Source organism: Gordonia sp. C13 (assembly GCF_023218005.1).
Lineage (GTDB): Bacteria > Actinomycetota > Actinomycetes > Mycobacteriales > Mycobacteriaceae > Gordonia > Gordonia namibiensis.
In genome coordinates this window covers 57,672-110,032 of record NZ_JALPSY010000016.1, presented here as the reverse complement: position 1 = coordinate 110,032, position 52,361 = coordinate 57,672, and the positions used below count along the sequence as shown (strand labels likewise).

At 68.7% G+C, this 52,361-nt stretch carries 27 protein-coding genes (1 of these 27 only partly in view); 7 read left to right on the top strand and 20 right to left on the bottom strand.

Annotated elements, in window-relative coordinates; genetic code table 11:
• Positions 1-211: 211 nt before the first annotated feature.
• From tyrS to pheS, 13 genes are all read right to left on the bottom strand, one after another.
• Positions 212-1,543, bottom strand: coding sequence for a tyrosine--tRNA ligase (gene tyrS / locus M1L58_RS14110; RefSeq protein ID WP_248659360.1), 1,332 nt, complete (start codon positions 1,541-1,543; stop codon positions 212-214).
• 75 nt (positions 1,544-1,618) lie between these two features.
• Positions 1,619-1,834 carry a Trm112 family protein gene (locus M1L58_RS14105; RefSeq protein ID WP_005200196.1) on the bottom strand — a complete coding sequence of 72 codons (216 nt, stop codon included), beginning with the start codon at positions 1,832-1,834 and terminating at the stop codon, positions 1,619-1,621.
• A 5-nt stretch (positions 1,835-1,839) separates the two neighbouring features.
• Positions 1,840-4,836 carry an AMP-binding protein gene (locus M1L58_RS14100; RefSeq protein WP_248659359.1) on the bottom strand — a complete coding sequence of 999 codons (2,997 nt, stop codon included), beginning with the start codon at positions 4,834-4,836 and terminating at the stop codon, positions 1,840-1,842.
• 85 nt (positions 4,837-4,921) lie between these two features.
• Positions 4,922-6,373 (bottom strand): argininosuccinate lyase, encoded by a 1,452-nt coding sequence (argH, locus tag M1L58_RS14095; protein ID WP_248659358.1) that lies wholly within the window; start codon positions 6,371-6,373, stop codon positions 4,922-4,924.
• Positions 6,370-7,569, bottom strand: a complete 1,200-nt coding sequence (locus M1L58_RS14090) for an argininosuccinate synthase (protein WP_006868229.1) — start codon at positions 7,567-7,569, stop codon at positions 6,370-6,372. Before M1L58_RS14090 ends, argH begins: the two co-directional genes overlap by 4 nt.
• 159 nt (positions 7,570-7,728) lie before the next feature.
• Positions 7,729-8,235 (bottom strand): arginine repressor, encoded by a 507-nt coding sequence (locus M1L58_RS14085; RefSeq protein ID WP_006868228.1) that lies wholly within the window; start codon positions 8,233-8,235, stop codon positions 7,729-7,731.
• A 27-nt stretch (positions 8,236-8,262) separates the two neighbouring features.
• Positions 8,263-9,186, bottom strand: a complete 924-nt coding sequence (argF, locus tag M1L58_RS14080) for an ornithine carbamoyltransferase (RefSeq protein WP_154884142.1) — start codon at positions 9,184-9,186, stop codon at positions 8,263-8,265.
• Positions 9,183-10,430, bottom strand: a complete 1,248-nt coding sequence (locus tag M1L58_RS14075; protein WP_248659357.1) for an acetylornithine transaminase — start codon at positions 10,428-10,430, stop codon at positions 9,183-9,185. Before M1L58_RS14075 ends, argF begins: the two co-directional genes overlap by 4 nt.
• Entirely contained in the window at positions 10,427-11,353 is a 927-nt protein-coding gene (gene argB / locus M1L58_RS14070) for an acetylglutamate kinase (protein ID WP_248659356.1), read from the bottom strand. Before argB ends, M1L58_RS14075 begins: the two co-directional genes overlap by 4 nt.
• On the bottom strand, positions 11,350-12,624 hold the full coding sequence (gene argJ / locus M1L58_RS14065) for a bifunctional glutamate N-acetyltransferase/amino-acid acetyltransferase ArgJ (protein ID WP_248659355.1): 1,275 nt from the start codon (positions 12,622-12,624) through the stop codon (positions 11,350-11,352). The genes argB and argJ overlap by 4 nt, the downstream gene beginning before the upstream one ends.
• Positions 12,621-13,679, bottom strand: coding sequence for an N-acetyl-gamma-glutamyl-phosphate reductase (gene argC, locus M1L58_RS14060; protein WP_248659354.1), 1,059 nt, complete (start codon positions 13,677-13,679; stop codon positions 12,621-12,623). The genes argJ and argC overlap by 4 nt, the downstream gene beginning before the upstream one ends.
• Positions 13,680-13,746: 67 nt before the next feature.
• Complete coding sequence (gene pheT / locus M1L58_RS14055) at positions 13,747-16,218, bottom strand: phenylalanine--tRNA ligase subunit beta (protein ID WP_248659353.1); 2,472 nt, start codon at positions 16,216-16,218, stop codon at positions 13,747-13,749.
• A gap of 56 nt (positions 16,219-16,274) precedes the next feature.
• Positions 16,275-17,327 (bottom strand): phenylalanine--tRNA ligase subunit alpha, encoded by a 1,053-nt coding sequence (gene pheS, locus M1L58_RS14050; RefSeq protein WP_248659352.1) that lies wholly within the window; start codon positions 17,325-17,327, stop codon positions 16,275-16,277.
• A gap of 581 nt (positions 17,328-17,908) precedes the next feature.
• Here pheS and M1L58_RS14045 point away from each other — a divergent pair.
• Positions 17,909-18,874 carry a hypothetical protein gene (locus M1L58_RS14045; RefSeq protein ID WP_248659351.1) on the top strand — a complete coding sequence of 322 codons (966 nt, stop codon included), beginning with the start codon at positions 17,909-17,911 and terminating at the stop codon, positions 18,872-18,874.
• Positions 18,875-19,022: 148 nt separating this feature from the next.
• On the opposite strand, the gene M1L58_RS14040 is transcribed toward M1L58_RS14045, so the two are convergent.
• The 5 genes from M1L58_RS14040 to infC form a co-directional block, all read right to left on the bottom strand.
• Positions 19,023-21,491: a Tex family protein gene (locus M1L58_RS14040; RefSeq protein WP_248659361.1), complete on the bottom strand. Its 2,469-nt coding sequence runs from the start codon at positions 21,489-21,491 to the stop codon at positions 19,023-19,025.
• 46 nt (positions 21,492-21,537) lie between these two features.
• Positions 21,538-22,347: a TrmH family RNA methyltransferase gene (locus tag M1L58_RS14035; protein WP_248659350.1), complete on the bottom strand. Its 810-nt coding sequence runs from the start codon at positions 22,345-22,347 to the stop codon at positions 21,538-21,540.
• Between the two features lie 47 nt (positions 22,348-22,394).
• Positions 22,395-22,775: a 50S ribosomal protein L20 gene (gene rplT / locus M1L58_RS14030; RefSeq protein WP_248659349.1), complete on the bottom strand. Its 381-nt coding sequence runs from the start codon at positions 22,773-22,775 to the stop codon at positions 22,395-22,397.
• Positions 22,776-22,818: 43 nt separating this feature from the next.
• Entirely contained in the window at positions 22,819-23,013 is a 195-nt protein-coding gene (gene rpmI, locus M1L58_RS14025; RefSeq protein ID WP_005200211.1) for a 50S ribosomal protein L35, read from the bottom strand.
• Positions 23,014-23,133: 120 nt separating this feature from the next.
• Positions 23,134-23,736, bottom strand: a complete 603-nt coding sequence (gene infC, locus M1L58_RS14020; RefSeq protein WP_081712428.1) for a translation initiation factor IF-3 — start codon at positions 23,734-23,736, stop codon at positions 23,134-23,136.
• Between the two features lie 315 nt (positions 23,737-24,051).
• Here infC and M1L58_RS14015 point away from each other — a divergent pair, with 315 nt between their 5' ends.
• Together M1L58_RS14015 and M1L58_RS14010 are read left to right on the top strand one after the other, a co-directional pair.
• Complete coding sequence (locus M1L58_RS14015) at positions 24,052-24,477, top strand: DUF1844 domain-containing protein (RefSeq protein WP_006868217.1); 426 nt, start codon at positions 24,052-24,054, stop codon at positions 24,475-24,477.
• A 123-nt stretch (positions 24,478-24,600) separates the two neighbouring features.
• The gene (locus tag M1L58_RS14010) at positions 24,601-24,903 is read left to right on the top strand and encodes a PspA domain-containing protein (RefSeq protein ID WP_154884151.1); all 303 of its coding nucleotides are present in this window, start codon (positions 24,601-24,603) and stop codon (positions 24,901-24,903) included.
• Positions 24,904-24,993: 90 nt separating this feature from the next.
• Here the strand turns inward: M1L58_RS14010 and uvrA are convergent, their stop codons facing one another.
• Positions 24,994-27,876, bottom strand: a complete 2,883-nt coding sequence (uvrA, locus tag M1L58_RS14005; protein WP_248659348.1) for an excinuclease ABC subunit UvrA — start codon at positions 27,874-27,876, stop codon at positions 24,994-24,996.
• 265 nt (positions 27,877-28,141) lie between these two features.
• Between uvrA and M1L58_RS14000 the strand changes: the two genes are divergently transcribed.
• From M1L58_RS14000 to M1L58_RS13985, 4 genes are all read left to right on the top strand, one after another.
• The gene (locus tag M1L58_RS14000) at positions 28,142-28,822 is read left to right on the top strand and encodes an MBL fold metallo-hydrolase (RefSeq protein WP_006360763.1); all 681 of its coding nucleotides are present in this window, start codon (positions 28,142-28,144) and stop codon (positions 28,820-28,822) included.
• A 284-nt stretch (positions 28,823-29,106) separates the two neighbouring features.
• Positions 29,107-30,225: a DoxX family protein gene (locus M1L58_RS13995; RefSeq protein WP_248659347.1), complete on the top strand. Its 1,119-nt coding sequence runs from the start codon at positions 29,107-29,109 to the stop codon at positions 30,223-30,225.
• 91 nt (positions 30,226-30,316) lie between these two features.
• Positions 30,317-30,976 carry a hypothetical protein gene (locus tag M1L58_RS13990; protein ID WP_248659346.1) on the top strand — a complete coding sequence of 220 codons (660 nt, stop codon included), beginning with the start codon at positions 30,317-30,319 and terminating at the stop codon, positions 30,974-30,976.
• Entirely contained in the window at positions 30,973-33,348 is a 2,376-nt protein-coding gene (locus M1L58_RS13985) for a HelD family protein (RefSeq protein WP_248659345.1), read from the top strand. Before M1L58_RS13990 ends, M1L58_RS13985 begins: the two co-directional genes overlap by 4 nt.
• Here M1L58_RS13985 and M1L58_RS13980 read toward each other — a convergent pair.
• Positions 33,320-52,361 carry the 3' portion of a non-ribosomal peptide synthase/polyketide synthase gene (locus M1L58_RS13980; protein WP_248659344.1) on the bottom strand. The gene runs 6,962 nt beyond the window's last position, so the window shows 19,042 of its 26,004 coding nt (coding positions 6,963-26,004); its start codon lies beyond the right edge, outside the window — the gene reads right to left on this strand; it ends in the stop codon at positions 33,320-33,322. The genes M1L58_RS13985 and M1L58_RS13980 overlap by 29 nt on opposite strands.

Below are 52,361 nucleotides of genomic sequence, written 5' to 3'. Positions count from 1 at the left end.
GGACGTCCTCGTGTTGAGTCCGGCTCCGATGAGCTCTCCCAGAGCGCAAGTATTACTTGCGATCTTGTTCTTGGGAGTGGCCCCGCACAGGCGGCCCGAGCGACTGGCTCGGGCACTTTTGCTTCCCCGGTGCTTGCGGCTCCGGGGGAGTTGCTCTCTGCGGTGCGTCGATTAAGTTACACAGCCGCGAACAACGCGTCAAATCCCCTGGTCAGAGGGCTAGCTTCGCGCCGGCAAAACTCTTCTTGCCTCGCCGCACGACCAACCACCGGCCATGGAGGAGGTCGGAGTCCGCCGGCTGCCACTCCGGATCGGTGATCTTCGTGTTGTTCACGTAGGCGCCGCCTTCGGACACCGCGCGGCGCGCGGCCTTGTTGCTCTCGGACAGCTTGGTGTCGACGAGGAGCTGAATGATGGTGGGCCGCTCCGCGGAGTACTCGGCGATGACGGTCTCGCCCACCGCTGCTGCCAGCGTGGCTTCGTCGAGTTCGTCGAGCTCGGCCCGTCCGAACAGTGCCTGGCTGGCGAGCTCGACGGCGCGCGTGTTCTCTTCACCATGGATCAGGGTGGTCATCTCGGCGGCGAGTTTCTTCTGCGCGAGACGCAGGTGCGGCTTCTCCTCCGTCGCCTGCTCGAGCTCGGCGATCTCCTCACGTCCGAGGAAGGTGAACCACCGCAGGTAACGGATGACGTCGGCGTCGGCGGTGTTCACGAAGTACTGGTACCAGGCGTACGGGCTGGTGAGCTCGGGGTCGAGCCAGAGGCTGCCGCCACCGGTGGACTTGCCGAACTTCTTTCCGTCCGACGAGGTCACGAGCGGCACGGTCAGCGCATGCAGCGACAATCCGTCGAGTCGGCGTCCGAGGTCGACACCGCCGATGATGTTCCCCCACTGATCCGAGCCACCGATCTGCAGCACGCAGCCGTACCGGCGGTTGAGCTCGACGAAGTCGTTGGACTGCAGTAGCAGGTAGCTGAACTCGGCGTAGCTGATGCCGTCACCCTCGAGACGCCGCTTCACCGTGTCCCGGGCGAGCATGACGTTCACCGAGAAGTGCTTGCCGAGGTCGCGGAGGAATTCGATGGCGGAGAGCTGTCCGGTCCAGTCGAGATTGTTGACGACGAGTGCGCCGGTCTCCGATTCGTCGATGTCGACGAAGCGGCGCAGCTGCGCGTCGATCCGACCGGCCCATTCGGCGACCGTGTCGGGAGCGTTCATGGTGCGCTCCCCCACCTCTCGGGGATCACCGATGAGCCCGGTGGCGCCACCTGCGAGAACGATCGGCCGATGACCGGCGAGCTGGAAACGCTTCAGGGTCAGCAGCGGCACGAGATGGCCGGCGTGAAGGCTGGCCGCCGTCGGGTCGAAACCCGCGTACAAGGTGATGGGCCCGTCCGCCAGCGCCTCTCGCAGTGAATCGAGGTCGGTGGACTGCGCGATCAGACCTCGCCAGCCGAGTTCGTCCAGGATGTCGACGGGAGCGTCCCCGGTCCGGACGGATCCCTCGGTCGTGTTGGCGGTTCCCTCAGTCTCAGCACTCACCCCTCGATCTTGTCATCCATCGAGATCGGGGCTCGGACGAGGTGACACCTGCAGGCGTCGGGCCGATGCGTGGAGTTACTGGCCGGAGATCAGACGCTCGTGCTCGGCGTCGTCGACCTTGCGTGCCTCGTCGATGAGCATGACGGGGATTCCGTCGGCATCGATCCGGTAGGCGACGTGCAGCCGCGGGTTGTAGAGCTCGTCGCCGGCGTCGATCAGCGGGCCGTGGTCCTGCGGGCAGGCCAGCCGCTCGCGCACGATCGGGTCGATGGCCTCAGCGCGTGTCGTCACGCCGCTCAGCCTAGGGCATCGCCGACCGACGACCCGCTCCAGTCCAGCTTCTCGGCGATCGTCTTGGTGTACCGCCGGTAGCGCCCCTCCTCGTCGCGGTACCAGATCCGCGGTCCGGGCTTGGGCAGCCCTTCGGCCGCGAACACGGTGCTCAACGGGCGGTACGACGCGGAGTGCGGGATCTCGTCGACGACGCGGATGAGGTGCGGCCGGATCTCGGCGGGGAACTCCCCGAGTGCGATACGCAGCTGGGTGACGGTGAGCGACTCGGGCTTGGTATCCGGGCACAGGGTCAGTGCCGCAACCAGCACCTGGTGTCCCGGCTCCCCCACGCCGTAGACAACGACCCGGTCGACACCCTGTATCCGCGAGAGCGCGTGGGTGATCGGCGGGATGAACGCGGGTCCGTCCTCGGTTCGGACCACCCGGTCGGTGGCACCGAGGAAGTACAGGTCACCGTCGGCGTCGCGGACGAACAGATGCCCCGAGACCTCCCACCGGTCACGGCTGGTGAAGACATCCCGCAGCACCGTGCCGTTGGTGTCGAACTTGTGGCGGGCCTTGGCCAGCAACAACCCGGGCTCGCCGACCTCGGCACGCCGGACGAAACCGGAATCGTCGATCAGCAGCCGATCGTTCACGATGTCGTAGGCCGCGACCTCGACCGGGTTGGTCTCCGGTAGCGGCCGCCCGACGGAGGACAGTTTGTCGCCGGAGACGTTGGCCAGGATCGCGGAACCGTCGGCGGTCGCGAAGAACTCGAGGATCCGGGCCCGGGGGAAGCTGCTGCACACGTCTTCCCACAGGCCCGCCGACATCCCGGAACCCATGAACAGCCGGATCGGGTTGTGCTGGTTGATCCGGAAGCGCGGATCACGGACGACGTCGCCCAGCATCGACCAGGTGTAGGACACCACGGTCACGCCGTAACGCTGCACCTCGGTCGCGAAGGTCTCCGGGTCGATGCCATTGGACAGGGCGATCCGGGACCGGCCGACCACCGTCGCTCCGAGGGTCGTCAGCAGACCGGACGCGTGATGGAGGGGCGGCAGGCAGTACACGGTGTCGCGGTCGGAGAGTGCTGCTGCCGAGGCCGCACCGAACGCCGACATCGCGAACCGGTGGTTGGTCACCGGCCACGGAACGAGCTTCCCCCGTGCACGACTGAAGAGGATGAATGCGAGGTCTCCCGCGAGGCCGGGATCGGGCCGGTACCAGGTGGGCAGGTCGACTTCGTCGGGGTCGATCTGCTCCATGTCGATGACCGTCCTGCCGTCGGCACCGTCGATGGCACGGGAATCGCCGCCGCCACCGCCGAGCACGAGCACCCGGTCCGACGCCGCGGCGGCGAGGTCCAGGTTGGTCGGGTCGGTCACGATGACCGAGCTGTCCGCCAGGCGCATCATCTCCCGCACGTCGGCGTCTGCGGCCAGCAGCACCGAGACGGCGCCGAGCCGCGCCAGTGCCGCGACCACGACCAGGGCGCTCGGACGGGTGTCCATCAGGACGCCGATGTGCTGCCCCGGCCGCACGCCGCAGTAGATGAGGCCGGCGACGACGTTGTTGATGCGCGCGTCGACCTGCGCGTGGGTGAGCACGCGGTTCTCGAAGAGGAAGAGTTCGTTCTCGCCGTGCTTCTTGGTGTTCTCGGCCATCAGCTTCGACAGCGAGATCCGGGTTCCGCTCTGGATCTGGCCCAGGCGCAGGAGTCGTGGCACCGTGCGCACCGACTCCGACGCGACGGCTCGCGACGTCCGCTGCACCGAGTTCACCAGCGTGAGCAGTTCCCGCGAGGCCGCGGTGCCGGCATCGGCGACCGACCCCACGCCGTGGGTGATGCGCGAGGACAGGCTGACACCGCTGCCGTGCCCCGGCTCGACCAGCGACATCTCGTTGATGAGCTCCGGACGGGTCCCGTTGTCCGACAACCAGTTCACCCAGTCGGCCGTGGTGGGCCAGGTGTGCTGACCCGCCGTGGAACCGACCACCAGACCGAAGTGTCCGACCGGCAGGGTGGATTCGTAGACCTCGGCATCGGGTGCGGCGCGCACGATCCCGCGCACCGCGGCGGGCTGACCGATGTCGTCGGCCTCACCGACGAACGCCAGTACCGGGCAGGTGATCTCGGTGAGCGACACGAGGTCGCCGTTGATGACGAAGCCACCGGAGACCATGCGGTTGTGGGCGACGAACTGGCGCAGCAGTTCGGCGATCGCCGGGCCGGACCAGGCGACCCAGCCATCGGCCTCGAGGAACCGCCGCTGATCCTCACGCGGGAGTAGCGCCTCGCGGTCGTGGAGACGGCGGAGGAAGTCGATCCGGCTGCGCACGGTCTTGACCGGGTCGAGTAGCTGGAAGCCGGTGCGCGCCATCCAGTCCCGGATCCAGAGGTTCCGCACGAAGGACCGCTCGGCGAGGAACTCGGCGGCCGGCGCCACCAGACCAGCGGGTAATCCGAGGGGCAGCGCCGCCAGGACGTCCACCGGGCTGCCGAAGGTGATGACGCTCGCGATTCCCTTCGACCGCCGGTAGGCCGCGGTCTGGTAGGCGAACATGCCGCCTTGGGAGTACCCGGCGAGGTGGATGTCGCGGCCGGTCGCCTCGACGATCAGGTCGATCGCGTGGCTGATGGCCACCACGTGGTCGGCGAGGTTGCGCTCCATCCCGCCCTCTTCGGTGTCCGGGGACCCGAAGTCGATCACCCAGGGGGTGATGCCGTTGCGATGGAGGATGGACACCGCACCGTTGTGCTCGGTCACGTCATAGACGTTGGCGGACACCATCATCGGCGGCACGAGCACGATGTTCGGGCCGGTGGACGGCTCGTTCGGGAAGTACCGGCGCAGCCGGAACATCTTGTGTGTCTCGACGATCGCGAAAGGAGCAGGTTCGGTCCCGGTCTCGAGACCGCCGAAGCGGAGCACCTCGAGTCCGTTCTGAGCGGTCGCCACCACCCGGCTGACCACGCCGCCCAGATCCGGGAGCCCGTCCAAACCCACCATCGCGTCGATTCCTCCCCGTTGTCAGCGAGACGTCCACCACCGACACGTCGGTGGTGGACGTCACTCTACCCACTGAGCAGTGTTTCTACTCTCGTCCTCCGGGACCGGCGTCCCATCGTGTGCGCAGGTCGGCCGACCGGGCCGACACCACGTCTATCTGCCGTCGTACCTGATCGGGCGCGGTACCGCCATGCGCGTTGCGCGACTCGACCGAACCGCGCACCGTCAGCACCTCGCGTACCGCGGGGGTGAGCGAGGGATTGATGCCGGTCAGCGTCTTGTCGTCGAGCTCGTCGAGGCCGATGCCCCGCGACTCGGCCTCGCGGACACAGGCTCCGGCGACCTCGTGGGCGACGCGGAAGGGCACACCCTGCCGGACCATCCACTCGGCGATGTCGGTGGCGAGGGTGAAGCCGGCCGGGGCCAGCGCCTCCATCCGGTCGGTGTGGAACTCGAGCGTCGCGACCAGACCGGTGACGGCCGGCAGCAGCATCTCGAGCTGTGCCACCGCGTCGAAGACCGGTTCCTTGTCCTCCTGGAGGTCCCGGTTGTACGCCAGCGGCTGCGCCTTGAGCGTCGCGAGGAGACCGGTCAGGTCGCCGATCAGGCGCCCGGCCTTGCCGCGCATCAGCTCCGCGACGTCCGGGTTCTTCTTCTGCGGCATGATCGAGCTGCCCGTCGACCAGGCGTCGGCCAGTGTCACGTAACCGAATTCCGGTGTGCTCCAGATGATCACTTCTTCGGACAACCGGGAGAGGTCGACTGCGATCATCGCGAATACGAACGCCGCTTCCGCCGCGAAGTCGCGGGAGGAGGTGGCGTCGATGGAGTTCTCGGCCGGGGCGTCGAACCCGAGGTCGGCGGCGATGGCGGCCGGATCTAGTCCCAGCGACGAACCGGCGAGGGCACCGGAGCCGTACGGCGAGACCGCGGTCCGGCGGTCGGCGTCGGCGAGGCGATCGATGTCGCGGAGCAACGGCTGGGCATGCGCGAGCAGGTGGTGGCCGAGCAACACCGGCTGGGCCGCCTGCAGGTGCGTCTTGCCGGGCATGATTGCGTCGGGATGCGCGGCCGCCTGAGCGGTCAGCGCGTCGACGACGTCGAGCACTCCGAGGGCGACGCGTCGCATGGCGGCGCGCAGCCACATCCGGAACAGCGTGGCGACCTGGTCGTTGCGCGACCGGCCCGCACGCAACCGCCCACCGAGCTCGGGGCCGACTCGCTCGATGAGTCCGCGCTCGAGCGCACCGTGGACGTCCTCGTCGGACTCCGCGGGACCGAACGTCCCGTCGGCGACGTCGGCAGCCAGACGGTCGAGGCCGTCCAGCATGCCCGTCAGGTCGTCATCGGTGAGCAGCCCCGCCTTGTTGAGCACTCGGGCATGGGCTTTCGAGGCCTGGATGTCGAACGGCGCCAGGGCCCAGTCGAAGTGGGTCGACTTGCTCAGGGCGGCCATCGCCGCGGCCGGACCACCGGCGAAACGGCCGCCCCAGAGCGAGCCCTCGTTGGTCGTCCCGCCGGTCTGCTCGCCACTCACAGATTCAGGTCCCGCTTGGCCGAGATCTTGGAGGACAGTCCGTGCAGCTCGACGAAGCCGCGGGCCGCCGACTGGTCGAAGCTGTCGCCCTCGTCGTAGGTGGCGAGGTTGAAGTCGTACAGCGACTCCGAGCTCCGACGTCCGGTGGCGGCGATGTTGCCGCCGTGCAGGACCAGACGGATCTCGCCGGAGACGTGCTCCTGCGTCGAGTCCACGAACGCGTCCAGCGAACGCTTCAGCGGCGAGAACCAGAGACCGTCGTAGACCAGCTCGGCCCACTTGCGGTCGGTGCCGCGCTTGTAGCGGCCGAGTTCGCGCTCGATGGTGACGTGCTCGAGTTCCTCGTGCGCACGGATCAGCACCATGGCGCCCGGGGCCTCGTAGACCTCGCGGCTCTTGATGCCGACGAGACGGTCCTCGACGACGTCGAGACGGCCGACACCCTGCGCACCGGCGCGACGGTTCAGCTCCTCGATGGCCTGCAGCACGGAGACCGGCCGGCCGTCGATGCTGACGGGACGACCCTTGTCGAAGCCGATGATGACCTCGTCGGGGCTGTTCCAGTTGACGGTCGGGTCCTCGGTGTAGCTGTAGACGTCCTTGGTCGGCGCGTTCCACAGATCCTCGAGGAAGCCGGTCTCGACGGCGCGGCCCCACACGTTCTGGTCGATGGAGAACGGCGACTTCTTGGTCACGTTGATGGGGATGTCGTTCTCTTCGGCGAAGGCGATGGCCTTCTCACGGGTCCACGCGTAGTCGCGGACCGGGGCGAGAACCTCGAGATCGGGTGCGAGGGTGGCGAAGCCTACCTCGAAGCGGACCTGATCGTTGCCCTTGCCGGTGCAGCCGTGGGCGACGACGGTGCCGCCGTGATCGCGGGCGGCGGTCACGAGGTGCTTGGCGATCAGCGGACGCGACAGCGCGGAGACCAGCGGGTAGCGGTCCATGTAGAGGGCGTTCGAGGTGATCGCCGGGAGGCAGTACTCGTCGGCGAATTCGTCACGGGCGTCGACGACGACAGCTTCGACCGCGCCGCAGTCGAGGGCGCGCTGGCGGATGACGTCCATGTCCTCGCCGCCCTGCCCGAGGTCGAGAGCCACGGCGACGACCTCCTTGCCGGTCTCCTTCTGGATCCAGCTGATCGCGACCGAGGTGTCCAGGCCGCCCGAGTATGCGAGTACGACACGTTCTGCCATGAGGTGAAGCTCCTGTTCTAAGCGATGACCCGAGTCCATCATCGGCCCCGGGGTTCCGACCACACCGTCCGGGTCTCGGTTGGCGGTGTGTTCGGTTGCGGTTCTCGTTCTGTCCGGCCGTCGGCGGGCGCGGCCGGTGGTTCTGCAGCGGGACGGGGGCTACACGAGGCCCTCGATCCGTCGGGCGAGTTCGGCGCCGTCGAGCGGCTCGCGGGCGACGACGACGATCGTGTCGTCACCGGCGATCGTGCCCACCACATCGGGCAGTCGAGCACGGTCGAGGGCGGCCGCCAGGTAGTGCGCGGCGCCGGGCGGCGTACGCAGTACGGCGAGGTTGCCGCTGCTGTCGGTGGAGACCAGCAGCTCCGACACGAGGCGCGAGAGGCGATCGGTACCGCCAGACACCCCGCGCACCGGCGATCCGTCCTCCGGCACCACGTAGACCCCCGCACCGCCGTCGGCGGCCCGCAGCTTCACGGCCCCGAGCTCGTCGAGGTCGCGCGACAACGTGGCCTGCGTGGCATCGATCCCCTGCTGGGCCAGCAACCGCTGCAGCTCCGACTGGCTGCGCACCTGGTGGGTCGACAGGATGTCGATGATCCGCGCATGCCGCCCCGCGCGGGTCGCGGCGAGGCGGTTCTCCGTGGGTTCGGCTCCGGCGGTCACAACTGGTCCTTGCTCTCTGGTGTCATCTCACTGGTGCTCCAGCAGCCAGATGAGCAGGGCCTTCTGCGCGTGGAGACGGTTCTCGGCCTCGTCGAAGACGACGCTGCGCGGACCGTCGATGACCGAGGCGGTGATCTCGTCGCCACGGTGCGCCGGCAGACAGTGCAGCACGATCGCATCGTCGGCGGCGTGGGCGAGCAACTCGTCGTTGATCTGATACGGCCGGAAAGGTGCCGTGCGGTCCCTGCCGTCCTCCTCCTGGCCCATCGACACCCAGGTGTCGGTGACCAGGACGTCGGCACCGGAGACCGCCTCGACGGGGTCGGTCACGAGCTGCACCGATCCCCCGGTCTCGGCGGCACGGCGCTCGGTGTCGGCGATGATCGCCGGATCGGGCTGGAAACCCTCGGGAGCGCTGATCGTGACGTGCATCCCGGCGGTGACGCCGCCGAGTCCGAGCGAGTGAGCCATGTTGTTGGCGCCGTCGCCCAGGTAGGTCATCTTCAGACCCGTGGGCGACCCCTTCTGCTCGATGATCGTCTGCAGGTCGGCGAGTACCTGGCACGGGTGGAACTCGTCGGACAGAGCGTTGACGACCGGCACGGTCGCGCTCGACGCGAGCGCCTCGAGACGGTCCTGACCGAAGGTGCGCCACACGACGGCGTCGACGAAGCGCGACAACACCTGTCCGGTGTCCTCGAGGGTCTCCTCGCGGCCGAGCTGGGTGGTGCGGCCGTCCACCACCACCGCGTGACCGCCGAGTTGGGCGATGCCCACCTCGAACGAGAAGCGCGTGCGGGTCGAGTTCTTGTCGAAGATCACCCCGACCCCGCGGGGGCCCTCGAGCGGGCGGAAGGCGAACGGCTGCGCCTTCACCAGGGCGGCGAGGGCCAGCACCTCGGCCTGCTCGGCGGGGGTGAGGTCGTCGTCGCGTAGAAAATGACGCGTCATGCCTTGTCTCCCTTGTCGTTCTGGGCAGCTGTGTCGTTCGAGGCCGCTGCCGCGGCGGTGTCCTTCGAGGCCGCTGCCGCGGCGGTGTCGAGGATTGCCGGCAGGGCCTCGACGAAGGTCTGTGCCTGTTCCTCGGTGATGATCAGGGGCGGTGCGAGCCGCAGCACGTCGGGTGCCGGCGCGTTGATGAGGAACCCGGCGTCGCGGGCCGCGGCCTCGACGCGCCCGGACAGCGCCTCGGTCAGTTCGACGCCGAGCAACAGACCGGCTCCTCGCACACCGCCGATCAGCGGGTGGTGAAGGTCCTCGATGCCGGTGGCGATCGTCTTGCCCACGGCGGCAACGTGATCGGTGAGGCCTTCGGACTCGATGACCCCGAGCACGGCGAGCGCGGCGCCCGCGGCAACGGGATTGCCACCGAAGGTGGTGCCGTGCTGGCCGGGTTCGAACAGCTCGGCGGCCGGGCCGGTGGCGATGCACGCACCGATCGGCAGTCCGCCGCCGAGTCCCTTGGCGAGCGTCATCACGTCGGGCACCACACCCACCTGCTGGTGCGCGAAGAAGGTACCGGTCCGCGCGACGCCGGTCTGCACCTCGTCGAGGATCAGCAGTGCACCGCGCTCGCTGGTGATGCGGCGGGCGGCGGCGAGATAGTCGGCGGGCGGGACGATCACGCCGGCCTCACCGAGGATCGGTTCGAGGATGACCGCGGCGGTCTGATCGGTGACAGCGGCGTCGAGCGCCTCGGTGTCGCCGTACGGCACGAACCGGACTCCCGGCGGCATCGGTTCGAACGGTGCACGCTTCGACGGCTGTCCGGTCATGGCGAGCGCACCCATGGTGCGGCCGTGGAAAGCCTTCTCGGCGGCCACGATCTCCGGCCGGCCGGTCCGGCGCGCGAGCTTGAAGGCGGCCTCGTTGGCCTCGGTCCCGGAGTTGCAGAAGAACGCGCGGCCCGGGTGGCCGAAGCGGTCGAGCAGCTTCTCCGCCAGTTCGACGACGGGAGGCGAGATGTAGAGGTTCGACACGTGTCCGAGCGTCTGCAGCTGGGTGGTGACGGCCTCGACGATCGCGGGATGCGCATGACCGAGGGAGTTCACCGCGATGCCACCGAGCAGGTCGAGGTATCGCTTGCCGTCGGCGTCGGTGACGTACGGCCCCGAACCGCCGACCAGAGCGATCGGCGGGGTGCCGTAGTTCTTCATCAGGGACTGGCCCCAACGCTGTTGCAGCGGTGCGGTCACTGGTCCTCCTCACGCGGGTCGACGACGGTGGTGCCGGTGGAGCTCTCGGTCAGTAATTGGGCGAGCACGGAATGGGCGACGCGGCCGTCGATGACGTGGGCGCGTTCAACTCCCCCGGTCACCGCACGCAGGCAGGCCTCCATCTTGGGGACCATGCCGGAGTCCAGCGACGGCAGCAGCTCGGCCAGGGCGTCGGTGTCGATCTGGGACACCAGCGACCCACGGTCGGGCCAATCCGTGTACAGCCCTTCGACATCGGTCAGCATGACCAGCCGCGACGCACCGAGCGCCTCGGCGAGCGCTCCGGCCGCGGTGTCGGCGTTGATGTTGTGCACGACGCCGTCGCGATCCGGCGCGATGGTCGACACCACCGGGATGCGTCCCGCCGCAACGAGATCGAGCACCGCAGAGGTGTTCACCGAGGAGATGTCGCCGACGAGTCCGATGTCGGTGGCGACGCCGTCGACGAGCACCGTCCGCCGGGTGGCAGTGAACAGGTGGGCGTCCTCGCCGGTGATGCCGACGGCATAGGGGCCGTGCGCGTTGATGAGACCGACGAGTTCACGACCGACCTGTCCGAAGAGGACCATCCGGGCGACGTCCATCACCTCGGGGGTGGTGACCCGGAAACCGCCCTTGAATTCTCCTTGCAGGCCCAACTTCTTCAGCATCGCCGAGATCTGCGGTCCGCCGCCGTGCACGACGACCGGGTGCATGCCGCAGGCGCGGAGGAACACCATGTCCGCGGCGAAGGCCTTCTTCAGTTCGTCGTCGACCATGGCGTTGCCGCCGTACTTGACGACGATCGTGGCGCCGGCGAGTTCCTGCAACGCGGGAAGCGCTTCGGCGAGGACCTTCGCCTTCGCGAGGCCTGCGGCCGGGTCGATCTGGGGTACACCGGATTCCGGTGTGGTGTCGCTCATGACGAGTACGCCGAGTTCTCTTCGACGTACGCGTGCGAGAGGTCCGTGGTCCGGACGGATGCCGAGGCGTCGCCGAGCTTCAGGTCGACGAGCACGTCGATGTCGGCACCGGAGAGGTCGACGTCGCGCGCCCCGTCGACGCCACAACCGTTCTCACACACGGGGGATCCGTTGAACGACACGGCGATCACGTCCGGGTCGATCCGGACCGGGGACGCGCCGACCGTGGCCAGCACCCGACCCCAGTTGGGATCGGAACCGAACAGTGCGGTCTTGACCAGTGAGTCGCGGGCCACGAACCGGGCGACGACCAGGGCATCGTCCTCGGTCCGTGCGCCGGTGACGGTGATGGTGACCCGCTTGGTGACACCCTCGGCATCGGCCTGCATCTGGGCGGCAAGGTCGTCGCAGACCGCGAAGACGGCCTCGTCGAGATCGGCCTGGTCGACCGGGATCTGGCTGGCACCCGAGCTCAGCAGCAGGACGGTGTCGTTGGTGGACATGGAGCCGTCGATGTCGAGCCGGTCGAACGTCCGCGCGGTCGCGCGACGCAGTGCGGTGTCGAGCTGTTCGGTGGTGGCCGCGGCGTCGGTGGTGAGCACCACGAGCATCGTCGCGAGCGAGGGCGCCATCATCCCCGCGCCCTTGCCCATGCCGCCGACGTTCCACCCCTGGGGATGGTGCAGCGCAGCCTGTTTCGGCACGGTGTCGGTGGTCATGATGGCGTATGCTGCGTCTGTGCCGCCGGTGAGTCCGCCGCCCATCTCCTGGACGATCTCGGTGACGCCGGCGAGGATCTTGTCCATCGGGAGGCGATCGCCGATGAGCCCGGTCGAGCAGACCGCCACCTCGACGGCGCCGGTGCTGGTCCCCCAGTTGCTCAACGCCTCCGCGACGGCCTCGGCCGTCTTGTGGGTGTCCTGGAATCCGCCGGGCCCGGTGCACGCGTTGGCGCCGCCCGAGTTGAGGATCACCGCGCGCAGCTTGCCGGTGGTGAGAACCTGCTGGGACCACAGGACGGGTGCGGCCTTGACCTGGTTGCTGGTGAAGACGCCGGCGGCCGAGTAATCCGGGCCCTCGTTGAACACGAGGGCGAGGTCGGGGTTGCCGGACACCTTGATACCGGCCGCGATCCCCGCAGCACGGAAGCCCAGCGGCGCGGTGACGCCCTGTTCGCGGACGAGCCGCGGGGTGTCGCCGGGGGCGCCGCCCTCGATGCGGTCCGGATCCGGTTGTGGGGCCTGGATTCCGGTTCCCTCGACGCCTGTCATGGTGCAACTCCCACGGTGCTCAGTCCCTCGTTCTCTGTCCAGCCCAGCGCCAGGTTCATCGACTGGACCGCGGCGCCGCCGGTCCCCTTGGTCAGGTTGTCCACGGCGCCGACGACCACGAGGGTCTGGGCGCGCTCGTCGACGGTCACCCCGAGCTGGACGGCGTTGGAACCGATGACCGAACCGGTGGCCGGCAGGCGGCCGTCCGGCAGGACATGGATGAATTCCTCATCGGCGTAGGCCTTTTCGTAGACCGCGCGGACCTCGTCGCCGGTCGCGGTGGTCCGTGCGGTGCACGTCGCGAGGATGCCCCGGGCCATCGGCGCGAGGATCGGGGTGAACGAGACGGTGACGGGCTGCTGCGCCGCCTCCGACAGTGCCTGCGAGATCTCCGGGGTGTGCCGGTGGACGCCGCCGACACCGTAGGCCCGGGCGGACCCGATGACCTCGGAGGCGAGCAGATCGACCTTCGGCGAACGCCCGGCACCCGACGCGCCGCTGACCGCGACCACGGTCACGTGCGGCTCGGCAAGGCCGGCCGCGATCGCCGGGAGCAGCGAAAGGATCGACACCGTCGGGTAGCAGCCCGGGACGGCGATCCGGCTGGCGTCCTTGAGGACCTCACGATTGCCGGGGAGCTCGGGCAGGCCGTACGGCCAGGTACCTGCATGATCCCCGCCGTAGTAGGAGGTCCAGTCGCCGGCGTCGCGCAGCCGAAAGTCGGCGCCGCAGTCGATGATCAGCGTGGTCGGCGGCAGGGCGTCGGCGATGACCGCCGATGCACCGTGCGGAAGACCCAGGAAGACCACGTCGTGCCCGCTCAGGATCTCCGGGGTGGTCTCCTCGAGAACCCGCTCTGCCAGCGGCAACAGGTGCGGATGATGGGATCCGAGCGTGGTGCCGGCGTTGCCGCCGGCGGTCAGCGCACCGATCTCGAGCTCGCCGGACCGCAGGCGGGGATGTCCACACAGGAGTCGGAGGATCTCACCGCCCGCGTAGCCGCTCGCGCCGGCCACTGCCACTTTCACCTTGCTGGTTGAGCTTGTCGAAGCCATGCAATCATTATGCACCGGCGTGCAAATCAATACATAAACGGGGTGGTGGCGATGGCGCCCCCGCGGGTCAGCGGAGGCGGGCGCCGACCTGTTCGGCGGCGGCGTCGACCGCGGCCATCTTCGCGGCGTTGGCCTCGTCCTCGGTCAGCGTACGGTCGCTTGCCCGGAAACGCAGCGAGAACGTCAGCGACTTGTTGCCCTCACCGACCTGCTCACCGGTGAAGACGTCGAAAAGTGCGATGTCCTCGAGCAGCTCACCCGCGCCGTCGCGCAGCGCCGACCGAACCTCGGCGGCCGGCACATCGGCCGCGACCACCACGTTGACGTCCTGCAGGACGGCCGGGAACACCGACACCGCCGGAGCGGGCAGCACCTCGCGGAGCGGCAAGGCATCGATGTCGATCTCGACCGCGCACGCACGCTTGGGGAGGTGGGCGCGTTCGAGGACCGCCGGATGGAGCTCGCCGGCGTAGCCGACCGTGCGTCCGTCGACGGTCAGGCGGGCACAGCGGCCCGGATGCCACGGCCGGTGATCGGCGGCGGAGAGTTCAAGCTCCACCCCCGCAGCACGCGCGATCGTGCGAGCCGCCTCGAAGGCGTCGAGGTAGTCGGCGGCGCGTCCCGGACCCCACGGCCCCGCAGGGTCGCGCAAACCGGTCAGAACGACACCGACGTGCAGCGGCTGATGCGGCAACGAGGCGTCGAGCGCCGCGATCTCCTCATCGGTGGGACGCTGCGTCACGTCGAGCGCGGGGACGGGTGCGACGTGGTCCCCGGCGATGACGATCTGGCCGATGGTGAACAACGACAGGTCCCGCTGGCCACGAGCGATGTTGCGCGCCGCCATCTCGAGCAGACCCGGCAGCAGCGTCGTGTTGAGTTCGGGCCGATCCGACTCGAGCGGGTTGAGCACCTTGACGGTCCGGCGGCGCTCGTCGTCGGCGGGCAGATCCCAGAGGTCGAAGACCCCGGCCGGCATGAACGGGTACGGGAGGACCTCGACATACCCGTCGAGGGCGAGGGTGCGTCCGACGCTGCGCCGACGACGCTGCTCCGGCGTCAGGCCGGTGCCGCCGGGTGCGCGCGGCACGACGGCGGGGATGTCCTCGAGACCTTCGAGACGCAGGACCTCTTCAACGAGGTCGGCGCGCTGCTTGAGGTCGGGACGCCACGACGGCGGGACGACGTCGAGGGGGTCGGTGCCGGTGACCACGCAGCCGACCTCGGTGAGACGTGCGGCGGTGGTGCCGGCCGGATAGCCGATGCCGGCGACGCGGTCGGGCTCGTCGGCGGCGATGGTGATCGCCGACGGGAGCGGGGTCGCGACACGCGCCTCGGACAGCGGCGAGGAGATGGTCCCGCCGGCGATCTCGACGATGAGCTGGGCGGCCCGATCGGAGGCGACCGCGGTGATCTCCGGGTCGACGATGCGCTCGAAGCGCTTGCTGGCCTCGGAGGTCAACTTGTGGCGTTTGCCGGTGCGGAACACACGGACGGGGTCGAAGGTCGCCGACTCGAGCAGCACGGTGGTCGTCGAGTCACCCACCTCGGTGGCGCCGCCGCCCATGACGCCGGCGAGGGCGATGGGACCGGTCTCGTCGGCGATGACGACGTCCTCGGCGTCGAGCACGCGGTCTACCTCGTCGAGGGTGCGCAGCTTCTCTCCCGGCTTCGCCGAGCGGACGGTGACTGTGCCGGTGATGCGGTCTGCGTCGAACGCGTGCAGCGGCTGACCGAGTTCGATCATCACGTAGTTGGTGACGTCGACGATCGCCGAGATCGGCCGGATACCCGCGACCAGAAGGCGCTTCTGCATCCACCACGGCGAGATCGCCTTCGGGTCGACGCCGGTGATCACGCGCGCGGTGTAGCGGGTGGCGCCGGAACCGTCCTCGATGGCGACGGGCCACGGCGTTCCCTCGGCGATCACATCGGCTTCAACGACACCCGGGTCGACGAAGGGCACCTCGAAGCTGCTTGCCAGCTCGCGGCCGAGACCGCGGATCGAGAAGGCGTAACCGCGGTCCGGGGTGACGTTGACGTCGATCGCGGCGTCGTCGAGTCCGAGGACCTCACGGGCGTCGGCGCCGGGCTCGGCGGTGCCGGGGGCCAGCACCAGGATGCCGCTGTGGTCGTTGCCGATGCCTAGCTCGGAGACCGAGCAGATCATGCCGTCCGAGATGCGGCCGTAGGTCTTGCGCGAGGCGATCTCGAACGGGCCGGGCAGCACCACGCCGGGCAGTGCGGCGACGATCAGGTCACCCTCGGCGAAGTTCCGGGCGCCGCAGACGATCCCGCGCGGCTCCGCCTCGCCCACCTCGACGGTGCAGAAGCGGATCGGCTTCTTGAACTCGGTGAGCTCCTCGATCGTCTCCACGCGACCGATCACCAGCGGACCGGTGATCTCCGGGAACTTCTCGATGTCCTCGATCTCGAAACCGACGCGGACGAACCCCGCGTCGATCTCCTCGGTGGTCGCCGACCACTTCGGATCGCCCGAGCGCAGGACCTCGGTGTACCAGGACTGTGGTGCACGCACTGTGTATCAACTACTTTCGTTGCGTCGTGGAAGTCGAAGGATGCTCGCCGGGCCGGTCAGGCGGCCGGACCGAATGGGAGGGTGAACCGGATGTCGCCCTCGACCATGTCGCGCATGTCGGAGATGTCGTTGCGGAACTGCAGGGTGCGTTCCAGGCCCATGCCGAAGGCGAAACCGGAGTAGACATCCGGGTCGATTCCGCTCGCGCGCAGCACGTTCGGGTTGACCATGCCGCAGCCGCCCCACTCGACCCAGCCGGGTCCGCCCTTCTTGGCCGGGAACCAGACGTCGACCTCGGCCGACGGTTCGGTGAACGGGAAGTACGACGCGCGCATCCGGGTGGTGGTCTCCGGCCCGAACAGCGCGCGGGCGAAGGTCTCGAGGGTGCCGCGCAGGTTCGCCAGGGTCAGACCCTTGTCGACGGCGAGTCCCTCGATCTGGTGGAAGACCGGCGTGTGGGTGGCGTCGAGCTCATCGGTGCGGAAGGTACGACCCGGGCAGGCCACGTAGATCGGCAGGTCGCGGCTGAGCATCGAGCGCACCTGGACCGGCGACGTGTGCGTGCGCAGCACCTGGCGCGAACCCTCGGGCGCGATGTAGAAGGTGTCCTGCATCGACCGCGCCGGGTGATCCGGCAGGAAGTTGAGGGCGTCGAAGTTGTGGTGCTCGGTCTCGACCTCGGGTCCCTCGGCGATCTCCCAACCCATGGCGACGAAGACGTCGGCGACCTGCTCGGCGATGACAGTGATGGGATGGCGGGCGCCGACGGGGCGACGACCGCTGGGCAGCGTCACGTCGACCGACTCGGCGACGAGGACCGCCGCGTCACGTTCGGCCTCGAGGGTCGCGGTCCGCAGTTCCAGCGCCGCGGTCACCCGACCCCGAACCTGGTTCACGAGCTTGCCGGCCTCCGAACGCTGCTCCTTCGGCAGGCTGCCGAGGGCGCGACGGGCCAGTGCGATCGGCGATCGGTCGCCGAGGTGCGCGGACTTCGCCGCGGACAGCTGCTCGAGATCGGCCGCCGCCTCGAAGGCCTCGACGGCCGACGTCGTCGCCGCCTCGAGGTCGTCGGGTCCGGGGAATACCGTTTCGTCGGCGGAAGTGGCCACGGTCGGCGAGCTCCTCATGCGTGGGTCGATGGGTGGACGGCGTCGTCGTCACGCGGAGGGCGGGTCGGGCGCGGAGAACCGGCTCGAGGCGACCGTCAACGGCGGCGATGACTCCCATCGAGGGTAGTCGACCGCGGCGAGGCGCTGACCTGCAGGGAGGCGTCGTCGCCTGCGAGCGGGTCAACAACGGTGTCCCGCCGGCGCTCACCCGACTCGGACTGCTCCGGAATGTCGGCCCTCGCCGGGAGAGTGCGCCGCTCGAAACCCGTCGCGGCCACTGGTCGCTCCGGTAGCTTCGCCGTGTGGACGGCACCGATCCAACCGCACGAGTGGAGCCACCGACTGTCCGCGCTCCGAGACGATCGTCGACGAACTGGTCGCTGTTGATAGCTGCCGCAGCCGCGATCGCATTCGTAGGCCGAGGAACAGCACGCTTGCGTGACGCGTCCCTGTTCGCCGAGGACGGTCGGATCTTCTTGGCCGAGGCCCACAATTCGGGCCCTGCCGCACTTGCCGATCCGTACGCGGGATATCTCCACGTGGTCCCTCGTGCGATCGCAGCGATACTCGAACCCGCTGCGGTGACCAGTGCACCGGCCTTGTACGCGTCAGCAGCCCTGCTCGTGCACCTGTTGATGCTGACCCCGGCTTTGTCGAGACGGCTGGACTGGCTCGTGCCGGGAAAAGTTCTCCGCTCGGTCCTGTTCGCTTTGTTGTGCTTGATGCCGCCGATGTGGGAAGTGCTTGCGAACATCGCCAACCTGATCTTCGTCGGTGGCATTTGCCTGCTACTCCTGGTCGTCTCCGACGACCCGAGGACTCGCATCGCACGTGCCGCAGAGCTCCTCGCGGTAGGACTCCTGGGGTTGAGTGGACCCCTCATCGTCATATTCCTGCCGTGGTTCGTCTGGCGCTGGTGGCGAGTCGGCCGCACTCCGCACTCGACGCTAACGGCCGCCGTGGCCGCCACTGCCGCGGCCGTGCAACTGGTGACCTTCGTGCAATCCCACCGCGAAACGCGCGGCGGGGGCACTCCGTTCTTGTTGCTGAAGGCGATATACGAACGGGTGGGCGGAAGTTGGCTGTTCGGCGATGCTGACGTGTTCGGTCGTAACGCGTCTGTCTGGTTTGTCGGCGCCGCGATCCTGTGGTGTGCCGGAGTGTTGGCGTTGAGTGTGGTGGTTCTGCGCGGGGTGGCGCTGGCCCTGTGGGCGTTGGCAATTGCAGTGCTCGGCAGCGCGACGTTTGCATACGGGACCTGGATGACCGCGTCCTCGTTGGGACTCCAGCGCCATATCGTCGTCCCGGTGGCGACCTTGGTCGTTCTGATGGTCGCAGTGCTCGGTCGAGCATCAAGACGATGGCAGGCGTATGCGGCCTCCGTTCTGCTTGTGCTCGGAGGTGGAGCGATATGGCACGACTTCATGCCGGAGCCGTATGCGTACCGGCCCGATCTCGGCGTCCTGCAGGACTGTCTCGACAGCAGCGCGGCGATCTGCCGTCAACCGATCTTCAACGGCAGATGGGTGATGGTGCTGCGGAACTAGATCATTGATCGCCGAGGCCATCGGCATTGTCTCGAGATGGGCAGGTGCTCGCTCAACGCGATGGCGACGGATGCCCGAGCAGCGCTCTCGGACACGCTGAGACAAACGGTCCCGGCACCACCCCGTGCCGGGACCTTTGTCGAAAGAGCTACTTGCCGAAGCCGGCGCGCTTGAGGGCGTCGGCCATCGCACCGCTCGGTGCGGGCCTGCGATCGTTGCGGTTGTTGCCGCCCCCGCGGTTGCCCTGGTTGCCGCGACCGCCCTGACCGCGCTGTTCGTTGCGGCGCTGACCGCCACCGCGATTGGCGCCGTTGTCGCTGCGGGGCGCACGGGCGCCGCCCTTGCCACCGGTGTTGCCGGCTCCCGGCTCGTCGTCGAGGCGCAGGGACAGGCCGATCCGCTTGCGTTCGACGTCGACGTCCATGACCTTCACCTTGACGATGTCGCCGGACTTCACGACCTCGTGCGGATCGGAGACGAAGCGGTGGGCCATGGCCGAGACGTGGACCAGGCCGTCCTGGTGGACGCCCACGTCGACGAAGGCACCGAAGGCCGCCACGTTGGTGACCTGACCTTCCAGCACCATGCCGGGCGTGAGGTCGGAGACCTTCTCGATGCCGGCGGCGAAGGTTGCGGTCTTGAACTCCGGGCGCGGGTCGCGGCCCGGCTTGTCGAGCTCGGCGATGATGTCGATGACGGTCGGACGACCGAAGGTCTCGTCGACGAAGTCGTCGGGACGCAGCTTGGTGAGGGTCGCGGTGTCGCCGATCAGCGAGCGGACGTCGGTGCCGACCTTGTCGAGAATCCGGGTGACGACCGGGTAGGCCTCCGGGTGCACGCTGGACGCGTCGAGCGGGTTGTCGCCGTCGGTGATCCGGAGGAAGCCGGCACACTGCTCGAACGCCTTGGGTCCGAGGCGCGGGACATCGGTGATCTGCTTGCGGCTGCGGAAGGCGCCGTTCGAGTCACGATGGGCGACAATCGATTCCGCGAGACCGGCGGTGATACCGGAGACGCGGGACAGCAGCGGCACCGACGCGGTGTTCACGTCCACGCCCACCGCGTTCACCGCATCCTCGACCACGGCACCCAGCGAGCGGGCGAGCAGGGTCTCGGAGACGTCGTGCTGGTATTGGCCGACGCCGATCGACTTGGGATCGATCTTGACCAGTTCGGCGAGCGGGTCCTGCAGGCGGCGGGCGATCGAGACCGCACCGCGGATCGAGACGTCGAGGTCGGGCAGTTCCTTCGACGCGTATGCCGACGCCGAGTACACCGAGGCGCCCGCCTCGGACACGACGACGCTGGTCGGCGGCTTCTTGCCGGAGTCCTTGATGGCCGCGATCAGCTCGCCGGCGAGCGCATCGGTCTCGCGGGATGCGGTGCCGTTGCCGATCGCGATGAGGTCGACGCCGTGCTTCTGGACGAGCGCTCCCAGCACCGCGAGCGCGCCGGCCTTGTCGCGGCGTGGCTCGTGCGGGTAGATGGTGGCGGTGTCGACGACCTTGCCGGTCTCGTTGACCACGGCGACCTTCACACCGGTCCGCAGGCCGGGGTCGAGTCCCATCGTGGTGCGGGCACCGGCGGGTGCGGCCAGGAGGAGGTCCTTGAGGTTGGTCGCGAAGACCGCCACCGCGTCGGCCTCGGCGGCCTGACGCAACCGCATCCGGACGTCGAGGGAGAGTCCGACGAACAGCTTGGTGCGCCACGCCCAACGCACGGTGTCGGCGAGCCAGCGGTCGGCGGGACGACCCTGATCGGAGATCCCGAACCGGGCGGCGATGCGCTGCTCGTAGGGGCCGGGTCCGGCCGGGCGGTCGGCCGCCTCCGGATCGGCGTCGAGGGTCACCGTCAGGATCTCCTCGCGTTCGCCGCGCAGCACGGCGAGCACCCGGTGCGACGGGATCGAGGTGAAGGGCTCGGAGAAGTCGAAGTAGTCGGCGAACTTGGCGCCGGCCGACTCCTTGCCCTCACGGACGGCGGTCCGCAGGACGCCGGTCTGCCACATCAGTTCACGCAGTTCACCGACGAGGTCGGCGTCCTCGGCGAACCGTTCGACGGCAATCGCGCGGGCACCGTCGAGCTGTTCGGCGGTGAAGGTCGACGGGTCGGTGGTCGGGTCCGACAGCAGCGCGTCTGCTACCGGCTCGTGTCCGGCCTCGCGGGCGATCTGGGCCTTCGTGCGGCGCTTCGGCTTGTAGGGCAGGTAGATGTCCTCGAGGCGGGCTTTGGTGTCGGCCGCGAGGATTCGAGCGTCGAGTTCGGCGTCGAGCTTGCCCTGTGCGGCGATCGACTCGCGGACCGCCTGACGCCGGGCCTCGAGGTCGCGCAGGTAGCCGAGTCGTTCGTCGAGGGTGCGCAGCTGGGTGTCGTCGAGACCGCCGGTGACCTCCTTGCGGTACCGGGCGACGAACGGGACCGTCGACCCGCCGTCGAGCAGTTCGATCGCGGCCCGGACCTGACCGACGCCGACGCCGAGTTCGGTGGCGATCGCCGACGCGATGCGGGCGTTCACGACTGCGGGGTCGGGAGCGGGCACCGTCTGCGGGGTCGCGGCCTCCGATGGGGCGGGACTTGCGGGAGCGGACTCGGGCTGGGGCGCGGAGGCGGGTGACACGGTTTCTGACACGATCGCCGACCCTACCGGCCGCCTCGGACAGCTGTCAGCCGCGACCCACCGCATTGTGGACGCGCGCACTCTCGTACAGACAGATCGCTGCCGCGGCGGCGACGTTGAGGCTCTCCGCGCGTCCGCGGATGGGGATGGAGACGCGGTGGTCGGCGGCCGTCTGGACGTCGGCGGACAGGCCGTGGGCCTCGTTACCGAAGAGCCAGCCGACCCGACCGGACAGCACCTCGGCGGCGTCGTCGAGGTTCACCTCACCGTCGGCGGCGGTCGCGAGCAGCGAGATGCCGGCGTCCGAGATGGCGTCGAGCCCCTCGGTCAGGGCGCGCTGCCGTACCACCGGCACGGTGAAGACACTCCCGGCGCTCGCGCGGACGCATTTCCCGTTGTGGGGATCGACGGCGTCACCGAGCAGCACGACGGCGTCGGCGCCCATCGCGTCGGCGCATCGGATGAGGGTGCCGGCGTTCCCGGGTTCCCGCGGTTCGACGGCGATCGCGAGCAACCGCGGCTCGTCGGCGAGGATGGTCTCGAGCGGCACGTCGAGCAGCGGGCAGACCGCGAAGATCCCGGGCGGGGTCGAGGTCTCGGCGAGCTTCGACGCCGCTCGGGCGGAGATCACGAGAACCGGGACACCCGCCGACTCGGCGGTGTCGGTGAGCTTCCGGTGCCGCAACTGGTCCTCATCGGCGACCAGCACCACCTCGGCGCGGTCGACCGCGAGAGCCGAGGACACCGAGTTGGCCCCCTCGGCGAGGAAACGCCCCTGCTCGCGCCGCTCGGCAGCGCGATGGAGCTTTGCATACGACACGACCCGCGAGGATCGCTCGGACAGGATCTCCGTCATCGGATCATCCCTCGGGCGACTCGCGGGTCGTGTGTGGTGTGGCGCAATCAGGCAGCCGGGGCGTTGACGTCGGCCGGCAGGGCCTTGCGGGCGACCTCGACCAGGCCGGTGAAGGCCTCGGGATCGGTCACCGCGATGTCGGCGAGCACCTTGCGGTCAACCTCGACACCAGCGGCCTTGAGGCCCTGGATGAAGCGGTTGTAGGTGATTTCGTTGGCGCGGGCCGCAGCGTTGATACGCGCGATCCACAGCTTCCGGAACTCACCCTTGCGGGCGCGACGGTCCCGGTAGGCGTAGGTCATCGAGTGGAGCTGCTGCTCCTTGGCCTTGCGGTAGAGGCGCGACCGCTGTCCGCGGTAGCCCTTCGAGGCCTCGAGGGTGGACCGACGCTTCTTCTGGGCGTTCACTGCCCTTTTCACGCGTGCCATGTGTTAAATCCTTTTGCTTGTCAGAGGTCTGGGTTCGCGCGCGTCAGATGTTCAGCAGGCGCTTGATGCGAGGGGTGTCGTTCTCGCTGACGACGGTGGTGCCGTCGAGACGACGGGTGCGCTTGGAGGGCTTGTGCTCCAGCAGGTGGCGGCGGTTGGCCTTCTGACGGACGATCTTGCCGCTGCCGGTCACCTTGAATCGCTTCGCGGTGCCCTTGTGGGTCTTGCTCTTAGGCATGTCTTTCCTTCTGTCGGGCGAACTCGGGCAGCCGAACCTGACCAGGTCCGGCTGGAATCCGGGTTCACGTCTCGTGATCTCGACCGGGACGGGGCATGCACCCGCGTCCGGCCGAACGGCTCAGCTCTCGTCCGGCGCGTTCTTCGGGCCGCCGGAACGTTCGCGGCTCTCTTGCGCCTTTTGGCGGGTCTTCGCACCCTTGTGCGGGGCGAGGACCATCGTCATGTTGCGACCGTCCTGCTTGGCCGAGGTCTCGACGAAGCCGTAATCGGCGACGTCGTTGCCCAAGCGCTGCAACAGGCGGTAGCCGAGCTCAGGACGGGACTGCTCGCGGCCGCGGAACATGATGGTCACCTTCACCTTCGACCCCGCTTCGAGGAACCGGACGACGTGACCCTTCTTGGTCTCGTAGTCGTGGTCGTCGATCTTGGGGCGGAGCTTCTGCTCCTTGATGACGGTCATCTGCTGGTTGCGACGCGATTCGCGCTGCTTCTGGGCCGCTTCGTACTTGAACTTGCCGTAGTCCATGATCTTGCAGACCGGCGGACGGGCGTCGGGAGCCACCTCGACGAGGTCGAGGTCGGCTTCGTAAGCCAAGCGAAGCGCATCTTCAACACGCACGATGCCCACCTGCTCCGAGTTGGGTCCGACGAGTCGGACCTCAGGGACGCGGATGCGCTCGTTGATGCGGGTCTCAGTGCTGATGGGGCCTCCTAGTTCAATCCTGCAGTGGTAACCGTCGCGTCGTGGCGAGGGTCGTGTGCAGGAGAACGAGCGCAAACCTCAGCAAACGAGCCCCGGGACGATGTCCGCGGGGCTCCGTTACCGACCGATTCTGTTCACTGCACCCCGGGGGCACAGCGCGACCGATCTTCCCAGTCGCATCACCAGGATGCGATCTGCGACGATCGGCGTGAACCGGACCGTGCGACTGCGGCGAACTCGCCAGGCGAGGACTCGCGTCGAACGGTGGGAGCGGAACTCCACTTACGACCCCGGCGCATACCAGGGCGGTCGTGCTATGGGAGTCTAACAGCCATGGCCGAGAACCCCAATTCGTCACAAGCACCGACACCCCAGGAGGGTGCGACGGGCAGTGGCGCCGACATCGATGATGCGGCACGCACTGACTTCGACAACGTCCGTGACCTGGGAGATATTCCGGCTATCGAGGTCATCACCCGGTCGATCGTGATGCTCATGAGTGCCGCCGCCGAGAAGTTGGGCCTGGCCGAGGGCACCCCGGAGGACCGGATCGACCTGCCCGAGGCCCGTACCCTCATCACCGCCCTGGCCGGCCTCGTCGATGCGTCGAAGGCCGACCTCGGCATCCATGCCGCCCCGATCCGCGACGGCCTCAAGGGCCTGCAGCTCGCCTTCCGTGAGGCAAGCGCATACCCGGACGAGCCCGGCGAAGGACCCGGCGAGAAGTACACCGGCCCGGTGAGGGCCCCGAAGAAGTAGGGGGACCTCGATACGCGGCGTCCTCGCTTCGCTCGGTCGTCGCTACTCGGCCGGCAGGGTTCTGCTGGTTGAGCAGGCGAGGAGCGTAGCGACGAGCCGTGTCGAAACCACTAACCTGGACTCATGACGAATCCCGGAGAGTCCGACGCACCGAACACGCCCCCGTCTGACGACGTCATCGACGCCGAGATCGTGCACACCGGTCCGGTGCCGGGAACCCTCCCCGATCCCGACTACACCGACAGCGGTGTCCCGACCTTCGACTTCGTCCGCGACAAGATCGAGAACCGGATCACCACCGCCATCGGCTCCCAGGAACTCGCCGAGGCGAGTGCCGAGGGTCAGAGCGTCGACGAGATGATGCGCAAGCGCGACGAGGCAGCGAAGAAGCGTCTCGAGGAGATCCGCAAGTCGATGGGCCAGTAGCCCAGCCGTACGCACAATCGCCACTCCCGAGCAGAGGTGCTGGCTGTAACCAGCGCTGCTGCAACGGAAGTGGCGACTCTGCTGTGCCTGTCAGCCTGCTGACGCGACCGTCTCGTCGACCTCGAGGATCTCGGCGAGGAACTTGCCGGTGTGGCTGCCCGGCGCGACCGCGATGTCCTCGGGCGTGCCCTCGGCGACGACCGTGCCGCCGCCGCTACCACCCTCGGGTCCCATGTCGATGACCCAGTCGGCCGTCTTGATGACGTCGAGGTTGTGCTCGATGGTGATGACCGTGTTGCCCTTGTCGACGAGGCCGTTGATCACCGCGAGGAGCTTCTTGATGTCCTCGAAGTGCAGGCCGGTGGTCGGCTCGTCGAGGATGTAGACCGTGCGTCCCATCGACCGCTTCTGCAGCTCTGCAGCCAGCTTCACGCGCTGCGCCTCGCCGCCCGACAGGGTCGGGGCCGGCTGTCCGAGGCGGACGTAACCGAGACCGACATCGTTGAGGGTCTTGAGGTAGCGATGGATCGAGGTGACCGGCTCGAAGAAGTCGGCGGCCTCCTCGATCGGCATGTCGAGCACCTCGGCGATGGTCTTGCCCTTGTAGTGGACCTCGAGGGTCTCCCGGTTGTAGCGGGCACCGTGGCAGACCTCGCACGGGACGTAGACGTCCGGCAGGAAGTTCATCTCGATCTTGATCGTGCCCTCGCCGGTACAGGCCTCACAGCGGCCGCCCTTGACGTTGAACGAGAACCGGCCCGGCTGATAGCCGCGCACCTTGGCCTCGGTGGTGGCCGCGAACAGCGTGCGGATCTTGTCGAAGACGCCGGTGTAGGTCGCCGGGTTGGATCGCGGGGTGCGTCCGATCGGCGACTGGTCGACCTGGACGAGCTTGTCGAGGTTGTCGAGTCCCTTGATCCGCGTGTGGCGGCCGGGCACCTGACGTGCGCCGTTGAGCTTGTTGGCGAGCACGGTTGCGAGGATGTCGTTGACCAGCGTCGACTTGCCGGAGCCGGACACACCGGTCACCGCCGTCATGACGCCGAGCGGGAACGACACCTCGATCCCGCGCAGGTTGTGCTCACGTGCACCGACGACGGTCAGCTGACGCTTGCGGTCGATCGGCCGGCGGATCTCCGGGACCGGGAGTGAATCCCGGCCCGAGAGGTACGCACCGGTCAGCGACTGGCGGTTCTTCAGCAGGTCCTTGTAGCTGCCGCTGTGCACGACGTGACCGCCGTGCTCACCGGCTCGGGGACCGATGTCGACGATCCAGTCGGCGGACCGGATGGTGTCCTCGTCGTGCTCGACGACGATCAGCGTGTTGCCCAGGTCGCGGAGTCGGGTGAGGGTCTCGATCAGTCGACGGTTGTCGCGCTGGTGCAGACCGATCGACGGCTCGTCGAGGACGTAGAGGACGCCCGCGAGTCCGGAGCCGATCTGCGTCGCGAGGCGGATGCGCTGGGCCTCGCCGCCCGACAGCGATCCGGCCGCACGCGACAGCGACAGGTACTCCAGTCCGACGTCGAGCAGGAAGCGGATACGTGCCTGGACCTCTTTGAGCACGCGGCCGGCGATCGCGGCCTGACGCTCGTCGAGGTGGAGGTTGTCGAGGAAGTTCGCGCAGTCGGCGACCGACAGCGCACAGACCTCGGCGATCGACTTCGGGCCGTACTCGGGATGGTCGAGGGTGACCGCGAGGATCTCCGGGCGCAGACGCGCACCCTGGCAGGCGGGGCACGGCACGTCGCGCATGTACCCCTCGTAGCGTTCCTTCATCTGCTCGGACTCGGTCTGGTCCATCCGCCGGGCGAGGAACGACATGACGCCCTCGAACTCGGTGTAGTACGAGCGGGTGCGTCCGTAGCGGTTGCGGAACTTCACGTGCACCTGGTGGTCGCTGCCGTTGAGCAACGCTCGACGAGCCTTGACCGGCAGCTTCTTCCACGGGGTGTTGATGTCGAACCCCATCTGGTCGGCAAGACCCGACATCAGGCGCAGGAAGTAGTCGGCGTTGTGGCCGGACGACCACGGCGCGATCGCGCCCTCGGCGAGGCTCATCTCCGGGTCGGGCACGACGAGTTCCTCGTCGACCTCCTTGCGGATGCCGAGGCCGTCGCACTCGGGGCAGGCACCGTAGGGCGAGTTGAACGAGAACGAGCGCGGCTCGAGGTCGTCGATCGCGATCGGGTGGGCGTTGGGGCACGCCATCTTCTCGGAGAACCGGCGCTCGCGATTCGGGTCGTCCTCTTCGAGGTCGACGAAGTCGAGCACGATGATGCCGTCGGCGAGACGCAGACCGGTTTCCACCGAATCGGTGAGACGCTGCTTGGCGCCGGCCTTGACGACGAGGCGGTCGACGACGACCTCGATGTCGTGCTTCTCCTGCTTCTTCAGCTTCGGCGGGTCGGTCAGCTGGTGGACGACGCCGTCGATGCGGGCGCGTGAGAAGCCCTGGGTCTGGAGTTCGGCGAAGAGGTCGACGAACTCGCCCTTACGGGTCCGGACCACCGGTGCGAGAACCTGGAAGCGGGTGCCCTCCTCCATGGCGAGCACCTGGTCGACGATCTGTTGCGGCGTCTGCTTGGCGATCGCCTCGCCACAGATCGGACAGTGCGCCTTACCTGCGCGGGCATACAGCAGACGCAGGTAGTCGTAGACCTCGGTGATGGTGCCGACCGTCGATCGCGGGTTGCGGTTGGTCGACTTCTGGTCGATGGACACCGCCGGTGACAGACCCTCGATGAAGTCGACGTCGGGCTTGTCCATCTGGCCCAGGAACTGCCGCGCGTAGGCCGACAGCGACTCGACGTAGCGGCGCTGCCCCTCGGCGAAGATCGTGTCGAAGGCGAGGGACGACTTGCCCGACCCCGACAACCCGGTGAACACGATGAGGCTGTCCCGAGGGAGGTCGACATCGATGCCGCGCAAATTGTGTTCGCGGGCACCTCGGACGATCAGACGATCAACCACTGCAGTCCTAACATTCTTTTCAAGTCAGAGTCTTCTCAAACTCACCGGGGCGCACGGGTGGCGCATGGGCACCGTAACGACAGGCACCGACAATTCTGTTCCGCATGCGTCGGCCCGGATGGGATTCGAGGCCCGCGGGCCGGACGATCGGTCTCGCCATCCGCGCATACACCATCGGACCGATAGTCCACGATACCCGCGCCCCGACCACGCCCGACCGTCGCGAGCGTCACACACCGGCCGAGCGGTGTCATAGCCTTGTCGCATGACCTCAGCGACACCGATCAGCGACTCCTACACCGGCGATCTCTCCGAATCGAAGACCCCGCAGCGACGCACTCTGGACTCGGCCACCATCGTCAAACTGTCCGTCGGGTCGATGGACAACAACGTGTACGTGGTGACCTCGAAGGCCACCGGCGACCAGCTGATCATCGACGCCGCGAACGATGCGGACACGATCATCGCCACCCTCGACGCCATCGGCGGGAAGCCCGCACTGATCTTCACGACCCACCAGCACTTCGACCACGTGCAGGCGCTCGCCGCCGTCGCCGAACACACCGGTGTCCCCACCGCTGCCGGCCGGTTCGACGCCCCCGAGTTGCCGGTCACACCGGATCGTCTCGTCGACGACGGCGACGTGATCGAGGTCGGCGACCTGCGCTTCGAGGCGATCCATCTCGTCGGCCACACCCCGGGTTCCATCGCCCTGGCCCTGACCGACGGCGACACCGTCCACCTGTTCACCGGCGACTGTCTGTTCCCCGGCGGCATCGGCAAGACCTGGAAGTCCGAGGACTTCGATACCCTCATCGAGGACGTGTCCACCAAGCTGTTCGACCGTTTCGGCGACTCGACCGTCGTCTACCCCGGCCACGGGAAGGACACCACCCTCGGTGCCGAGCGTCCGTCGCTGCAGGAGTGGCGCGAACGCGGCTGGTGACACCCGCAAAACCCATCCCTTTCCGTAAACGCGCCCCCTCGTGCGGGGGTGGGTTTACGGAAAAGAGGCCGGTTTGCTTCAGGTTTGGGGATGGGTCTCTCCGGATATCTGACACCCGAAACGCTCTCCCGATCGTGACCTCGGTGCTCCCGAAGTTCCCGAACGGATCACGAAGAGTCGATTCACCTGCATGTATCCGGAGGGCGGGTAGCGTTGATCAGGCCAGAAATGCGCTGTACCCCGACGGATCTCGAACCGCACTCGATCGAAGAAGGTTGTGACCGATGATTCTCCGCCGTATCGCCCGCCCGCTCCTTGCGTCAGCGTTCGTCGCCAGTGGCGTCGACGCCATCCGGAGCCCGAAACCGATCGCGCAGTCCGCGGCCCCGCTCGTCGACAAGGCGCGCACCGCATTGCCGCCGGAGGTCGCGGACAAGGTCCCGGAGAACACCGAGACGCTGGTCCAGATCAACGCCGCGGCGCAGATCGGTGGCGGCATCCTGCTGGCGACCGGCAAGTTCCCGCGTCTCGCCTCGGTGGTCCTGGCCGGAACCCTGATCCCGACGACGGCCGCCGGCACGGACTTCTGGAACGAGGCCGACCCGGTCCGCAAGGAAGCCCAGCGCGACGCGTTCATCAAGAACATCGGCCTGCTCGGCGGCGTGCTGCTGGCCGCTGTGGACACCGAGGGCAAGCCGTCGCTCGCGTGGCGCGGCAAGCAGAAGGCCAGCGCCGTCGCCGCGGCTCTCCCGATCGGCGCCGCTGCCGGTCACTCGACCTGGGACACCCTCGTCGAGCGCGGCCACGAGGGCGCCGAGATCGTCGGCGAGCGGTCGGCCGAGGCCGGTGACCTGCTGAGCAAGGGCGCCCACGTGCTGTCCGAGCGTTCCGCGGAGTGGACGGCCGAGGCCGCCGCCAAGTTCCGCGAGCACGCACCCGAACTGGCCGAGTCCGCGCAGAAGCGTTCGCACGAGATCGCGGAGCGGGCCGCGGACACCGCGGCCGAGGTCGCCGACCGCCTGCGCGACCGTGCACCCGTTCTCGCCGACGCCGCCATCGTGCGTTCGTCGAGCCTGGCCGACGCCGCGCTCGATCGCTCGTCGGAACTGGCCGAGACCGCACGCAAGCGCGGACCGAAGCTGGCCAAGCAGGCGCAGAAGCGCGCGAAGAAGGCCAAGAAGCAGGCCGCGAAGAACGCGCCGAAGTTCGCCGATGTCGCCCGCGACCGTTCGGCCGAGTTCGCCGACATCGCCCGGGATCGCTCGGCCGAGTTCGCCGAACTCGCACGCGCCCGGTCGGCCGAACTCGCCGAGTCCGCCCGGCATCTCGCGGCCGCCGCCGAGGAGACCGCGGCGCACACCGCAGACGAGGGTCGCAAGCGTTGGCGCAAGGCACGCGGCTGACCGTCCCGCCCGGTAGCCCGATGCGAGGACGACGCTGAGCACCACCGACGACCACACGGACGCGGCACACCCACCAGAGAACTATCCCTGGGTGTCCGCGTCCGTTGTGGTCGAGCGGGACCCGCAGTCAGCTCCCCCACCCGATACGCGCCTGGTGGTGGCGGTCGGCTCGAACGCGGTGCCGAGCGTGTTGCGTCGGAAGCTCGGCCACCTGGACCCCGCTGGCGTCCTGCACCTGACACGGGTACGCGTCGCCAACATCACAGTCGGTCATTCCGCCCACGTCGCGGCACGTGGATACGTTCCCGCGGCACCCGTTCGCACTGGTCACGGCACATTGGAGACGGTGGCCGCCTGGCTCTCACCCCCGCAGACCGAGGCGCTGGACCTCACCGAACCCAACTACGATCGACGGACAGTGAACACGCACGACCATCCCCTCATTTTTCTCGGTGACCCTCGGCTGCCCGCCGACGCTCCCGCCACTCCGGACGAGTTCGACATCTACGTGTCGCGTCACGGAGTCCTCGCCGACCCCGCGACCCGCGCGCCGCTGCCGTTCGGCAGCCAGGCCGGCGTGTTCGGGTGGTTGCAGCGGCATCTCGACGACCCTGCCCTGCACGGCGCAGCGGCCGAGGTCTGCGCACGACTGGCAACCGGCGATCACGCGGCTCGGGTGACCGGGCTGATCAACGATGCCCGACTGTCACGGTCGGCGTGGCCCGTCGACGCGCGAGGAGTTGTGGCATGACCGCACTGTCCCCCGACACCGACCCTCGGATCAGCGAGGAACAGGAACACCTCGACCGCGTCTACGGCCGTCTCGATCGGATGCGCCAGACCACACAGCGCCGCCTGTCTTCGACCCTGAGCGAGCGCGGTGGAACCCCGCAGGCACTCTCGGAGCGCGAGTCCTACGAGCGGATGTACAACGAGGATCTCGCGAAATTCGATGCCGCCGAACACAACCTGTACTTCGGCCGCCTCGACCTCGATGACGGTGAGATCCGGCGGATCGGCCGTATCGGTGTCCTCGACGACGGCCTCGGTGACGACGGGACGCACGACCACACCGCAACCGACGCAACGTTGCTGCTCGACTGGCGTGCACCGCTCGCGCGTCCCTTCTACCTCGCCACCCCGGCAGCGCCCGAAGAGGTTGCCCGTCGTCGCCACATCCGGACCCGCAGCCGCAAGGTCCGCGGGGTCAGCGACGAATCGCTGACCGCAGGAGATGCCCTCCTCGACGACTTCGGCCACGGCGACGTCGTCAACGAATCCGCCCTCGTCGCCGCGTTGAATGCTGCGCGGACCGGCGAGATGACCGACATCGTCGAGACCATCCAGCGGGAGCAGGACCTCATCATCCGGTCGACGCACCGGGGTGTGACGGTCATTCAGGGCGGGCCAGGCACCGGCAAGACGGCCGTCGCGCTGCACCGCGCCGCCTACCTGCTCTACACACATCGGGAAATCCTGTCGCGCAGCGGCATTCTCATCATCGGACCCAACGACGACTTCCTCAGCTACATCGGTCAGGTCCTGCCGTCGCTCGGTGAGTCCGGCGTACTTCTCTCGACGATCGGCGACCTGTTCCCCGGCGTCCGGGCCCGCAGTGAGGACCGGCGTGTCACCACCGGCGTCAAGGGCGGCCTGCGAATGGTCGACGTCCTCAAACGAGCGGTGCGGGCGAAGCAGTCGTTGCCGTCCAGGCCGGAGCCGGTGGATTTCGACGGCTACCGGGTCGAGATCGACTCCGAACTGGTCAAAGCCGCACGGGCCAAGGCCCGTTCGACGCGGCGTGCCCACAATCAGTCCCAGAACGCCTTCCTCAAGGCCGGTCTCGCCGAACTCGCCCGGCGCCATGCCTCGACCATCGGTTCCAGCCTGCTCGACGGTTCACAGTTGCTGAGCCCCGCCGACATCGCCGACATCCGCGATGACATGAGCCAGGACCCCGACATCCGTGCGGCGCTGCTGAAGTTCTGGCCGACGCTGACGCCGCAGGACATGCTGCGCGAGTTGCTGACCGACGAGCGCGCCATTCGTAGGGCTACCCCCGGCTGGTCGGACGACGACCGGGCTGCGCTACTGCGAGAACCGCGCACCTTCTCGATCACCGGGGAGGACTTCTCCCCCGCCGATGTGCCGCTACTGGACGAGCTGGCCGAACTCATCGGATACGGCACCGACGACGCCGAACGCGCCGAACGTGCACGCTGGCGGCGTCAGCTCGCCGAGGCGCAGGATGCTCTCGACATCCTGACCGGTTCGGCCCCACAGGATCTCGAGGACGAGCTCGATCCCGAGATCCTGATGGCCTACGACCTGATCGACGCCGAACAACTGGCGTCGCGTCAGACCGAGACCCGACGCGCCACCACCGCCGAACGCGCCTACGGCGACCGCACCTGGACCTTCGGTCATGTGATCGTCGACGAGGCGCAGGAGCTCTCGCCGATGGCATGGCGAATGGTGATGCGCCGCATCCCGAATCGGTGGATGACCATCATCGGTGACACCGCGCAGACCTCCGACGAAGCGGGCACCCGGTCGTGGGGGGAGGTCCTCGAGCCATACGTCGCGAAGCGCTGGCAGTTCAAGGAATTGTCGGTGAACTACCGCACGCCCAGCGAGATCATGACCTACGCCGCTCGCGTCCTCGACGAGATCGACAACGGCGAGACCGCGCCGACCTCGTTGCGCAGCAACGGTATCGAACCGGTGGCGATCGCGGTGGACGACACCGGTGACGCGGCGAGCATCGCGGCAGGCGTGTTCCACGCCGTCGATCTCGCCGAACCCGACGGGCTCACGGCCGTCGTCGTCCCCGACACGCTGGTCGATGTGGTGGCCGCCGCCCTGGACCCGGACGCGTTCGACGCGAAGGGTGTGGCAGCACCGAAGGTCTACACGGTCCGGACCTGCAAGGGTCTCGAGTTCGACACCACGATCGTGGTCGAGCCCGCCGCGATCATCGCCCAGTCACCGCGCGGTCTCAGCGACCTGTATGTCGCGCTGACCCGTGCCACTCAGCGTCTGCTGGTCGTGCACGACGAGCCGCTGCCCGCGGTGCTGGCGGATCTGCCTGCCGTCACCGACGCCGCGACTCCGCGTCGCTGATCGCTGCGTCGATCCGCGGTCCGAACTCCGACAGGGCGTCGCTGCCGACGATGCCGAGATGGTCGGTGTCGATGTCGATCCGCGTGATGCCGCCGCCCAGGTAGGGCGCCCAGCGGTTCGGGCCTGCGTCCGCCGATTCCTCGGTGTCGCTGTCGGCGGCGACGATGAGCATGGTGTCGCCGTCGTACGGTCGTGGCCGGTGCGAGATCGTGCGCTCGGCAGAACTCGTCATACGCGTCAGCATCCGGTCGAAGGACTCCGCATCGAGCAGTCCGAGTCCGGTGACCTTGTCCCGGATCGCGGCGGCGATCGTCTCGGGCGCAACCGATCCCGCGTCGTCGGGGTCGACGAGCTCGTCGACGTCGATGACCTCACGCCAACCGCCGAGCAACTCCGAGGCCAGCTCTCGGGCGTCGATGTCCACCGACATCTCCCCGTCGTCCGTCCAGCTCGGCGCCAGCTCGACGTCGTCGGCCGGGTAGCTGTCGAGCAGACCCAGGAATCCGACGTCCTCGCCGCGCAACCGCAGTTCGACGGCCATCTCCTGTGCGATCAGGCCACCGATCGACCACCCCAGCAGGTGGTATGGCCCCTCGGGAGCGATGCGTCGGATCTCGTCGACGTAGCGTACGGCGAGATCGTGCACCGTGGCGTCCGGGAGATCGCCGGCCACCACATACGGATCCTGGAGTCCGTACACCGGTCGGTCGTCGAGATATGGCGCCAGGCCACCGAACAACCACGCCAATCCATCGGCGGGATGCACACAGAACACCGGGTTCCGTGCACCCTCCCGACGCAGCGGTACGACGACGCCGCCGTTCGTCGGGTCGGACGCATCCGCGTCCACGGGTTCCGGTTCGAGGTGTGCGGCCAGCCGCGCGCCGAGGTCGCGAGGCGTCGGTCCGGCGAACACCCAGGCGACCTCGACCGGGATGCCCGTGCGACGACGGAGTTCGGCGACGAGACGGACCGCGGACAGTGACGTCCCACCGACGTCGAAGAATCCCTGGGCCGCGCTCGTGACCGCAACCCCGGTGACCGTGGACATGCACTCGGCGACGAGTTCCTCCCACTCCCCGGCCGGCGCCACCGGTTGCTCCGCGACGTGCGCCTCGTGACCGGCCTCCCGGATCACCGCCGACATCTTCGCGTGGTCCGGTCGTCCGTCGTCCCCGACCGGGATCTCGTCGACGATGGCCAGGATCGACGGGACACAATGCGGTGCAATGACTTCGACGGCAGCGCGACGAACATCGTCGGCGGTGATGTCGGCGCTGATGCCATCGCGGTCGACGCTCACCCACCCGTGGATCTCGATGCCGTCGTCGCTCGGGACAGCGACGACACTGCTCGCTCGCACACCGTCGAGTCCGGCTAGGGCCGTCTCGACCAGGTCGAGATCGACGCGCAGCCCACCTTCCCGGACCTGACGGTCGAGCCGGCCGAGGACCTCGACCCGGGGTTCCGCGCCGTCGTCCAGCCACCGTGCGAACACACCGGTCGATGCGCCGGCGGTGCGCAGTTCACCGGGGATTCGGGCCGGCAGCGCCCGCCCGGAGGTGTCGACGACGACCGCGCCCGGCGCTCCCTCGATGCCGAGCCGGCGACGATCGTCCTCGGTCACCAGCTCGATCTCACCCAGCACGGTGGTGGTCGGTTCGTCCGCGGTGATCGCATCGATGATCCGCTCGAAGACATCGCGGAACACCGCGACCGTCTCCGAATCGAAGAGTGCTGCTGCGTAATCGATCTCGCCGGTGATGACGGCCCCGTCGGGGGTGGTCGTCTCCGCGAGCCCGAGGGTCAGGTCCACCTTGGCGGGCGGCGGCCCGGGGTCGACGGGTTTCACGTGGAATCCGTCCGCGAACTCGGTCATACCCGCCAACTGGTCGCTGTGTCCGGCCGAGGTGTCGGCAAGGTAGTTGATCATGACCTGGACGAGCGGGGCGTGCGCGGTGGACCGGACGGGCGTGAGGCGTTCGACGAGCGTCTCGAACGGGATGTCCGCGTGCGCGAAGGCCGCCGCATCGGTGTCCCGTACCTGATCGAGCAGATCGGCGACGGTGTCGTCGGCGCCGATCTTCGTCCGCAGGACGACGGTGTTGATGAACATGCCGATCATCCTCGTCGTCGCAGCCTGCCCTCGACCCGAGACCGCGGCACCGATACTCACGTCGTCGACGTCGGCGAGTCTGGCGAGCGCCGCGGCGAATGCGGCGTGGCACACCATGAACGGCGTCAGCCCGTGCGCCCGGGCGGTTCGAGCGACCGCGGCGCTGCGTTCGGGCCCGAATTCGATCGGCAGTCGTGCGCCCCGGTGATCGATCACCGGCGGCCGCGGCCGGTCGGTCGGAAGGTCGAGCGCCGCGGGGATGCCGTCGAGCGCCGCCGACCAGTAGTCGAACTGGGCAGCCATCAGCGAGGTCGGGTCGTCGAGGTCGCCGAGAGTCGCACGCTGCCAGAGCGTGTAATCGACGTAACCCACCGGAAGCGGCTCCGGCGCGGGCAGATTCGTTCCCGACGCTCGCACCTGGTACGCAACCAGCAGTTCCCCGGTCAGGATCTGCAGGGATGCGGCGTCGCCGGCGATGTGGTGGATCACCACGACGACGCGGTACCCGCCGTCGACGGGCGCGACCGCGACCCGCACCGCGAGGTCGACGGTGACGTCGAATCCCTCGGCGCAGACCGCCATCGCGGCGTCGACGTCGGCTGTCTCGTTCCAGCGCAAGCGGGTTGCCGCGTCGCTCGTGTCGAGCACGAGCTGTACCGGTGTCCCATCCACCGCCATCGGGTAGACGGTGCGCAACGGTTCGTGTCGGGCGATGACGTCGAGCAAGGCCTCGCGCAGCGCGGCGAGGTCCGGTTCGCCGAGCACATCGAAGGCGACGGGCATGTTGTACACCGGCGACGCCACATCGAACTGGTTGATGAACCAGATCCGTTGCTGCGCATACGACAGCGGGATCTGCGCGGGGCGCCGACGACGGCTCAACGGCTGCGCCGACAGACGCCGCTGGGTCAGCGTACGCGCGAGCTCTCGTACAGTCGGTGCGCGGAAGATGTCGCGGATGTCGATGTCCACCCCGAGACGTTCGGCGACACCGGCCACGACACGCAGTGCGGCGAGCGAATGCCCGCCGAGGTCGAAGAACGACACTGTCACCGAGACCTCGTCGAGTGCCAGGACGTCGGCGAAGACCGCCGCCAGAGCGCGCTCGATTCCGTCGGCGGGCGGGACGAACTCGGCCGACACCGCGGCCGGAGCGGGCAGCGCACGACGGTCGAGCTTGCCGGTGGCGGTCAGCGGGACGTCGTCGAGGATCACCCACTGCGTCGGCCGCATGTACTGCGGCAGTGTCTCGGCCACGCGGGCCCGAACCACATCGAGGTCGACGTCGCCGGCGAGATAACCGACCAGGACCTCGCCCGTCGGCCCGTTGCGGACGGTCGCCGCGGCGTGCGTGATGCCGTTGATCTGCGCGAGGATCGATTCGATCTCCGCCAGCTCGATGCGCTGTCCGCGGAGTTTCACCTGGAAGTCGGAGCGCCCGAGGTACTCGAGTTCACCTTCCGCATTCCATCGGACCAGGTCGCCGGTCCGGTACAGACGGGCGCCTGAACGGCCGGTGGGGTCGGCGACGAAGCGCTCGGCGGTGAGATCCGGTCGGGACGCGTAGCCGCGAGCCAGCTGCCCACCGCCGACATAGAGTTCGCCGACGACCCCGACCGGTGCGGGTTGCAGCCGGTCGTCGAGGACCCAGGTCGTGGTGTTCGCGATCGGCCGGCCGATCGGCACAGTCACCTCGTCGGTGCCGAGGCGGTGAGCGGTGACCTCGACCGCGGCCTCCGTGGGCCCGTACAGGTTGTCCATGTCCGCGTCCGGGACCAGCGTACCCAGCGCATGCGCGGTCGCCGCGGGCAGCGCCTCGCCGGAGGCGTGGATGCGCCGCAACGTCGCCAGGGCCGCGCGCCGCTCGGGGTTGTCGCCGACGTACTCGGCGAACGCCGCCATCATCGACGGCACGAAGTGGATCGACGTGACCCCCTGGCGTCGGACCTCGTCGAGGACGTAGGCCGGGTCGATGTGCCGACCGTCCTCGGCGATCACCAGCCTGGCGCCGGCCATCAGTGGCGCGAACAGTTCCGGCACCGACACGTCGAAGGTGGCCGGGGTCTTCAGCATCACGACGTCGTCGTCGCCCAGTGGTTCCCGGATGTGCATCCAGGCGAGACGGTTCAGGACTGCCCGGTGACTGACCGTGACCCCCTTGGGTGTTCCCGTCGATCCGGAGGTGAACAGCGTGTACAGCGCGTTGTCGGGGTCGACCACCCGACGGAATGCGGCGCGGGACACCGCCGCGGCGTGGTCGTCGGCAACCGGGGTGTCGGCGTCGACCACCAGGACGTGCGGTGTGACACCGGCGAGGACCTCGGGTCGAGGGTCTGCGGCCAGGATCACCGAGATCGACGCCGCGTCGATCATCGCCGCGAGTCGCTCCGCGGGCGTTGCCGGGTCGATGACCACGTAGGCGCCACCGGCGGCGACCACGGCGTGGATCGCCAGGACGAGCTCGACCGAACGCGGGATGCACACGCCCACTGCGACATCCGGTCCCACGCCGTGGCCCGAAAGCCGCTGCGCGAGATCGGACACCCGGGTGGTGAACTCCGCGTAGGTCAGCGTCCGATCCCCCGCCACCAGAGCTATCGCGCCGGGGGTGCGTCGGGCCGCGGCGTCGACCGCCTCGGAGACCGTCGACCACGGCACGGACAGGTCCGGGCCGGAAACCAATTCGGCGATCCGTGTGCGCTCGGCGTCGTCGGTCAGATCGATCTCGCCCACCGACCGACCGTCGATTTCCGTACCGGTGAGAGCCTCGAGCACCCGGATCAGCCGCGTGAACATCACCTCGATGGTCGACGCGTCGAACAGGTCTGTCGCGTAGACGATCTCGACCGGCCACGCACCCTGCGGGTCCACGCTGACCGCGACGGTCAGGTCGAGCTGAGTGGTCCCGGTGGACACCGCGAGAGGTTCCAGACGGAGTCCGCCGGGGGCCTCGGCTGCGTCGGCGGTCCCAGCAGTGCCCGTGGCGTGCAGCACCGACAGCATCACCTGGCTCAGCGGGGCGAAGGCCTCGGATCGCGCCGGGGACAGCCGGTCGACGAGGTAGTCGAACGGGACATCCGCGCGGGCGAGCGCGTTGACGTCGTCGACGCGGACGCGGTCGAGGAAGTCCCGGACATCGATCGCCGGGTCGACCTCCGTCCGCAGGACCAGGGTGTTGACGAACATGCCGACCAGGTCGTCGAGATGAGCGTGGCCGCGCCCGGCGACCGGCGTGCTGATCGCGATGTCGCGGCTCGCCGACAGGCGGGCGAGGAGGATCGCGAGCGCTGCGTGGATCGTCATGAAGTCGGTGATCCCGCGATCCCGGGACACCGCGGAGATCCGGGTGGCCAGGTCGGCCGGGATCTCCGCGGTGACACGGCCGCCACGCTGAGAGGCAACCGGCGGCCGTGGGCGATCTGTCGGCAACGGGAGGAGGTCGGGCAGGTCCGACAACCTGTTGACCCAGTACCCGACCTGCTTGCCGAGCACCGAGTCCGGGGCGTCGACATCGCCGAGGGTCTGCCGTTGCCACAGTGCGTGGTCGGCGAACTGGACCGGTAGCTCGGTGAACGCCGGCGGCCGTCCCTCGGCACGCGCGAGATACGCCGTCCACAGGTCGGACAGCAACGGTCGCATCGACTCGCCGTCGGCCGCGATGTGATGGAGAAGGACGACGAGGAGGTGATCGTCACCGTCCGGGCCGTCGTCTCCGGCTGCCAGGAGACGTACGCGCAGCGGGATCTCGGTGGTGATGTCGAAGCCGGGCGGCCCGAGGAGCACGGACAGGTCGTCGGCGGCGAGCGGATCGGCGGGCAGCGTGTCGGTTTCCCACCGCAATGCCGTTCGGGCTTCCTCGATGTCGAGGATTCGCTGGAAGGGTTCACCCGCGTCGGCCGGGAAAACGGTGCGCAGGATCTCGTGCCGCGCGAGCACATCGACGACGGCGTTGCGCAGCGCCGACCGATCGAGCGGACCGCGTAGTCGTACGGCCAACGGGATGGTGTAGGCCGCCGACTCCGGTTCGAACCGGTTGAGGAACCAGATGCGTTGCTGCGCATACGACAACGGAATCCGGTCTGGGCGGTCGACGACGCGCACCAGTGGCGCCTGCGGCGGCTCCGAGTCGAAGGCGGTCTCGATACGGCGCGCGAGCCCGCGCACGGTCGGGGACTCGAAGACGTCGCGGACACCCAGGCGGACGCCGAACTGGTCTCCGGCACGCGCGCTCAGTCGGGTCGCGGCCAGCGAGTTCCCGCCGATGGCGAAGAAGTCTGCAGTGGCCGAGACCTTCTCGAGGTCGAGGATGTCGGCGACGATCGCGGCGAGGATTCGTTCGGTGTGACCCGACGGCGGTGTGTGGGCGTCGGTCGCGTCGGCGGTGTCGATCTCCGGCAATTGCCTGCGGTCGATCTTTCCGACCGGATTGCGCGGAAGGTGCTCCAGGACCTGGAGTTTCGCCGGAATCATGTAGGGCGGCAGCTGCGCGGCGAGCTGTTCGCGGAGATCCGCGACGTCGAGGTCTCCATCCGGGTCGAGGGGCTCGACGTACCCGGCGAGGTCGCTGACCGGGTCTCCCACGCCGATGACGACCGCGTTGCGCACGGCCGGGTGTGCGGTGAGCGTCGCCTCGATCTCACCGAGTTCGAGGCGCTGGCCGCGTAGCTTCACCTGGAAGTCGCTGCGCCCCACATAGGTCAGTTCGCCGTTGCGTGATCGGCGCACGAGGTCCCCGGTGCGGTACATGCGGCTGCCCGGTGGTCCGAACGGAGCCGACACGAAACGCTCGGCCGTGAGCGCCGGGCGGTCGTGGTAACCGCGGGCGAGTTCCCCGCCGGCGAGGTACAGCTCTCCGACGACGCCGGGCGGCACCGGATGGAGCCGGCCGTCGAGGACGTGCGCGGCGCCGCCGGGCACGGGACGTCCCAGCCGGACCGGTTCGTCGAGGCCGACCGCCGGTGAGGTGACGCTGATGATCGTCGTCTCGGTGGGTCCGTAACCGTTGTGGAAGGCGGTGTGCGCGGCCCAGCGGTCCTTCTCGGCGTCGGGGACGGCTTCGCCGCCGACGAGCACGTTGGTGAACGGCAACGACGCGGGGTCGGGTAGTGAGGCGGCCACGGAGGTCACCAGGAATGCGTGTGTCGTGCGATGCGTCGAGACGAAGTCGGCCAGTTCACGCCCACCGTAGATCTCCGGCGGGACGACGACGAGTGTGGCCGCGCTGCCGTAGGCGCCGAGGATCTCGAGGATCGCGGCGTCGAAGGCGGGTGAGCTGATACCCAGCCATCGGGCCTGCGGCCCCGAACCGTGACGGTCACGCAGCACTGCGGCCACGCCGGCCAGGCCCCGGTGGGTGACGAGCACACCCTTGGGCATCCCGGTCGAACCCGAGGTGAAGATCATGTACGCACCGTCGTCGGGGTACACCGGGCGCCGGATCGCGGGAGCCGGCCGAGGCGCTCGGGACCTCAGCTCGGCGGCCCGGTCGGCGTCGAGAAGCATCCAGTGCACCCCGGCCGACGTCTGCACCGAGCCGTCGGTGAGACCCACCTTGGCGCGTGCGCCTCCCACCACGCGGGCGATGCGATCCGCGGGATGGCGGGGATCGACCGGGCAGTACACCGCACCGGTCTTGGCGATCGCCCACAGCGCGAGTTGTACCCGTGCCGACCGTCCCAGTGCGCACACGACGACGTCGTCCGGACCGACGCCGTGCTCGGTGAGTTCGGCAGCGAGATGCGAACTCGCGTGGTCCAGCTCGTCATACGTCCAGCTGCCGAGCTCGTCGATGACGGCGGGGTGGTCGCCGCGGGACCGGACGGCGGCGGCGAACAGTTCGGGCAGGGTCACGACGGCCGGGTCCGGGTCACCGGAGACCAGCGGCCCCGTGTCCTCGTCGATGGCGAGCAGATCGAGATCGCCGACCGGCGTCGCGGTGTCGGCGACCGCGTGGACGAGGAGGCCGACGAATCGGTCGGCCAGGCGCCGGGCGTCGGCATCGTCGTAGAGGTCGGTGGCGTAGGTGAGGGTGCCGCGCCAGGGTGCGCCCGCCGCCCCGTCGGTGCGCACCGCGACCGTGAGGTCGAACTTGGCAGAGTCGTCCGTCACGGGCACCGGACTGATGTCGAGGCCGGCGAGCTCGGTCGCCAAACTCGCAGGCAGCGTTGCGGTCTCGGCGGTGTCGGTCGTCGTCAGCAGGACCTGGACGAGCGGCGCGTACGACGCGGCCCGGGTGATCCCGAGCGCGTCGATCACCTCGTCGAACGGCACGTCGGCATGTGCGAGGGCGTCGAGGTCGCCGTCGCGGATCTCGTGGAGGAGGTCGGCGAACGCTTCCTCCGCCGCGACCCGGCTGCGCAGGGCGACGGTGTTGACGAACATGCCGATCAGGTCGTCGGTCTCGCCGTCGCGGCCGGCGGTGGCGGTGCCGATGACGATGTCTCCGCTCCCGGAGAGGCGGCTCAGGAGTGCCGCGAGCGCGGCGTGCAGCACCATGAACGTCGTGGTCCCGGTGGCACGGGCGAGATCGGCGGCGGCCGACGCGGTGCGGCCCGGAATCGTGAAATCGACCGTGGCACCGCGGGTGTCGCGAGTCGACGGCCGCGGGTGTGTGGTCGGGAGCTCGAGGAGCGCCGGAGCACCGGCGAGGCGGTCCGCCCACCACTGGCGTCGGGTGGCCGCGGTCGCGTCGCCCTGCCGGAGTTCCAGGACGTGGTCGGCGTACTGGCGAGGCAAGGGCGCCCAGTCCGGTGCGCGGCCGTCACGTCGCGCGACATAGGCGGTGAGCAGGTCGCGGGCCAGGACCGGTCCCGACGCACCGTCCGCTGCTATGTGGTGAATCGCAAGCACGAGCAGTGCGCCGTCGGCCGGGTCGCGGTGCAGACGTGCCCGCACCGGCAGGTCCCGGGTGAGGTCGTACGGCACCACGGTGACGGCCATCGCCTCGGCGTCGGAATCGACCAGACGCCAATCGAAGTCGACATCGTCGGTGATGACCTGGTGCGGTCGGCCGTCCGGCCCGAGAGGATAGGTGGTCCGCAGGATCTCATGCCGCGCGATCACATCACCGATCGCGGACCGGACGTCATCGGCGTCGACCTGCCCGCGGATACGGAATCCGAACGGGATGATGTACGAGGCGGCGTCGGGTTCGTACTGGTTGATGAACCACATACGTCGTTGCGCACTGGAGAGCGGCAGGACGTCGGGACGCGGCGACGATGCCCTCTCGCCCACCTCCGGGCCTAGCGCCGCGGGATCGGCGCCGGAACGTTCGACGCGGGCGGCGAGGCCGCGAACGGTCGGTTCGTCGAAGACATCCCGCACGGTGACCGGGACGCCGAGTGTTCGTGCCAGTCGTGACGCGAGACGGGTTGCTGCCAACGAGTTCCCGCCGGCGTCGAAGAAGCTGGTGCCGGCCGAGACCTCGTCGACCCCGAGCACATCGGCGAAGACGTCGGCGACGGCGATCTCGGCGGGTGTCGACGGGGCGACGTACTCGTCGGCCGCGTACATCGGAAGCGGGAGTGCCTTGCGATCGATCTTGCCCGCGGTGTTCGACGGCATCTCGTCGAGGATCACCCAGGACGTCGGACGCATGTAGCCCGGCAGTTTCTCGGCAACGGTCCGGACGACATCGAGATCGACGTCGGCGCCGGTCAGATGAGCGACGAGCTGCTCGCCGGCGGGCAGTGCCATCACGGACGCCACCACCTGGGTCACGCCGGGTGCGGTCTGCAGGACCGACTCGATCTCCCCCAACTCGATCCGCTGCCCCCGCAACTTCACCTGAAAATCACTACGCCCCAAATACTCCAACTCACCAACACCAGACCACCGCACCCGATCACCCGTCCGATACAACCGCGAACCCCACCCACCAAACGGATCCGCCACAAACCGCTCCGCAGTCAACCCCGACCGCGACGCATACCCCCGAGCCACCTGCACCCCACCCAGATACAACTCACCCACCACACCCACCGGAACCGGCCGCAACCGCGAATCCAACACCCACACCGACACATTCGGCACCGCACGACCAATCGGCACCACCACCTCACCACCGCCGACCACATACGACGTCACATCCACCGCAGCCTCAGTCGGCCCATACAAATTCACCACCCGCACACCAGGCACCAACCCCCGCAACCCCTCCACACCCGCAACACCCAACGCCTCACCCGAACAGAACACCTGCCGCAACGACCCCAAACCCACACCACCCGAACCACCCAGCGCATCAACAAACACCGACAACATCGACGGCACAAAATGACACACCGACACACCAAACCGCTCCACCACCGACGCCACATACCACGGATCCCGATGCCCACCCGGCTCCGCCACCACCACCGAAGCACCAACCATCAACGGCCAGAACAACTCCCACACCGACACATCAAACGACACCGGCGTCTTCCACAACACCACATCATCACCAGTCACCCCGAACAACGACTGCATCCACCCCAACCGATTCACCACCGCCCCATGCGACACCGTCACACCCTTCGGCCGACCCGTCGACCCAGACGTGAACAACGTGTACACACCCACCAACGGCGACAACACCCCCACCTCATCCACCACCGCACCCAACTCCACACCACCATCAACACCCGAAACACCCGACCCCACACCACAATCCACCACCAACCGCTCCACACCAGAAGGCACCACCACCTCCTCAGACCCCCGCGTCAACACCACACCCACACCCGCCGTCGACAACATGTAACCCACCCGCTCCACCGGCGCATCCACCTCCACCGGCACATACCGCCCACCCACAACCACCACCGCATGCACCGCCACCAACAACTCCAACGACCGCGACATCACCACCCCAACAGCAGAATCCACCCCCACACCCACACCCAACAACCGCCGCGCAACCCCCGCCACCAAACCACCGAACTCCCCATACGACACCACCCGATCCCCACACCACACCGCCACCTGCGACCCCGACAACCCCACCCGCTCAGCCACCACCGAACCCACCGAACGACCACCCCACCCCAACTCCACCACCGCGCCCCGCGACCAGTCCGCGATGGCGGCACGCTCGGTCGCGTCGGCGAGGTCGATGTCGCCGACCACCACCGTGTCGTCGGCGAGGCCGGTGGTGAGGACGTCGACGATCCGCTCACCCAGACGGCGGACGGTGCGATCCTCGAAGAGGTCGGTGGCGTAGACAATCCGCCCGGACAGGGCGGTCAGGTCGCCGGCCGCGTCGCGTGCGGCCGTCATTCCGATCATGAGGTCGAATCGCGCGGCGGGAACACCCTCCTCGACGGGCGTGACCGTCAGGCCGGGCACCGAGATGTCGCCGATCGCGGACTGTTCCAGCGTCAGCATCACCTGGGCGAGGGGTGCGAACGCCTCGCTGCGGGTCGGGGCGAGTACGTCCACGAGGTGCTCGAAGGGGACGTCGGCAGCCGCGAACGCGTCGAGGTCGGTGTCGCGGACCTGCCCGATCACCTCGCCGAACGTGGCACCCGGGTCGACCTGGGTGCGCAGGACGACGGTGTTGACGAACATGCCGACCAGGGCATCGAGTTCGGCGCGACCACGACCTGCGACCGGCGTCGCGAGTGCGATGTCGGAGGAACCCGCCAGGCGGGACAGCACGACCGCGACGGCGGCGTGCACCACCATGAACGCGGTGACCCCATGGCGACGTGCGAACCCGTCGATCGACGACGCGAGTCCCTCGGGCACCTCGAATTCCGCGACGGCACCGTGGAGCGATGCCACCTGCGGCCGCGGACGATCAGTCGGCAGTTCGAGTACATCGGGCAGGTCCGCGAGCTCCTCCTGCCACCACCGGGCCCGGCGACCGAGCGCAGAGTCCGGATCGTCCACCGACCCGAGGACGCGCTGTTGCCAGAGGGCGACATCCGCGTACTGGACGTCCAGCGGGGGGCGTTCGGGCGCATGTCCCGCCGTACGCGCGGCATAGGCGTGCAGCAGGTCGTCGACGAGCGGTCGCAGGGATTCACCGTCCGCCGCGATGTGGTGGAGGACCACGACCAGGAGGTGGTCGTCGGACTCGGCGACGATCCCGGCACGGATCGGCAGGTCGCGGGTGACGTCGAAGCCGGCGGAGGTGAGGGTCTCGACGTCCTCGTCGCACCACCACTGGTCCACGGTCACCTCGTCGGCGGACGCGATGTCCTGCCATGGCCGACCGTCGAGGTCCTGCGGGTACCGGGTGCGCAGCACCTCGTGCCGGGTGATCACGTCGGCGAGCGCGGCGCGCAGGGCCACGGTGTCGAGCCGACCGCGCAGCCGCATCGCGAACGGGATGTTGTAGGCGGGTGACGCCGGATCGAACTGGTTGATGAACCACATCCGCTGCTGCGCCGCCGACAGGGGCGGGCGCGACGGACGCGGGATCGATCCCAGTTCCGGGAGGTCATCGCCGGAAGGCGACGGCGCGACGACCGAATCATCACCGCGACGCTCGTCGACCCACTCGGCCATGGCACGGACGGACGGGGCGTCGAACAGTTCACGAACGGTGAACGGCAGCGAGAACATGTGCGAGAGCCGGGCGGCGACCCTGGTGGCGGACAACGAGTGCCCGCCGATCTCGAAGAAGCTGTCGGTGACCGACACCCGCTCGACGGCCTGGTCGAGGACGTCGGCGACGATCTCGACGATCAGGCGTTCGGTGTCCGACCCCGGCGCAACGATCTCTCGCGGACCGAGCTCCGGTGCGGGAAGCGACTTCCGGTCGATCTTCCCGGATGTTCCGAGCGGCATGTCGTCGAGCACGACCACGGTGTCCGGCACCATGTACGGCGCGAGGCGACGCGCCGCATGTTCACGTACCTGCGTCACGTCGGCATCCCCGGAGACGTAGGCGACGAGGAGGTCGTCGCGCACCAGAACCGCGGCGGCGACGACGCCGGGTGCGGTCTGCAGCACCGACTCGATCTCCCCCAACTCGATCCGCTGCCCCCGCAACTTCACCTGAAAATCACTACGCCCCAAATACTCCAACTCACCAACACCAGACCACCGCACCCGATCACCCGTCCGATACAACCGCGAACCCCACCCACCAAACGGATCCGCCACAAACCGCTCCGCAGTCAACCCCGACCGCGACGCATACCCCCGAGCCACCTGCACCCCACCCAGATACAACTCACCCACCACACCCACCGGAACCGGCCGCAACCGCGAATCCAACACCCACACCGACACATTCGGCACCGCACGACCAATCGGCACCACCACCTCACCACCGCCGACCACATACGACGTCACATCCACCGCAGCCTCAGTCGGCCCATACAAATTCACCACCCGCACACCAGGCACCAACCCCCGCAACCCCTCCACACCCGCAACACCCAACGCCTCACCCGAACAGAACACCTGCCGCAACGACCCCAAACCCACACCACCCGAACCACCCAGCGCATCAACAAACACCGACAACATCGACGGCACAAAATGACACACCGACACACCAAACCGCTCCACCACCGACGCCACATACCACGGATCCCGATGCCCACCCGGCTCCGCCACCACCACCGAAGCACCAACCATCAACGGCCAGAACAACTCCCACACCGACACATCAAACGACACCGGCGTCTTCCACAACACCACATCATCACCAGTCACCCCGAACAACGACTGCATCCACCCCAACCGATTCACCACCGCCCCATGCGACACCGTCACACCCTTCGGCCGACCCGTCGACCCAGACGTGAACAACGTGTACACACCCACCAACGGCGACAACACCCCCACCTCATCCACCACCGCACCCAACTCCACACCACCATCAACACCCGAAACACCCGACCCCACACCACAATCCACCACCAACCGCTCCACACCAGAAGGCACCACCACCTCCTCAGACCCCCGCGTCAACACCACACCCACACCCGCCGTCGACAACATGTAACCCACCCGCTCCACCGGCGCATCCACCTCCACCGGCACATACCGCCCACCCACAACCACCACCGCATGCACCGCCACCAACAACTCCAACGACCGCGACATCACCACCCCAACAGCAGAATCCACCCCCACACCCACACCCAACAACCGCCGCGCAACCCCCGCCACCAAACCACCGAACTCCCCATACGACACCACCCGATCCCCACACCACACCGCCACCTGCGACCCCGACAACCCCACCCGCTCAGCCACCACCGAACCCACCGAACGACCACCCCACCCCAACTCCACGACCGCACCCCGCGACCACGTCTCGACCGTGCCGCGCATCTCCGCGGGCATCGGGTCGAGCGCCGCAACGGGCGTGTCGGGGTCGTCGGCGAGCAACTGCAGGAGATCGACCAGCGATGCCGCGATCACCTCGGCGACCTCGGCGTCGACGGCGGTCAGATCGGCTTTCACAGTGAGCGACAGCTCGTCGGCGTCCGGGGCGGCGATGAGCGCGAGCGGATAGTGGGTCGCGTCCGAGGTGGTCACGTCGCGGATCTCGAGCCCTGACGTGCGCGATCCCTCCAGCACGGTTCCCGTGTCGACTGGATAGGACTCGTAGACGACCAGGGTGTCGAAGAGCGCGGGATGCCCGGAGGCGCGGGTGATCTCGCCCAGACCGAGGAACTGGTGGTCGACGAGCCCGGTACGGGAAGCGTGGAGCGTCGTCACCAGATCGGCGACCGTCCGGTTCGGGTCGACGTCCGCGACGACGGGCACCGTGTTGATGAAGAGACCGATCATGGCATCGGCCCCGTCGAGGTCGGCCGGCCGACCCGACACCGTCTCGCCGAAGACGACGCGTTGTTCTCCGGTCAGTCGCGACAGCAGGATCGACCAGGCCGCGTGGAGTGCGGTGCTCGTGGTGCTGCCGAGTTGCCGGACCCGTTCCTCCAGCCGGGCACGGCCGGCGGCGTCCAGGCGCGCGGCGATCTCGTACGGACGGCGCTCCTCCTGGCGGGCGCGGGCGGCGTGGTGGGGCGCGACCACAGTGGGCGTGACGTCGGCGACAACGTTCTGCCACGCAGTGAGGGCGGCGGCACGATCTCGGCGATCCAGCCAATTGAGGTAGGACTCCATGTCGGTGGCCGGGGTGACCGCGGGACGGCCGAGATGTGCGGCGAGGAGATCGGCGACGAGGATCGGCCCGGACCACCCGTCGAGGATGATGTGGTGCGCGGTGATCACGACGGTGTGTGCGGGACCGGCGATGCTGTGGTGCGAGACGGCGGTGAACCTGATCAGCGGCGGCGAATCGAGGTGGAACGGCCTGGTGCGATCCTCTTCGGCGAGTTCGGCGATGCGCTCCGCCGCATCCGCGAGCTCTGCTGCCGTGAGGTCGATGCCGCGGAAGTCGGGGTCCGTCACCACCGCGTGATCCGCCGGCGGGATCACCACGACGGGTCGGCCCGACCCGGTCCGGGTGAACGCGGACCGCAGGACCCGTTGGCGCGCCAGCAGTTCGCGGATCGCCGGAAGCAACGCGGTCGGCGCGTGCTCACCGGCGAACTCGATGATCGACTGTGTGACATAGGGGTCGGTCGGATGCCCGGCGCCGTCGAACCCAGGGCCGTCGAACTCAGGGGTACCCGCGAGACGTTCGGCTTCGTAGATCAACCCCTTTTGCAGCGGGGTCGGCGGCCAGATCGCCGGCGCGGTGTGGGAACGTCCCGCCGAGTACCTCTCGACCAGATCGTCGATCTCGGTCTGCGAGACTCCCCCGCCGATGACGTCGGTCTCGCTGGGCCCCGGATCCCCCACCGATTCCACGTATGCGGCCAGCGAGGACAGTGCGGCATCCCATCGAGAGGCGATGTCGTCGAGGACGTCGCGACCGAGTACCGCTTCGGGCGCCGAGAGATCCAGTCGCAACGTGCGCCCACGCGGGGACGGCACCGTCCCCATGGTTGCGGTGAGCGCGGCGAGAGCAGTCATGTTGCCGGTCGCCGACGGCGGGAGCAACGGCGCGTCGCCGACCGGGAGGAACTCGGTGGCCGGCGTGTCGGCGTCGTCCGAACCGGCCAGACTTCCCAGGTAATTGACGGTCACCGGCGGCAACGGGCGGTCACGGAGGGGCGACCCAGGCCGTGACCAGCGCAGCGGACCGAACGCGATGCCGTTGTCCGGCATGCGTTTCTGCCGGTCCTTGAGGGACTTGAGGATCGTCGCCAGGTCGCGTCCGGGTGAGGTTCCGGCCTCGGGGATCTCGACGCCGACCGGGACGAAGGAGGTGAACCAGCCGACGGTCTCGCTCAGGTCGGCGCCCGGGGCGACGGACTCCTCGCGCCCATGGTTCTCCAGGAGCATCGACACCGTGCGGGCGTCGTACCCGAGTCGACCGGCGGCCGTCCCGGTGGCGAGGGCGTAGGCGAGGGCCGCGGCGACCACGGTGTCGGCGCGGGCGCCGAACGCATCCGCGACCCGACCCAGCACGGACTCGGTGCGATCGGGTCCGACGACGTGGGTCGTGGAGACGCTGGTTCGCAACCGATCTCGGACGGGATCGAGCACCGAGTCGGACGACGGTGGCAGCTGTTCGGTCCACCAGTCGATCTCGTGCTCGCGGTCGGCGAGTTCGGACAACACCTGCGCCCACCGGCGGAAAGACGTCCCGCGGGCGGTGACCTGCGGCTGGTCGCCGCTGCGGTACTGCCACCAGGCGCGGGCCAGGCCGGACACGATGGTCGGCCACGACACCGCGTCGACGCCGAGGTGATGGATCGCGATCACCAACCGGCCGACCGTGTCCCGGCCGTCGGCGACCCGCACTCCCACGGCCGCGACGAGTCGTCCCCGTTCGGGTGAGAGGGCGCCGAGAGCACGTCGATGCGCCTCTCGCACCGCCTCACCGAGAGTGGCTGCCGCAGAACCGGTGGCCGGCCGCGCCGGGTCGAGGATCTCGACCAGGACGTCGTCGGCGCTGCCGGCTCCGGCGATCACGACGGGATCGCCGTCCTCGCCGATCTGCAACGACGCGGTGAGCATCGGGTGCGCCGCCACCACCGCAGCGGTCACGGCGCGCAGGGCGTCTTCGTCGATGTCGGCCGGCAGGGTCAGCACCGTGCTCTGCGAGAAGTCGGCGATGTCGTCGAGCCCATCGGCGAGGTCGAGCATCCATGCCACGCCCGGCGTCGGCGCGACCGGTCCGATGCCGCCGCCGGACAGCTCGTCGAGCACCGCGTCGGGTTCGTGCCGGGACAGTTGCGCGAGGTCGCGGATCGTCGCGGCGCCGAACACGTCACGCGGGGTGAGACCGAAACCGGCGGCCCGCAGCATCGAGGTCAGGCGGATCGACGCGATCGAATCGCCGCCGAGAGCGAAGAACGAACTGGTCATCGGGACCTGTTCGACACCGAGGACGGCGGCGACGATCCCGGCGACGACGCGTTCGGTGTCCGTCGCCGGCTCCGCATCGGACCCGGTGTGCTCCAGCATGTCGAAATGCGGCGCGGGAAGCGCCTTCCGGTCGAGCTTTCCGGCGCTGCTGAGCGGCGCATCGAGCAGCGTCACCCACAGCGTGGGCCGCATGTAGGCGGGCAGCGAAGCCGCCACCGCCTCCCGCGCACGGCCGACGCTGTCGGCGCTCTCGGGTCCGATCAGGTACCCGACGAGATGCTCCGCGCCGCCCGGGGCCCGCGCCAGGGTCACCGCGGCCTGCCGTACCCCGGAGACGGTCGCGAGCACGGACTCGATCTCGCCCAACTCGATCCGCTGGCCGCGGAGCTTCACCTGGAAGTCGCTGCGGCCCAGGTACTCCAGCTCGCCGGAGCAGTTGCGGCGGACCAGGTCCCCGGTGCGGTAGAGCCTGTCCCCTCGCCCGAACGGGTCGGCGACGAAACGGTCCGCGGTCAGATCGGCGCGCCCGGCATACCCCCGGGCCAGCTGGACACCGCCGAGATACAGTTCGCCGGCGACGCCGGTCGGTACCGGTCGTAGACGGTCGTCGAGGACGAGGCTCTGCGTGTTCCAGATCGGCCGGCCCATCGGCACCACCTCGCGGTGATCGCCGAGGGTGGCGGCGGTGACCTCCACCGCGGCCTCCGTCGGACCGAAGAGATTGTGGACCCGCACCCGGGGCAGGACGGCGCGCACCGCGGCGAGGGTGGCCGGCGCCAGCGCCTCGCCCGAGCAGTAGAGGTGTCGCAGGCTCGGCAGCACCCCGCCCCCGGTGTGGTCGAGGACCTCGACGAAGACCGTCAGCAACGACGGGACGAAGTGCACGGTGGAGACCTGCTCGTCGTCTATCAGCCGGGCGATGGCGTGTGGGTCGAGGTGTGCATCGTCGGGTGCGATGACCATCCGGGCGCCGGTGATCGGCGGGGTGAAGAGCTCGGGCACCGACACGTCGAAGGTCGCCGGCGTCTTCAACAGGACCGCGTCGTCCGGGCCGATACCGAATTCCTGGATGCCCCAGAGCAATCGGTTCATCACGGCCCGGTGGGTCACGGTCACGCCCTTGGGCCGACCGGTGGACCCGGAGGTGAACAGGGTGTAGGCGGCGTGGTCGGCCAGGAGCGGCGCCCGCCGTTCGGCGTCGGTGACCGGGGTGGTGTCGAGATCCACCGGGTTGGTGGAATCGACGACGATCACCCGGTTCACGACGCCGCCGATCGTCGTACCGTCCGCTTCATCGGGGCCGGCCGCGCCGGGTGCGACGAGACCGATGGCCGCTCGCGCGGTGTCGATCATGTAGCGCACCCGGTCCACCGGCGCATCGGTGGCCACCGGGACGTACTGGCCGCCCGCGGCGAGGACCGCGTGGATCGCGACCACCAGTTCGACCGATCGCGGTATACACACGGCGACCCTGTCTTCCGGGCCGACGCCGGCGGCGATCAGCTCTCGCGCGACCACCGCCACCCGGGCGGCGAACTCCCGATGGGTGATCGACCGGCCGGCG

Excerpts from the sequence above, each read along its gene's own strand:
- M1L58_RS14100 (WP_248659359.1), bottom strand. The coding sequence starts at position 4,836 with ATGGTGGGTTTGGACGGGCTCCCGGATCTGGGCGGCGTGGTCAGCCGG.
- M1L58_RS14090 (WP_006868229.1), bottom strand. The coding sequence starts at position 7,569 with ATGGCAGAACGTGTCGTACTCGCATACTCGGGCGGCCTGGACACCTCG.
- argF (WP_154884142.1), bottom strand. The coding sequence starts at position 9,186 with ATGACGCGTCATTTTCTACGCGACGACGACCTCACCCCCGCCGAGCAG.
- argB (WP_248659356.1), bottom strand. The coding sequence starts at position 11,353 with ATGAGCGACACCACACCGGAATCCGGTGTACCCCAGATCGACCCGGCC.
- argJ (WP_248659355.1), bottom strand. The coding sequence starts at position 12,624 with ATGACAGGCGTCGAGGGAACCGGAATCCAGGCCCCACAACCGGATCCG.
- argC (WP_248659354.1), bottom strand. The coding sequence starts at position 13,679 with ATGGCTTCGACAAGCTCAACCAGCAAGGTGAAAGTGGCAGTGGCCGGC.
- M1L58_RS14035 (WP_248659350.1), bottom strand. The coding sequence starts at position 22,347 with ATGACGGAGATCCTGTCCGAGCGATCCTCGCGGGTCGTGTCGTATGCA.
- rplT (WP_248659349.1), bottom strand. The coding sequence starts at position 22,775 with ATGGCACGCGTGAAAAGGGCAGTGAACGCCCAGAAGAAGCGTCGGTCC.
- rpmI (WP_005200211.1), bottom strand. The coding sequence starts at position 23,013 with ATGCCTAAGAGCAAGACCCACAAGGGCACCGCGAAGCGATTCAAGGTG.
- M1L58_RS14015 (WP_006868217.1), top strand. The coding sequence starts at position 24,052 with ATGGCCGAGAACCCCAATTCGTCACAAGCACCGACACCCCAGGAGGGT.
- M1L58_RS14010 (WP_154884151.1), top strand. The coding sequence starts at position 24,601 with ATGACGAATCCCGGAGAGTCCGACGCACCGAACACGCCCCCGTCTGAC.
- M1L58_RS14000 (WP_006360763.1), top strand. The coding sequence starts at position 28,142 with ATGACCTCAGCGACACCGATCAGCGACTCCTACACCGGCGATCTCTCC.
- M1L58_RS13995 (WP_248659347.1), top strand. The coding sequence starts at position 29,107 with ATGATTCTCCGCCGTATCGCCCGCCCGCTCCTTGCGTCAGCGTTCGTC.
- M1L58_RS13985 (WP_248659345.1), top strand. The coding sequence starts at position 30,973 with ATGACCGCACTGTCCCCCGACACCGACCCTCGGATCAGCGAGGAACAG.